The organism is Algibacter sp. (assembly GCF_039977455.1).
Classification (GTDB): domain Bacteria; phylum Bacteroidota; class Bacteroidia; order Flavobacteriales; family Flavobacteriaceae; genus Algibacter_B.
This window is the reverse complement of the sequence record NZ_JBDWDG010000022.1, coordinates 230,686-288,356: the sequence shown is the minus strand read 5'-3', so window position 1 is coordinate 288,356 and position 57,671 is coordinate 230,686. Positions and strand designations below refer to the sequence as shown.

57 protein-coding genes (2 of these 57 only partly in view) are annotated in these 57,671 nt (G+C 34.3%); 38 read left to right on the top strand and 19 right to left on the bottom strand.

Annotated elements, in window-relative coordinates:
* Positions 1-2,268: the 5' portion of an aminomethyl-transferring glycine dehydrogenase gene (gcvP, locus tag ABJM36_RS10170; protein WP_348451337.1), read on the bottom strand. 582 nt of this gene lie to the left of the window's left edge; only the first 2,268 of its 2,850 coding nucleotides appear in the window; it begins with the start codon at positions 2,266-2,268; its stop codon lies off the left edge, out of view.
* A gap of 119 nt (positions 2,269-2,387) precedes the next feature.
* Between gcvP and ABJM36_RS10165 the strand changes: the two genes are divergently transcribed.
* Entirely contained in the window at positions 2,388-3,206 is an 819-nt protein-coding gene (locus tag ABJM36_RS10165; protein WP_348451336.1) for a hypothetical protein, read from the top strand.
* Here the strand turns inward: ABJM36_RS10165 and ABJM36_RS10160 are convergent.
* From ABJM36_RS10160 to ABJM36_RS10140, 5 genes are all read right to left on the bottom strand, one after another.
* Positions 3,199-3,459, bottom strand: coding sequence for a hypothetical protein (locus tag ABJM36_RS10160; RefSeq protein WP_348451335.1), 261 nt, complete (start codon positions 3,457-3,459; stop codon positions 3,199-3,201). The two genes, ABJM36_RS10165 and ABJM36_RS10160, sit on opposite strands and share 8 nt — an antisense overlap.
* Before the next feature lies 1 nt (position 3,460).
* Complete coding sequence (locus ABJM36_RS10155; protein WP_348451334.1) at positions 3,461-4,012, bottom strand: sigma-70 family RNA polymerase sigma factor; 552 nt, start codon at positions 4,010-4,012, stop codon at positions 3,461-3,463.
* A gap of 385 nt (positions 4,013-4,397) precedes the next feature.
* Entirely contained in the window at positions 4,398-6,431 is a 2,034-nt protein-coding gene (locus ABJM36_RS10150) for a M3 family metallopeptidase (protein ID WP_348451333.1), read from the bottom strand.
* 148 nt (positions 6,432-6,579) lie between these two features.
* On the bottom strand, positions 6,580-7,062 hold the full coding sequence (gene purE / locus ABJM36_RS10145; RefSeq protein ID WP_348451741.1) for a 5-(carboxyamino)imidazole ribonucleotide mutase: 483 nt from the start codon (positions 7,060-7,062) through the stop codon (positions 6,580-6,582).
* A 65-nt stretch (positions 7,063-7,127) separates the two neighbouring features.
* Positions 7,128-8,285: a 5-(carboxyamino)imidazole ribonucleotide synthase gene (locus tag ABJM36_RS10140; protein WP_348451332.1), complete on the bottom strand. Its 1,158-nt coding sequence runs from the start codon at positions 8,283-8,285 to the stop codon at positions 7,128-7,130.
* A 202-nt stretch (positions 8,286-8,487) separates the two neighbouring features.
* On the opposite strand from ABJM36_RS10140, the gene ABJM36_RS10135 reads away from it, so the two are divergent.
* The 3 genes from ABJM36_RS10135 (at position 8,488) to ABJM36_RS10125 (ending at position 11,519) form a co-directional block, all read left to right on the top strand.
* Positions 8,488-9,597, top strand: a complete 1,110-nt coding sequence (locus ABJM36_RS10135; protein ID WP_348451331.1) for an adenylate kinase — start codon at positions 8,488-8,490, stop codon at positions 9,595-9,597.
* 175 nt (positions 9,598-9,772) lie between these two features.
* Entirely contained in the window at positions 9,773-10,771 is a 999-nt protein-coding gene (obgE, locus tag ABJM36_RS10130; protein ID WP_348451330.1) for a GTPase ObgE, read from the top strand.
* 223 nt (positions 10,772-10,994) lie between these two features.
* Complete coding sequence (locus ABJM36_RS10125; protein ID WP_348451329.1) at positions 10,995-11,519, top strand: DUF4136 domain-containing protein; 525 nt, start codon at positions 10,995-10,997, stop codon at positions 11,517-11,519.
* Here ABJM36_RS10125 and ABJM36_RS10120 read toward each other — a convergent pair.
* The 3 genes from ABJM36_RS10120 to ABJM36_RS10110 form a co-directional block, all read right to left on the bottom strand.
* Complete coding sequence (locus ABJM36_RS10120; RefSeq protein ID WP_348451328.1) at positions 11,516-12,904, bottom strand: M64 family metallopeptidase; 1,389 nt, start codon at positions 12,902-12,904, stop codon at positions 11,516-11,518. The genes ABJM36_RS10125 and ABJM36_RS10120 overlap by 4 nt on opposite strands.
* Before the next feature lies 1 nt (position 12,905).
* Complete coding sequence (locus ABJM36_RS10115) at positions 12,906-13,397, bottom strand: hypothetical protein (protein ID WP_348451327.1); 492 nt, start codon at positions 13,395-13,397, stop codon at positions 12,906-12,908.
* A gap of 408 nt (positions 13,398-13,805) precedes the next feature.
* Positions 13,806-19,874 carry an MG2 domain-containing protein gene (locus tag ABJM36_RS10110; protein ID WP_348451326.1) on the bottom strand — a complete coding sequence of 2,023 codons (6,069 nt, stop codon included), beginning with the start codon at positions 19,872-19,874 and terminating at the stop codon, positions 13,806-13,808.
* Positions 19,875-20,083: 209 nt separating this feature from the next.
* Between ABJM36_RS10110 and ABJM36_RS10105 the strand changes: the two genes are divergently transcribed.
* Positions 20,084-21,034: a tetratricopeptide repeat protein gene (locus ABJM36_RS10105; protein ID WP_348451325.1), complete on the top strand. Its 951-nt coding sequence runs from the start codon at positions 20,084-20,086 to the stop codon at positions 21,032-21,034.
* A 269-nt stretch (positions 21,035-21,303) separates the two neighbouring features.
* Positions 21,304-22,659, top strand: a complete 1,356-nt coding sequence (locus ABJM36_RS10100; protein WP_348451324.1) for a Mur ligase family protein — start codon at positions 21,304-21,306, stop codon at positions 22,657-22,659.
* Positions 22,660-22,802: 143 nt separating this feature from the next.
* On the opposite strand, the gene ABJM36_RS10095 is transcribed toward ABJM36_RS10100, so the two are convergent.
* Positions 22,803-23,321 carry a nuclear transport factor 2 family protein gene (locus ABJM36_RS10095; RefSeq protein WP_348451323.1) on the bottom strand — a complete coding sequence of 173 codons (519 nt, stop codon included), beginning with the start codon at positions 23,319-23,321 and terminating at the stop codon, positions 22,803-22,805.
* 160 nt (positions 23,322-23,481) lie between these two features.
* Positions 23,482-24,081: an FMN-binding negative transcriptional regulator gene (locus tag ABJM36_RS10090; RefSeq protein ID WP_348451322.1), complete on the bottom strand. Its 600-nt coding sequence runs from the start codon at positions 24,079-24,081 to the stop codon at positions 23,482-23,484.
* Between the two features lie 99 nt (positions 24,082-24,180).
* Here ABJM36_RS10090 and radC point away from each other — a divergent pair, with 99 nt between their 5' ends.
* The 6 genes from radC to ABJM36_RS10060 are packed head-to-tail and all read left to right on the top strand — an operon-like array spanning position 24,181 to position 29,755.
* Complete coding sequence (gene radC, locus ABJM36_RS10085; protein WP_348451321.1) at positions 24,181-24,879, top strand: DNA repair protein RadC; 699 nt, start codon at positions 24,181-24,183, stop codon at positions 24,877-24,879.
* 57 nt (positions 24,880-24,936) lie between these two features.
* On the top strand, positions 24,937-26,238 hold the full coding sequence (locus tag ABJM36_RS10080) for a polysaccharide deacetylase family protein (RefSeq protein WP_348451320.1): 1,302 nt from the start codon (positions 24,937-24,939) through the stop codon (positions 26,236-26,238).
* Positions 26,228-26,917: a YjjG family noncanonical pyrimidine nucleotidase gene (locus ABJM36_RS10075; protein WP_348451319.1), complete on the top strand. Its 690-nt coding sequence runs from the start codon at positions 26,228-26,230 to the stop codon at positions 26,915-26,917. Before ABJM36_RS10080 ends, ABJM36_RS10075 begins: the two co-directional genes overlap by 11 nt.
* A 32-nt stretch (positions 26,918-26,949) precedes the next feature.
* Positions 26,950-27,507: a hypothetical protein gene (locus tag ABJM36_RS10070; RefSeq protein WP_348451318.1), complete on the top strand. Its 558-nt coding sequence runs from the start codon at positions 26,950-26,952 to the stop codon at positions 27,505-27,507.
* Between the two features lie 2 nt (positions 27,508-27,509).
* Entirely contained in the window at positions 27,510-28,907 is a 1,398-nt protein-coding gene (locus ABJM36_RS10065) for a DUF5723 family protein (RefSeq protein ID WP_348451317.1), read from the top strand.
* Positions 28,904-29,755 carry a hypothetical protein gene (locus ABJM36_RS10060; RefSeq protein WP_348451316.1) on the top strand — a complete coding sequence of 284 codons (852 nt, stop codon included), beginning with the start codon at positions 28,904-28,906 and terminating at the stop codon, positions 29,753-29,755. The genes ABJM36_RS10065 and ABJM36_RS10060 overlap by 4 nt, the downstream gene beginning before the upstream one ends.
* Positions 29,756-29,917: 162 nt before the next feature.
* Here ABJM36_RS10060 and ABJM36_RS10055 read toward each other — a convergent pair whose 3' ends face one another.
* Positions 29,918-31,201, bottom strand: coding sequence for a replication-associated recombination protein A (locus tag ABJM36_RS10055; protein WP_348451315.1), 1,284 nt, complete (start codon positions 31,199-31,201; stop codon positions 29,918-29,920).
* 238 nt (positions 31,202-31,439) lie between these two features.
* On the opposite strand from ABJM36_RS10055, the gene ABJM36_RS10050 reads away from it, so the two are divergent.
* A complete protein-coding gene (locus ABJM36_RS10050) occupies positions 31,440-32,180 on the top strand; it encodes a rhomboid family intramembrane serine protease (protein ID WP_348451314.1) in 741 nt (246 codons plus the stop codon).
* A 56-nt stretch (positions 32,181-32,236) separates the two neighbouring features.
* Here the strand turns inward: ABJM36_RS10050 and rlmB are convergent, their stop codons facing one another.
* From rlmB to ABJM36_RS10015, 7 genes are all read right to left on the bottom strand, one after another.
* The gene (gene rlmB / locus ABJM36_RS10045) at positions 32,237-32,977 is read right to left on the bottom strand and encodes a 23S rRNA (guanosine(2251)-2'-O)-methyltransferase RlmB (RefSeq protein ID WP_348451313.1); all 741 of its coding nucleotides are present in this window, start codon (positions 32,975-32,977) and stop codon (positions 32,237-32,239) included.
* Positions 32,978-33,110: 133 nt separating this feature from the next.
* The gene (locus tag ABJM36_RS10040; protein WP_348451312.1) at positions 33,111-36,308 is read right to left on the bottom strand and encodes a PA domain-containing protein; all 3,198 of its coding nucleotides are present in this window, start codon (positions 36,306-36,308) and stop codon (positions 33,111-33,113) included.
* Positions 36,309-36,443: 135 nt separating this feature from the next.
* Positions 36,444-37,313 (bottom strand): hypothetical protein, encoded by an 870-nt coding sequence (locus ABJM36_RS10035; RefSeq protein ID WP_348451311.1) that lies wholly within the window; start codon positions 37,311-37,313, stop codon positions 36,444-36,446.
* Positions 37,314-37,339: 26 nt separating this feature from the next.
* Positions 37,340-38,212 (bottom strand): hypothetical protein, encoded by an 873-nt coding sequence (locus tag ABJM36_RS10030; protein ID WP_348451310.1) that lies wholly within the window; start codon positions 38,210-38,212, stop codon positions 37,340-37,342.
* 27 nt (positions 38,213-38,239) lie between these two features.
* Positions 38,240-39,649 (bottom strand): SusD/RagB family nutrient-binding outer membrane lipoprotein, encoded by a 1,410-nt coding sequence (locus ABJM36_RS10025; RefSeq protein WP_348451309.1) that lies wholly within the window; start codon positions 39,647-39,649, stop codon positions 38,240-38,242.
* A 21-nt stretch (positions 39,650-39,670) separates the two neighbouring features.
* Positions 39,671-42,820, bottom strand: coding sequence for a SusC/RagA family TonB-linked outer membrane protein (locus tag ABJM36_RS10020; protein ID WP_348451308.1), 3,150 nt, complete (start codon positions 42,818-42,820; stop codon positions 39,671-39,673).
* Positions 42,821-42,937: 117 nt separating this feature from the next.
* A complete protein-coding gene (locus tag ABJM36_RS10015; protein ID WP_348451307.1) occupies positions 42,938-44,632 on the bottom strand; it encodes a POTRA domain-containing protein in 1,695 nt (564 codons plus the stop codon).
* Positions 44,633-44,811: 179 nt separating this feature from the next.
* Between ABJM36_RS10015 and rpsL the strand changes: the two genes are divergently transcribed.
* From rpsL to secY, 25 genes are all read left to right on the top strand, one after another.
* Positions 44,812-45,186 carry a 30S ribosomal protein S12 gene (rpsL, locus tag ABJM36_RS10010; protein ID WP_019386263.1) on the top strand — a complete coding sequence of 125 codons (375 nt, stop codon included), beginning with the start codon at positions 44,812-44,814 and terminating at the stop codon, positions 45,184-45,186.
* 21 nt (positions 45,187-45,207) lie between these two features.
* Complete coding sequence (rpsG, locus tag ABJM36_RS10005) at positions 45,208-45,684, top strand: 30S ribosomal protein S7 (RefSeq protein WP_144115510.1); 477 nt, start codon at positions 45,208-45,210, stop codon at positions 45,682-45,684.
* Between the two features lie 3 nt (positions 45,685-45,687).
* Positions 45,688-47,814, top strand: a complete 2,127-nt coding sequence (fusA, locus tag ABJM36_RS10000) for an elongation factor G (protein ID WP_348451306.1) — start codon at positions 45,688-45,690, stop codon at positions 47,812-47,814.
* An 11-nt stretch (positions 47,815-47,825) separates the two neighbouring features.
* A complete protein-coding gene (gene rpsJ / locus ABJM36_RS09995; protein ID WP_007650482.1) occupies positions 47,826-48,131 on the top strand; it encodes a 30S ribosomal protein S10 in 306 nt (101 codons plus the stop codon).
* 124 nt (positions 48,132-48,255) lie between these two features.
* Positions 48,256-48,873, top strand: coding sequence for a 50S ribosomal protein L3 (gene rplC, locus ABJM36_RS09990; protein WP_348451305.1), 618 nt, complete (start codon positions 48,256-48,258; stop codon positions 48,871-48,873).
* Entirely contained in the window at positions 48,873-49,502 is a 630-nt protein-coding gene (gene rplD, locus ABJM36_RS09985) for a 50S ribosomal protein L4 (RefSeq protein ID WP_348451304.1), read from the top strand. Before rplC ends, rplD begins: the two co-directional genes overlap by 1 nt.
* Before the next feature lie 5 nt (positions 49,503-49,507).
* Positions 49,508-49,798: a 50S ribosomal protein L23 gene (gene rplW, locus ABJM36_RS09980; protein WP_290271780.1), complete on the top strand. Its 291-nt coding sequence runs from the start codon at positions 49,508-49,510 to the stop codon at positions 49,796-49,798.
* Between the two features lie 10 nt (positions 49,799-49,808).
* A complete protein-coding gene (rplB, locus tag ABJM36_RS09975) occupies positions 49,809-50,636 on the top strand; it encodes a 50S ribosomal protein L2 (RefSeq protein ID WP_348451303.1) in 828 nt (275 codons plus the stop codon).
* A gap of 3 nt (positions 50,637-50,639) precedes the next feature.
* The gene (rpsS, locus tag ABJM36_RS09970; RefSeq protein WP_034043300.1) at positions 50,640-50,918 is read left to right on the top strand and encodes a 30S ribosomal protein S19; all 279 of its coding nucleotides are present in this window, start codon (positions 50,640-50,642) and stop codon (positions 50,916-50,918) included.
* A 6-nt stretch (positions 50,919-50,924) separates the two neighbouring features.
* Positions 50,925-51,332 (top strand): 50S ribosomal protein L22, encoded by a 408-nt coding sequence (gene rplV / locus ABJM36_RS09965; RefSeq protein ID WP_144115514.1) that lies wholly within the window; start codon positions 50,925-50,927, stop codon positions 51,330-51,332.
* A 7-nt stretch (positions 51,333-51,339) separates the two neighbouring features.
* Complete coding sequence (gene rpsC / locus ABJM36_RS09960; RefSeq protein WP_092847748.1) at positions 51,340-52,059, top strand: 30S ribosomal protein S3; 720 nt, start codon at positions 51,340-51,342, stop codon at positions 52,057-52,059.
* 21 nt (positions 52,060-52,080) lie between these two features.
* The gene (gene rplP, locus ABJM36_RS09955; RefSeq protein WP_092847745.1) at positions 52,081-52,500 is read left to right on the top strand and encodes a 50S ribosomal protein L16; all 420 of its coding nucleotides are present in this window, start codon (positions 52,081-52,083) and stop codon (positions 52,498-52,500) included.
* A 12-nt stretch (positions 52,501-52,512) separates the two neighbouring features.
* Positions 52,513-52,704: a 50S ribosomal protein L29 gene (gene rpmC / locus ABJM36_RS09950; protein ID WP_034043309.1), complete on the top strand. Its 192-nt coding sequence runs from the start codon at positions 52,513-52,515 to the stop codon at positions 52,702-52,704.
* A 12-nt stretch (positions 52,705-52,716) separates the two neighbouring features.
* Positions 52,717-52,974 carry a 30S ribosomal protein S17 gene (gene rpsQ, locus ABJM36_RS09945; protein ID WP_019386276.1) on the top strand — a complete coding sequence of 86 codons (258 nt, stop codon included), beginning with the start codon at positions 52,717-52,719 and terminating at the stop codon, positions 52,972-52,974.
* Positions 52,975-52,976: 2 nt separating this feature from the next.
* Entirely contained in the window at positions 52,977-53,345 is a 369-nt protein-coding gene (gene rplN, locus ABJM36_RS09940; RefSeq protein ID WP_069831953.1) for a 50S ribosomal protein L14, read from the top strand.
* Between the two features lie 15 nt (positions 53,346-53,360).
* Entirely contained in the window at positions 53,361-53,672 is a 312-nt protein-coding gene (gene rplX, locus ABJM36_RS09935; RefSeq protein ID WP_092847742.1) for a 50S ribosomal protein L24, read from the top strand.
* Between the two features lie 2 nt (positions 53,673-53,674).
* The gene (rplE, locus tag ABJM36_RS09930) at positions 53,675-54,226 is read left to right on the top strand and encodes a 50S ribosomal protein L5 (protein WP_348451302.1); all 552 of its coding nucleotides are present in this window, start codon (positions 53,675-53,677) and stop codon (positions 54,224-54,226) included.
* Between the two features lie 3 nt (positions 54,227-54,229).
* A complete protein-coding gene (gene rpsN / locus ABJM36_RS09925; protein WP_040278732.1) occupies positions 54,230-54,499 on the top strand; it encodes a 30S ribosomal protein S14 in 270 nt (89 codons plus the stop codon).
* 68 nt (positions 54,500-54,567) lie between these two features.
* Positions 54,568-54,966 carry a 30S ribosomal protein S8 gene (gene rpsH, locus ABJM36_RS09920; RefSeq protein ID WP_144115518.1) on the top strand — a complete coding sequence of 133 codons (399 nt, stop codon included), beginning with the start codon at positions 54,568-54,570 and terminating at the stop codon, positions 54,964-54,966.
* Between the two features lie 17 nt (positions 54,967-54,983).
* Complete coding sequence (gene rplF / locus ABJM36_RS09915; protein ID WP_348451301.1) at positions 54,984-55,526, top strand: 50S ribosomal protein L6; 543 nt, start codon at positions 54,984-54,986, stop codon at positions 55,524-55,526.
* 10 nt (positions 55,527-55,536) lie between these two features.
* Positions 55,537-55,893, top strand: a complete 357-nt coding sequence (rplR, locus tag ABJM36_RS09910) for a 50S ribosomal protein L18 (RefSeq protein WP_348451300.1) — start codon at positions 55,537-55,539, stop codon at positions 55,891-55,893.
* A 6-nt stretch (positions 55,894-55,899) separates the two neighbouring features.
* Positions 55,900-56,424 carry a 30S ribosomal protein S5 gene (gene rpsE / locus ABJM36_RS09905; protein WP_092847729.1) on the top strand — a complete coding sequence of 175 codons (525 nt, stop codon included), beginning with the start codon at positions 55,900-55,902 and terminating at the stop codon, positions 56,422-56,424.
* Positions 56,425-56,435: 11 nt separating this feature from the next.
* The gene (gene rpmD, locus ABJM36_RS09900; protein WP_069831945.1) at positions 56,436-56,615 is read left to right on the top strand and encodes a 50S ribosomal protein L30; all 180 of its coding nucleotides are present in this window, start codon (positions 56,436-56,438) and stop codon (positions 56,613-56,615) included.
* Positions 56,616-56,631: 16 nt separating this feature from the next.
* The gene (gene rplO, locus ABJM36_RS09895; RefSeq protein ID WP_348451299.1) at positions 56,632-57,084 is read left to right on the top strand and encodes a 50S ribosomal protein L15; all 453 of its coding nucleotides are present in this window, start codon (positions 56,632-56,634) and stop codon (positions 57,082-57,084) included.
* A gap of 14 nt (positions 57,085-57,098) precedes the next feature.
* Positions 57,099-57,671: the 5' portion of a preprotein translocase subunit SecY gene (gene secY, locus ABJM36_RS09890; RefSeq protein WP_348451298.1), read on the top strand. 783 nt of this gene lie beyond the right edge of the window; 573 of the gene's 1,356 nt are visible here — the first part of the coding sequence; the start codon lies at positions 57,099-57,101; the stop codon falls past the right edge of the window.

Below are 57,671 nucleotides of genomic sequence, written 5' to 3'. Positions count from 1 at the left end.
TATTAAACATGCTAGTGCAGAACCAAAAGGCGCTGCCGAAATAGCGGTGATAGCCTGTTTACCTCCAACTTTTACCAACGGACTACCAGGTAAAAAAGGTACAAGTTGTTTGGCTACACAAATTGGGCCTACACCTGGACCACCACCACCATGTGGAATAGCAAAGGTTTTATGTAAGTTAAGGTGACAAACATCCGCACCAATATGTCCTGGATTGGTTAAACCAACTTGGGCATTCATATTTGCACCATCCATGTAAACTTGTCCGCCGTTATCATGAATTATTTTAGTGATTTCTTTAATAGCCGATTCGTATACACCATGTGTAGATGGATAGGTTACCATTAAGGCAGAAAGATTATCCTTATGAAGCTCTGCTTTTTCACGTAAATCATCTACATCAATATTACCCTCGGCAGTCGATTTTGTTACAACAACCTTCATACCTGCCATAACAGCACTTGCTGGGTTTGTACCATGTGCCGACGACGGTATTAAGCAAATATTTCTGTGGTGGTCGTTACGCGATTCGTGATAGGCTTTTATAACCATTAAGCCTGCAAATTCACCTTGTGCACCAGAGTTTGGTTGTAGGGATGTTGCAGCAAAACCTGTGATTTCTGTTAATTGATCTTCAAGTTCTTTTAAAATAGTTAAATAGCCTTTAGCTTGTTTTAAAGGCGCAAAAGGATGAATATTACCCCATTTAAACCAACTTAATGGAAGCATTTCTGAAGCCGCATTAAGTTTCATTGTACACGACCCTAATGAAATCATAGAGTGGTTTAGTGCTAAATCTTTACGTTCTAAAGATTTTATATAACGCATTAACTCGGTTTCGGAATGGTGCGTGTTAAAAACAGCATCCGTTAAAAAGTCAGATTGTCTTTGAATTGTTTCCGAAATGTTATTGGCTTGTTCTATTTTTGAAATTGTAATCGTTTCCTTTTTAGCAGCTTCGGCAAATATGGCAATCAAATAATTTATATCTCGAATTGAGGTCGTTTCGTTAATTGAAATCGTAACGGTTTTTGCATCTGGATAAAATAAATTAGCCTTCTTTTTAGTGGCTACCTTTTTTATTTTTTTAGCCTTCGTTTTTATTTGAAGGGTATCAAAGTAAGACGTGTTTATTTGTTTGTAGCCTAGTTTAACTAAAGCACTTGCTAAAGTTGCTGTTTTATTATGAATTTTATTAGCAATAAACTTTAAACCTTTAGGGCCGTGGTAAACCCCATACATACTTGCCATAACAGCCAATAAGACTTGAGCGGTACAAATGTTGGATGTTGCCTTATCTCGCTTTATATGTTGTTCTCTGGTTTGTAAAGCCATACGTAATGCACGGTTGCCATTGGCATCTTTAGTAACCCCAATAATACGACCTGGTAAATCGCGTTTATAAGCTTGTTTGGTTGCGAAATAAGCGGCGTGAGGGCCACCATATCCCATTGGAATTCCAAAGCGTTGTGTGGTACCTATAACAACATCTGCTCCAAATTTACCTGGAGCTTCTAATTTTACTAAACTTAAAAAATCGGCTGCTACAGCTACTTTAATTCTTGCATCAGCGGCCTGACTTATAAATGATTTTATATCTGTAATTTGTCCGTCTCTTCCTGGGTATTGCAATAAAGCTCCGAAAAATTCTTGCGAGAAATTAAAAGTTTCTTCTTTCCCAATTACCAGCTCAATTCCAATAGGATTTGCTCTAGTTTGTAATAAGGATAATGTTTGTGGCAATATGTTTTCGGAAACAAAAAACTTATTGATACCGGCTTTTTTTTGATCGCGTTCGCGAACTGCAAAAAGTAAACTCATAGCCTCGGCAGCGGCTGTACTTTCATCTAGTAAGGAGGCGTTTGCAATTTCCATTCCTGTTAGGTCAATAACCATAGTTTGGAAATTTAATAACGCTTCTAACCTTCCCTGTGCAATTTCTGCTTGGTATGGTGTATATGCGGTATACCAACCTGGGTTTTCAAGAATGTTTCTTTGAATTACGGCAGGTAGAATAGTAGGGTGGTAACCTAAACCTATATATGTTTTATATGCTTTATTTTTTTTAGATAAATCATGAATATGTAATAAATATTCATGTTCCGTCATTGGCTCATCTAAATTCAATCCGTTTTTTAATCGGATATCGTCTGGTATCGTTTCGTAAATTAATTCTTCTAATGTATCTAAACCAATAGTGTTTAACATTTGTTTTTGGTCATCTTCCCTAGGACCGATATGACGCAAAGCGAAAGCGTTTGTATTCATGAAGCAAAATCTTTTATATAGTTCGCAAAAATACGTAATATTAGATGTGTTTTATGGAGCGTTTTGGAAAGTTTTTAACTATTCGCAAACGTTATCAACACTTTACTTACATTTGCTTTATGCAGTTTTTAAAGCAACTTTTAAACTTTTATATTAACAGTAGTGTTCACGTAGCTCTTGGGGTGGTTTCATTAACGTGGATTACATTTTTAACCGTTGAGATTCCTACTAGTAAAATCGTTTTACTTTTTTTGTTTTTTGCTACGATTACGGGCTATAATTTTGTAAAGTATTTTGGGATAGCAAAATTTCATCATAGGCGGTTAACTAATTGGCTAAAATGGATTCAAGTTTTATCTTTTATCTGCTTTATATTAATGTGTTATTACGCACTAAAACTAGAAATTAGGACTTACCTTTTCCTTTTTATTTTTGCTTTGTTAACCATTTTGTATGCTATTCCTGTATTATCAAAACAAAAAAGTAATTTAAGAAGTGTAAGTGGTATTAAAGTTTATTTAATAGCCTTTGTTTGGGCAGGTGTAACGGTTTTTGTACCTATTATAAATACTGATTATCCAATTAATACAGATGTGGTTATACTGGCTATACAGCGATTTTTGTACGTACTTGTATTAATGCTACCTTTCGAGATACGAGATTTAAAGTTCGATGCCATTAACCTCTCTACAATACCACAGAAACTAGGAGTTAAAAAAACTAAAAAACTGGGAGTTCTATTTTTATTGACTTTTTTAGGTTTAGAATTTCTAAAAAATGAGACAAGTTCAAAAATAATTTTTCCCCTACTAATTATTGCTATGGCAACAGCTTTATTTGTACGGCTTAGTAAAATAGAACAAAATAAATATTATAGTTCTTTATGGGTAGAAGGCTTGCCAATATTATGGCTGTTTTTAATGTTTGTGTTTAATTAGAAATTTCTTTTAAAGCCTTATTGAAATCTTCTTTCATGGCATCTTTACACTTTTTATCTAAGCACTCCACTTCAGCTTTTTTAATAGTTTTAGTAAGTTTTGCGTTATTAGATGAATATTTTCTACACGCTCTACAAAAAAGTAAATGCAAGCTTAGCAATATTTTTTCCCGTAAACTGGCATTCTTGTACTGCGTTTTATCACAAACATGATTAGCTTCCTCGCAAGGAATCATAAATTTTATATTACTCATATTAAAACCAATTTTCTTTTAAACATTCTGCCAAAGCAGTTCTTGCTCTATGGATTATAACCCAAAGATTAGACGCCGAAATATTTAATTCATTACAAATTACTTCTGTTTCGTAACCAAGTATGGTTTTCATTTTAAAAACTTCAGATTGTTTTGTTGGTAGTTTACTCAAACAATTATGTATGGCGTCACCTAATTCATTGTTTTGTAACGAATCTTCTGCGGTTTTATCAAAAGGATCTGCAACACGTTCTTCTAGCCAATCGCCTTCACTTTCACTATCATTATAATTAATTCGTACTTCGGCTTTACCTTTGTTAGAGTTAATTTTACGGTAGTGATCTATAATTTTTCGTTTTAAAATTGAAATTAGCCAAGTACGTTCACTAGCCTCTCCCTTAAAGTTTTTCATAGATTTTAAACCCGCCAAAAACGTGTCTTGCACCAAATCTTGAGCTTTTTCTCGGTCACTAACACGCGAAATGGTGTAGTTAAAGAGGTAATCTGAATAAAGATCAATCCATTTATTAGGATCAATTTGGTGGTTGAGCATTGTAGTGTCGTGTTTTCTATAAGTTTCAAAAATAAGCTAAAAAAATGAATTTATATAAATGTTGTTTTAGTACCTAACAAAAATATTTTGGGGTTAGCCAATAGGGTGGGGCTATGCGTTGCAAGTCCTCGCTTATGCGCTAGGGCGAAAAAGCTGTGGGCTTTCCACTGCTATCCCTAGCGTAGACATCCGTTTACTAAAATAGTACTTTCGAAGTTTTTACTATTTGGAACATGTAATAATATAATTGCCAAAACGCCGTATATGACATCTGGATAGAAGGGCATAAAACGAGTCTTTTAAGTTTTAAACTTTCAGCAATTATTGAAAATTTGTGGTAAAAAGAAAAACTAATCGTTAAGATTCAGCTTTCCTTTTTAATAATTTATATCAATCCAGCACGTCTTAATAGTGCTTCAGGTTTTGGTTCTTGCCCTCTAAAACGTTTGTAAAGCGTCATTGGGTTTTCTGTTCCGCCTCGGCTTAGCACGTTGTCTTTAAATTTTGTGGCAACCGTTTTATTGAAAATGCCTTCTTCCTTAAAATATTCAAAGGCATCTGCATCTAAAACTTCGGCCCATTTATAACTATAATAGCCTGATGAATATCCGCCCTGAAATATATGAGAAAATGCAGTACTCATGCAGGTTTCTTTGGTTTCAGGATATAGAGATGTGTTTTTAAATATTTCCGTCTCAAAAGCTTTTACATCTGTAATTTGGATTGGGTCTTGACCATGCCAACTCATATCTAATAAGCCAAAACTTAATTGACGTAAGGTTTGCATTCCTTCATGAAAAGTCGCCGATTCTTTTATTTTTTTTACCAATTCCATTGGGATAACTTCTCCGGTTTCATAATGCGTAGCAAATAGCTCTAGGGCCTCCTTCTCGAAACACCAGTTTTCCATAACTTGGCTTGGTAATTCTACAAAATCCCAAAATACACTAGTGCCAGAAATGCTAGGGTAGGTGGTGTTTGCTAACATACCATGAAGTGCATGTCCAAATTCGTGGAATAGAGTTGTTACCTCATTAAAAGTTAGTAACGAAGGTTTGGTTTTTGTTGGTTTTGTAAAGTTGCATACTATAGAAACGTGTGGTCTGCTGTTTTCACCATTTAAAATGTATTGTGGTTTGTATGATGTCATCCACGCGCCATTACGTTTTCCTGGTCTTGGGAAGAAATCGGCATAAAAAACGGAAATAAAGTCCCCTTTGGTGTTTGTAACTTTATAGGTTAACACATCGTCGTGGTATTTATCAATCGTATCAATTTCTTCAAATTTTAAATCGAATAATTTATTAGCTATGGTAAAAGCGCCATCAATTACGTTTTCTAGTTTGAAATAAGGTTTAAGCTTTTCGTCATCTAAACTGTATAATTTTTGTTTTAGTTTTTCCGAATAATAAGGGCCATCCCATTTTTCCAAGCGATCAATATTATCTAGGTCCTTAGCAAAGTTTTCAAGGTTTTTGAATTCACGTTCTGCAGCGGGTTTAGCTTTTTCTAATAATTCATTCGAAAAATTAAGAACAGTTTCAGGCGTTTCTGCCATACGTTCTTCTAAAACAAAATGCGCATGTGTTTGGTAGCCTAATAAATTGGCGCGCTCGTGTCTAAGTTTTGTGATTTGTAATACGTTATCTTTATTATCTAATTCGTCATTTTTAAATGCTTTACTACCTGCCGCTAAAGTTATTTTTTTTCTAAGTTCTCTGTTATCAGCATAGGTTACAAATGGAATATAACTTGGGTAGTCTAATGTAAATAACCAACCTTCTTTATCTTTAGATTCTGCTAATTGTTTTGCTGCTTCTATGGTGCCTTCTGGTAGTCCAGATAAATCAGATTCATCTGAAATAAGCATTTCAAACTTGTTAGTTTCAGCTAAGACATTTTCACCAAATTTTAAGCTTAACTGACTTAGTTTTTTATCAATTTCTCTAAGCTTAACTTTTTTGCCCTCCGGTAGGTTGGCTCCGTTTCTAGAAAAGCCTTTATATTTTTTATCCAGAAGTGTGGATTGTTCTTCTGTTAAATTTAATTCCGATTTAGATTCATAAACAGCTTTAACACGTTTAAATAAATCTTCATTTAATGTAATATCATTGCTAAACTCTGAAAGTAAAGGCGATACTTCTTGGGCTATCTTTTGAATGTCTTCATTAGTTTCAGCAGAATTTAAATTAAAGAAAATGCTAGAAATTCTATCTAATTGTTCTCCAGAAAAATCTAGAGCAACAATAGTATTTTCAAATGTAGGCTGGTCAGGATTATTTACAATGGTATCAATCTCATTTTTAGCCATTTTTATAGCCTCTGTTATGGTAGGTAGGTAGTCAGAGGTTTCAATTATTCTAAAAGGAGGTGTGTTATATTTAGTTTTAAACGGTGTAAGTAGAGTTTTTTTTATCATTTCCTTAATGAATGTGTTAAAAATAAAATTTACTATGTATGCATAGTAAATTTTATATATTTTTGCAGTCGATAATACGAAGAGTGACTAACTCAAAAGAATTATTTGTTAATAGCTGAAAAGCCCTGAATAACTTCGGGGCTTTTTTTTATTTTAAATCTTTAGCAGATTCGTTTACTTTTATTTTAAGTCCTTCTTTATAGGCTATGATTTTGTCTAGGACACATTTGTCGCTAGTTCCTATAATTTGAGCCGCAAGAATTCCAGCGTTTTTTGCACCGTTTAAAGCTACGGTTGCTACAGGAACGCCACCTGGCATTTGTAAAATAGAAAGTACGGAATCCCAACCATCAATAGAGTTACTGCTTTTTACAGGCACACCAATTACAGGTAAAGGCGATAAAGAAGCAATCATTCCAGGTAAATGTGCAGCACCACCAGCACCAGCTATTACAACAGCAAAACCTCTGGTGTGAGCGTTTTTACCATAATCAAATAATTTTTCGGGTGTACGGTGTGCCGAAACAATATCTACTTCAACTTCAATATCAAAACCTTTTAAGATGTCTATGGCATCTTGCATAACAGGAAGATCACTCTTGCTTCCCATAATAATTCCTACTTTCATAATAATTACAATGTTTTAAATTACAAAACCCCAATTTTACCATTCGGAATTTTGTTTTCTTTTAGTATTTATTCGCTTATAACTTTTATACTATTCTTGACTAATTCCGCAACCCGTCTCGCTTCATTTAAATCTTCATTCACAATGGTTACGTGTCCCATTTTTCTAAATGGTCGAGTTTGTTTTTTACCGTAAATATGTGGAGTTACACCATCTAGTTTCATTATGTTTTCAATGTTTTGATACACTACGTTTCCTGTGTAACCTTCTGCTCCAACTAGGTTTACCATTACGCCGCCAACTTTACTGTCGGTTCTTCCTAAAGGTAAATCTAATATTGCTCTAATATGTTGTTCAAACTGGGAGGTGTAACTAGCTTCTATGGTTTGGTGTCCAGAATTATGAGGTCTTGGAGCAACTTCATTAACTAGAATGTCGTCATTTTCTGTTTGAAACATTTCAACAGCCAATAAGCCAACATGATTAAATGCTTTTGATGTTTTTAAAGCCACTTCTTCGGCTTTTTTTGCAACGCTATCAGGAATTCTAGCCGGACAAATTACGTATTCTACTTGATTAGCTTCTGGGTGAAATTCCATTTCAACCACAGGATAAGTTTTTATTTCTCCCGATACGCTTCTTGCAACAATAACAGCCAATTCATTTTTAAAAGGAATTAGTTCTTCGGCAATACATTCGCCTTTTGGCAAACCCTCAAGATCCTCTAATTTCCTAACCACTTTAACGCCATTACCATCATAGCCAAATTGAGCAGCTTTCCAAACAAAAGGAAAATGCAACCCACCATTTATAACAGTATCTTCTATTTCAGATAAATAGGCAAACCTTGTAAACTCTGAAGTTGGGATATTTTGGTCGCGATAAAATAATTTTTGCTTGGCTTTGTTTTGAATTTGCCGTAGTGTTTTTGAAGCAGGATACACCTTTATGCCTTCTTTTTCAAGCGTTTCTAAGGCGTCAACGTTTACGTTTTCTATTTCGATAGTTAAAATGTCAACCTGTTTTCCAAAATTATATACGGCATCGTAATCCATTAAGTTTCCTAAATGGAATTCATTACTAGCTATCTTAGAAGGTGCCTCATTACTAGAGTCTAAAACCGTGGTGTAAATATCAAACTTTCTAGTGTTGTAAAGTAGCATTTTGCCTAATTGACCACCACCAAGAATACCAAGTTTAAAATTTGAAGAAAAATAATTTGTCATGATTTTACTGCTAATAAGCTATTAAAGTTATGCAAAAATACACTTAAATCTTAAATTAGTTGTCATATCATAAATCAAAAAAAGGGAATGCCTAATAAAAGGGTGATATGTATGTTTTATTCTTTTTTATACGTCAATTTCAGCTAAAAACTAAATGTATTAAGTATATTGATTATCTTTGCAACTTTAAAAATTATTACCCTTGATAAAGCTACACGATAAAAATTTTAAACCCTTTGTTTCTGCCAAAGAAATAGATGCTGCTTTACAACGTATGGTTGATGAAATAGCGAAAGATGTAGGCGATGAAATACCTGTATTTGTAGGTGTTTTAAATGGCTCGTTTATGGTGGTTAGCGATTTTGTGAAAAAGTACCCTAACCCTTGTGAAGTAACCTTTATTAAATTAGCATCTTATGAGGGAGTTAAATCGAGCGAGGACATTCAAAGGCTAATTGGTTTAACCCAAGATTTAACAGGGCGAACCGTAATTATTTTAGAAGATATTATTGATACGGGAAAAACGCTTTTTGAAATTCATAGAATTTTTAAAAATGAAAAGGTAAAGGCATTAAAAATAGCAACTTTATTTTACAAGCCCGAAGCGTATAAAAAAGATTTTAAATTACATTATATAGGTATTGAAATTCCCAACAAATTCATAGTAGGTTACGGCTTAGATTATGATGGTCTAGGGAGAGATTTGCCTGAAGTATATCAAATTAAACAAACTCAACACATGACTAACTTAGTATTATTTGGCCCTCCAGGAGCAGGTAAAGGAACACAAGCAGAATTTTTAAAAGAGAAATATAATTTAGTACATATTTCAACAGGTGATGTATTTAGATACAACATGAAAAATGATACTGCTCTAGGTATGTTGGCCAAATCTTTTATTGAGAAAGGGCAGTTGGTTCCAGATCAAGTGACTATCGATATGTTAAATGCTGAGGTTGAAAAAAATGCCGATGCCAAAGGATTTATTTTTGATGGTTTTCCACGTACTAACGCACAAGCGGAGGCTTTAGATAAGTTAATGGATAGTAAAGATTCTCAAATTAATGCCATGATAGCTTTAGAAGTTGACGATGAGGTTTTAGTAAAACGTTTACTTGAAAGAGGTAAAACTAGCGGAAGAAAAGATGATGCCGATGAAACTGTTATTAGAAATAGAATTAAAGTGTATTATGACGAAACAGCCATTTTAAAAGATTATTACGCAGCTCAAAATAAATATTTTGGGGTTGACGGTATTGGCGGTATCGAAGAAATTACAGAACGCTTAAGCGCTGTAATCAATAAATTATAAATTTCTACACAAGTAGGAATCTCATTATTAAAAACTATAACTTTTAAAATAGAAGTTATAGTTTTTGTATTTTTAATATAAACTTAAAGTATTACAGAAGGTTTAAAATTAAAAGGAGTACAGCCGGTGGTTGTACGGTGTTTTAGTTTTATATGTTCAATAAAAATAAATTACTATGACTGAGGGAAACTTTGTAGACTACGTAAAAATGTTTGTGTCTTCCGGAAATGGAGGTAAAGGCTCTGTGCATTTACATCGCGAAAAATATATTACAAAAGGTGGTCCAGATGGAGGAGATGGTGGTCGTGGAGGTCATGTTATTGTTCGCGGAAAAGCAAATTTGTGGACATTGCTGCATCTTAAATTTAAAAAACATAGTAGAGCAGGACATGGTGAGCATGGAAGTAGTGGTCGTAGTTTTGGAGCCGATGGCGAAGATGTTTATATCGATGTGCCATTAGGAACTGTAGTTAGAGATACAGAAACGAATAAAATTCTTTTCGAAATTACTTTTGATGGCGAGGAAGTTATATTAGCTAGAGGAGGTAAAGGTGGATTAGGCAACTGGCACTTTAAGAGTTCTACCAACCAAACACCACGTTACGCACAACCAGGTATTCCTATGGAAGAAAAGTACGTAACTATGGAGTTAAAAGTACTTGCTGATGTTGGTCTGGTAGGGTTTCCAAATGCTGGAAAATCAACTCTACTGTCTGTAGTTACATCGGCAAAACCTAAAATTGCCGATTACGAGTTTACAACACTTAAACCTAATTTAGGTATTGTAAAGTATCGTGATTTCCAAACGTTTGTCATGGCAGATATTCCTGGAATTATCGAAGGTGCTGCCGAAGGTAAAGGTCTTGGACATTATTTTTTACGACATATAGAACGAAATTCTATACTGTTATTTATGATACCTGCCGATGCCGAAGATATTAGAAAACAATACGATATTCTGCTGGATGAACTCCGTCGTTATAACCCAGAAATGCTAGATAAAGAGCGCATTATCGCCATATCAAAATGCGATATGCTCGACGAAGAGTTACAGGCAGAAATGAAAACCGAACTCGATAACGAACTACCAATTCCATACATGTTTATATCTTCTGTGGCTCAAAAAGGCATCACCGAGCTTAAAGACGTTTTATGGAAAATGTTGAACGATTAATATATTTTGGGCGTTACCACAAGGGTCGGGCTTTACACTATATCTTTTTTATAACGTTATAGCGAGGGCTAAGGACGTGGCTTTATATTAATTATTAGTTTAAAACAAAGTTCAGATCTTGTTAAATAAAAAAGGATACCGTTTCAATCCCTAACGCAACAGCATACCTAAAATTCAACATTGGAATAATTTTTGATTAATTTTATAAATAAAAGAACCTGTTATGAAATTTCTAAAAATTGCTGTTCTAGCTTTCTTAATCGTGTCCTGTGCACCTATTCGTGTAAATTACGATTACGATAAAACAACTAGCTTTAATACTTACAAAACCTACCAATATTATGCCGAAATGCAAACCGGTTTAAGCGAACTAGATACCAAACGTTTATTAAACGCTATAGATGCAAAAATGCAATCCAAAGGATTTAGTTTTTCCGAAACTCCCGATTTTTTTATCGACATTAAAAGTCAAGAATATCAGGAGCCACAACGGCAAACTGTTGGTGTTGGCGTGGGTGGCGGTGGCGGAAACGTTGGCGGTGGTATATCTATAGGCTTACCAATTGGTCAGGCTAATGTAAACCGACAAATCACTATCGATTTTGTAGACGAAAATAAAAAGCAACTCTTTTGGCAGGCCATTAGCGAATCTAGTTTTAACCCAAACGCCACACCCCAAAAACGAGAAGAACGCTTAAATGCCATTGTAGAAAAGGTTCTAAATAGTTACCCTCCAGAAAGTAATTAATTTTTAATAAACCTTTTATTAGCTATTAATACATTATTAGAATAGAAGTTTGTAATGTAAACACCGGTACTTAAATCGCTAATATTTAGCTGTTTTGTTTCAAAGTTAGAAAGACGAGTCTGTTTAATTTTTTTACCTTCCATGCTCATTATTTCAATCTTTAAATCTGAAATCGATGGGCTTTCAAATTCTATATTTAAAATATTGGTTGTTGGGTTGGGGTAAAGTGATATGTTATAATTATTAGCTACACTTTCAATGTCCTCAACTCCAAGTGTAGAATAATTTATCGTCCAAGTTACTGTATATACATGAAAGCTTTCATGATTATCTACTCTTAAAAATGAAGAATTATCATGAATAATGGTAGTTAAGGTGTTAACGCCTTCAACCAAATCAGACTCAAGTAACGCGACATCGTCAACATTACTAGCAAAACTTTCAGCATTAAGTGTCCATTCACTTTCTAATGTATTTGGATTGGGTTTAATCAAATGGAGCTCAAAATCTATTGGAAACGTTGGGTTGTTAACCGTATTATCTGGAGTATAACTATCTATTGGGGAAATTAAACTATGAATTTTTTCAATAATACCTTCTTTACAAACCGAACAAAAAGGATAGCCTAAATAACGCATTTTACAATATTGATGGGGTCTAAACCATGTAGCTTGGCTTCCGGAACTTCCATAGGCGTATTGGCCAACACCATTTGTACCTATCCAATTTTTCCATTTAACAGCTTCAGCATTTGTTTCTTGGGTCATGTTTATGGCTTCGCCAGCTAAACTATCACCGGGATAGTATTCGTCTTTTAGATCAAAAAGAGAATGCCCTAATTCGTGAATCACAATTTCATCGGCACTTGTACCTGTTGATGAAACTGCATAAGCACCACCAGCACCACCATACTCAGGAGAATTCACTATAATAATAGGTTGGTCATATTCTGGTAAATGGTCGGCTAAAATACTATAAATCGTATTGGAATTATAGGTGTAAAGTAACCTGTGATAGCCTCCAGTATCAAATGAGGTATTAAAATGTGTGTCAACTTCTACAACATCAATTACCGGTTCTGTTACATCGGTAGCAGTTCCAGGGTGGTCGGTACCACTTTCGGTCGATGGTACTTTAATGGCGTAAACATTAAAGTAATCGGCATATTCTTTAAACGGACTTTGGCTAAACATAGAATTTGTAAAGCTTGTAGCGTTTTCAATAAATGTATTCAATTCTGAAGCCGTGTAGCCATCACCCATAAATACTAAATTAATGCGCTTGCTGTTATCTCCTGTAACTTTTATTGATTCTACATCAAACTCTTGGGCAGAAACCCAAAGCGCATTACAGATAAGTATTAAAAAGCAGAAAATAGATTTCATACTAGTGTATTGGAGTTTTAATGAGGGGCGTAATTTTAGCAAAGTTACTAATTGTTATGTATTTCGTTCTATTTTGTAGTTGTAACCTAATGGAGAACTGCGCTTTATCGGTTTTTATAACTTTTGTTTTAAAATTTTTGGACTCATCGACAAATTCAATAGTTCTTGATAATGGGTTTTTTATAAGTTGCTGCTTTAATATTTTAGATCTTTTATTTAGCTCACTTAATATTAAATCCCCTTCAATGCCTTGATCAATTGGTAAAATAATTTGCTTTTTTAATTTAGCTTCAACTACTTTTTTATTAATAAATTGAATCGTTCTGTTTCCGTTTATATCCTTTTCAATGGTATAATTTAGAAATAAAATTTGTGGAGTGCTGTTAATTTCAGTTCCGTTTTTAAAAGTAGATTTACTGTTTTTACATCCAGAAAATAACCAAAGACATGCCAATAAAAGTAAAGTTATTTTAGAAGTAGCTGAATTTTGCAAAATGATTATGTAATGAATTTGGGTTTACATTCTTCAAAGTTAAGCATAAAAAAAGAGGATTTAATAACCTTTTTTTTATAAAACCATATTTAACTAAGTAAGCTTTTGTAATTGTAGCCATATAAAACTGCTATATTTAATACTTATAAAACTAAAGTTCCAGGAATACTTTCTAGCTCTAAAGTGTCATGAAATAATATACACAATTACCGATATACTTATTAGTAGTATTAAAGCAGCAAATTTGTTAAAAATTAAGGCTAACCCTGTAACGATTTCACCATGGGCAACAAAGGTTATTGTTTTTGATTTAGTAGTGTATTTTAGTTAGTAATTTGAAACATGGTAAGTTGTTTATAAAACTATTTTTAGCTTGGTCGTAGCGTGGTGTTCTAATTAATAAACTTTTTATTTAATGCTAATTCTAACCCCCTCACTATGGCTGCTAAACTCTGGTGCATACATACTTTGAATGGTTGTAATGCCATTACTCATATTACCTGCGTTATTGACTCGTAAATCATATTCAAAAACATAAACCCCTTTTTGTAAATAGTCAAAAAAGAAGTTTGTTGACGTATCTTTTGTGCTTTCATAATAACCTAAACCATCTTGCCATTTGTATTTTGATATAACATTTACGGGCTCTAATCCAGAGGCACGCATGTCTTTCATGTGTAAAAATTCCATGTTTCTATCGCTTCGTAATTCAATTCTAACACGAACCAAGTCACCAACCTTTAATTCGGTTTCAGAATTAATTTCTGAAATTACTTCACCAGTATCTGTATTACTTTTTAAAAATAACTTTTTGCTAAGCTTAAGTGGTGTTTTAGCAGTGGTTATTTTATCTAAATCTTCAAAATATTGCCAATATAAACTTCCCCAAGCAATGCCTTTTCCTTTTTTAGAGATTTTAACCTCGCCCATTTCTGGTTTTATTTCGGCAGTATTCCAAGCTGTTTTGTAATAACCTGTTCCTGCTTCAATTTTTACATTTTCCAATTTTGAAGGTGCTATGGCTTGTCCACCAATAACCACATCTACCATATCGGTAATAGATAACCAATCGTTGCCTTGAAGCAGCAATGCGTATACCGCTTCGGTAGTTGCTTTGGTCGTTTTCCAACGGTTGGTTTGCTTATTTTTAAGTAACCAAATTTTTAGGTTATCAATAGTTTCGGTATCATTTTCAATTTCACCAAAGGCCTCAATTAATAAGGCTTGGGTTTCAATTGGTGCTTGATACCAATGCCATGAATTGGTGTTGGCTTTCCAATACATACCTAATGCTTCTGAAGTGATACTTGTTTCTTTAAGCGATTTTAAAATTTTTGAAGCCGTTTTAACATCGCTATTTCTATGGGATACCAAAGCCATTAATCCTTTAGAGTATAACGAGCGGTTTAACCAATAGTTTTTTATTTGTGTTTGGTAGTAGTTAATAATGGTTTCAACCTCATTTGATTTTTTAACGTTGCTATAAAAGCTTCGCATGTATAAATAATGTAATTGGGTGTAGCTTAAATGATCTTTACTTAAATCGACGTTTTTGTTATATTTTTTAAGGTCTTTATATTCTTTAACAAATTCATTATCTAGATATGAAATGGCATTTTCTATCATTTTTGAATGTGGATGAGTTTTAACATTCAACTTATTTAAATGCCCAAACCCAGTAACGATATGCTGTGTAATGTATCTGTTTTCATAGCCGCCATTAAACCAAGCCCAAGCACCAGAAGACAATTGATTGCTTTCTAATTTTTTGATAGCCGATTGTAATTCATTATTCATTTTATTTAAATCGAATAATAAGGCAATGCGTTTTTTCTGTTCTGTTTCGCTTTGTGCATCACGTAGCCAAGGGGTTTCTTGAATTAAAATAGATTTTAATTCTTCATTCTTTTCTAAGTTAGAAAGTAAAGCATCGGTATTTCTCCATTGATTAAACACCTCCTGTATTCTTGGGTTTGAATTTGCAATATGGCTGGCCAAAGCATTTGCGTAATACCTTGAAAATGTTTGCTCGTTACACTCATAAGGATACTCCATTAAATAAGGTAAAGCCTGCACAGCATACCATGCAGGGTTGGAAGCCATCTCTAAAGTTAACCTGTGGTTTGTAAGCGATGTTGAGGTGTTAGTCATCAACTTATCTAAAGTGAATGTTTTGGTTTGATTGCTTTTAATCCACATGGGTAAGGTTTCGGTAACCAACATACGGTTACTTAAAACAGGTAATGCATTTTGCTCACCATCACTAAACGTTTCAGATTTTGCAATAATTTTATATTGTACAGCTTGCAGATTTACAGGAATGTTTAAAGTCCATGATACTTGCGTGTTACCATTGGCATTAACGGTAAATGCTTGGTTGTTTTCTGAATTACCAAGATCAGAATCAATAGCTTTTCCTGAAATAGCATCGGTTAATAATAACATAGCTTGCCCTGATAATTGGCTTTCAGTAAGATTAGCAATTTTTGTACTTATGGTAATGTTATCGCCTTCGCGTAAAAAACGAGGCGTATTAGGAATGACCATCAACTCTTTTTGGGTAACTGTGCTAAATGTTTGCGTTGCGTTTTCTAAAGTTTTAGTATGTGCTAATAGTTGCAATTTCCATTGTGTTAAAGCTTCGGGTGTTGTAAAGCTGAAACTTATATTTCCTTTTTCATCTGTTTTTAACTGCGGAAAAAAGAATGCTGTTTCTTGTAGATTTTTACGAATTTGGATATTGCCGAAGGTTGGCTTAGCTTCATTATAATCATCATTTAAAATCACCTCGTCATTTAGTTTTTGCATTGGGGCAGATGCTAATTCTTCTTTATTCGAGCTAAATGCAACAGATGCAGTATCTTCTAACAGGGTTTCTTCGATTTCCAACTCATCTGAAACCACTTGAATTCCTCGAGCTTGACCGCTTAATGTTTTAGAAACACTAGAAGATCTTCGATATCTTAAATCATGGTCATAACCAAATCTAAAACCAAACCAATTCCATTGGTCGTATTGTTGTTGAGGGTAACTAACTCCAGATCCCATCTGATAAACTTTAAAATTTTGAATGCCAAAACTTTGGTTTGCTCTTCTGTAACTATAAGCGCTATATATTCTGTTTTTAATCGGGTTAAAGTTCCAGTTGTGCTGTTTAAATTGGTCTAACGAGGCGTCGTACATGCTTGCCAATAGCTCGGAGCTTATTTTTTCGCCATCAGGCCCTTTAATTTTAAATTGCCAAGTTTCATCGATTCCGGGTTGTAATTTATTTCTAAATGTCAGGGTTTCAATTTTCAAATTAGTATTTGGGTAAGGCACCGAAATAGCTAGAGAGCCCGACTGGAAACTATTAAAAGCAGCAAAACTATAATGCACAACAAAACCACCTAAATCATCTTTTGTAACGGGAATTGAAATGGTGTTTTTATTAGCGTTTAGTTTTATGATTTCTGTTTTGATAATGTTTCTGTTTTTCTCAATTGAAACGGTAACCGAAATATTATCGGCTGCAGAACCCATCGTAATACTAGCCGTATCTCCAATTTTATATGCTGTTTTATTAGTTGATATAGAAAATAGTTGATTATCAGCAGGCACTTTATCAGCGGTACTAAACAAGGTGGTTTTAGCTTCGTCTTTTACCAATTGGCCAAATTTATCTTTGCTTTCTAAAGTGATAACATATTCACCGGATTGCCATTTTTTAATTTTACCAAGGGCAATGGTTTTGGTCTTTTTTGTATTAAATGATTGTTCTAAAACCAACTCACCTTTATCCCAGTTACTAGAATTGTGCTCATTTTTATAAGCTTCGTGTGGGAACAAATCTTTAAAAACGGTTTCGGAGATTTCTTGATAGTCTGGAGCATTCCATGGGCGTGCTCGTAATACCGAATTAGGCGCTTTTAGTTTGTACATTTTTATAGTACCTGTAGCAGGAACAAACTCTCCATTTAAGTTTTTGGTGTCAATAGTGATTTTATGGGTGTTATCACTTTTATCCAATATATTTTCAATACTTAAATTGGCAAGTAAAGCGTGATAGCCAACGTTTATAACTGTTGTAGCACGTCTTGTTTCACCATTTAAATCGGTAACATCGGCAGTAACTTCATAATTAAAAACGGGTAGGGTATTTTTATTTACACTTTGGTCAGGAATAGCTTTAAAAGTAATTTCAAACTCGCCATTGGCGTTGGTAATCGTTTCGCCATGCGTAATTTCTTGTGGTTCGCTATTTATATAAGGTCTGTACCAAAAGTACCAACGTGGATATTGCACTTTTCGGTGCACACGATATACTACTTTAGCATCTGTAATGTTGTTTCCTGTATAAGCTAAAGCATTTCCTTTTATGGTAATTTCGTTGTTAATTTTATAAGTTTCGGTAACCGGTGTAAATTTAGCTTCAAACTTTGGGCGTTTGTATTCCTCAACAGAAAAACTAGTAGTACTTCTTAAATATTTCTTAGAATCTGTATTAAATTCCAAACGATACATACCGGTTAATCCGTTATTTGGTAAAATAAATTCGCCAGCAACAGATCCAAATTCGTTAGTTTTAAATTCTAGTGTTTTAAGTACTTCATTATTTACATTGTATAATTTGGCATAAACCGACTCATTTGCTAAAACCTCAGATTTGCCATCAAAAGTTTCCATGGCAATGGCTTTGAAATATACGGTTTGTCCTGGTCTGTAAATACTACGGTCCGTAAATAAAAAGGACTTATAGGATGTTTTTTCTTCAGGCTGGTTATAGGTTTTATTAATATAAAATTCGCCAAAGTAAGCGACATCATCAGCATTTTGTACTTTTAAATTAACGTTTCTATACCAACTTTTGTCCTTGCTAATTTTAATTTCTCCAAGGTTGTTAGTGGTATAGGTTTTAGAAGTTATTTTATTAACTTTTGTGGAGTATGAGACCTCCACCTTAGTATTGGGAAGTGGTTCCCCATTATTTCGGTCAATAATTTGAAATATTTTATGGTCTAAAGCCTCGGTTTCTACAAAAGCTATATTAGTTGCTTGTAATTTAGCAAAGGCAAAAGTATCTTCATTCTCTTCAATAAATCCAACAATTAAATATCTGCCAGAATTAAGATTAGGTATAAAAACCTCTGTAGTATGTGTTTGGTAATCGGCTTCGTTTCTTAAATTACTTTTCCAAATTTTATTGGCATACAAGTTTTTAATAAATAGACGTTGCTCATCTTCTCTATAGATGTTTGAAAAGGTTTCATATTGTTTTTCCGATATCTTATATGCATTAAATTTAATGGCATTTAGGTTTTTATATCGGAGTAATAATCGAGCATTTTGTTGAATGGGTAAAAAGTTTTCAGTCGTAATTTGAAACGAGAATTGCTCAATTTGAGATTTTAAAATTGCACATTTTTCGGCTCCTTTACTTTTTGGGAATTTTGAAATTACTTGATTACATAATTCAAGAGCGTCTTTAGCTTTCCATCGATGTTTCTCATTCGTATTTGGCTGATAGGTGAGACTTTGTTGATAGTAAATAGAGGCGATTTCAAAATCATATAAACCAGATACTTCCTGATTTTTTATGCGGTCACCTTCAATTTTAAAAGCCTTTAATAAAAGCGCTTCACTATCTGAAAAAGTAGCATATTCCTTTACAAATTTTAAGCGTTCAATATTTACTTGTGCTAATGCTAGTGGCGATTCATCTTTCAAATGAAATCGAATTAAATCTTTATATATTTTTAATGCATTAAATTGTAACGATGTGGTGTCTTTAGACTCAATTTTTAATATTGAAAACGTTTCTGCGTCAGTTAAAAAATCAGCATTATCAATTTCGAATTTATAAGCAGGTTTAGTAATTTGTGTTTCGTTAGTCTTATAAAATTCCAAGGCATTATGGCTTAAAAAATCAAATAAGGTAGGGCGGTAAATTTTAGAATCTATTTGCTCATGTAATAAAACATTATAGTTTTCTAAAGCTTCTTGCTGTAGCATTAAACCATTTTCTAACGAGTTCTGATAGTGTAAATGGATTTCATTAAACAGCGTTTGTAAATCCCAAGTTCTAAAATCGGTAGTATCAACTTTTTTAGCAGTTTTTGTTCTATTATAAAATTGCCATCTGTATTGGTTAAAATACCGCCAGTACAAATTAACTAATATGTTTTCTAGAATATTTTTGGTTGGAAATTCACTAGCGGCAATTTTAGTTTGTAAGTCGTTAATAATGTTAAGCTGCGCATCTTCTTCTAAAACTAACGCATACTTACTTTTATAAAGCATGGCTTTTATTACTTGGGAATGGTTATCTGCTTTGGTAGCCTGTTTTTCAATAGCTTCAACCATTGTTAAGGCCGATTTTGTTAAACCATCAACTTCAAAATTCTCAACTTTTGTCCATAAATCTTCGTAGTTAGGATTTTGAGCTTGAGTAAAGGTTGAAAATAGTATAATCATAAATAGAACTAGTGAATGCTTCATGTGTGTAATTTTATCTCTAAAATAAATTCAAATTCCGTTCCAAAAAAACAATAAATTAGTAAATAGCGAATTTGGATGAGGGAAGTTAAGCAATTTGAAAGTAAAATCGAGTCTATCGATATTACAAAAAAGATAAATCCTTAAGATTATCTTAACTTGAAAACTCACTAATAGTCAAAAGCTTATTTTTGTAAACCTAAACTTTAATTATGCCAAAAGTATTGCTCCTTTTTCTTTTTCCAATAATGTGTTTTTCGCAGGTTAAACTTGATGAAGTTCAATTATTTTTTCAGCAAAAAGAGTTTATAAAAGCAGAAAATCAACTTATAGAATTTTTAAAAACACATCCCGATAATTTAAAAGCTACCGAGCTTTTAGGAGATGCTTATGGCCATCAAAAAAAATGGGATCAGGCCATATTAGAATACAAAAAACTAGTCGATTTTAAACCAAAAATAGCCAATTATCATTACAAATACGGTGGTGTTTTGGGTATGAAAGCCTTACAAAATAAGCTTAAAGCCATAGGTTTAATTGGCGATATTAAAAGTGCATTTACCACGGCGGCTCAATTGGATAAAAACCACATTGAAACCCGTTGGGCTTTAGTAGAGCTGTACATGCAACTGCCAGGTGTTTTTGGGGGTAGCAAGAGTAAGTCGTTACACTATGCTCAAGAACTGGAAAATCTATCGAAGGTGGATGGTTACTTAGCAAAAGGCTATGTTTACGAATATGATAACGAACCAGAATTAGCCGAAAAGTATTATAAAATGGCCATTCAAACAGGCGGTTCATTAACCTGCTTTAATAAACTTTCTGCCTTATACGAAAAGGAAAAACAACCCGAAAAGGCCATAAAAACTATCGAGGAAGCCCAACAAAAACACCAACGGAATGCCCTGCATTATCAGATAGGAAAGGTGGCAGCAGAGTATAATATTGAGCTTCAAAAAGGCGAACAATGTTTGCAAACTTATATCGAGAATTATTCCGAGTCCGATGGCGTTCCAAAGGCGTGGGCACACTACCGTTTGGCACAAATAAATGTGTATAAAAATAACAAAGAAGCGGCCTTAAAATATATCGATTTAGCTATAGCACAACTGCCAAAAATTAAACCATTTAAGGAAGAAAAACAGAAAATTTTAAATTTGTAATATTTGGGCGCCCGCCTGCCGGTAGGCAGGTTACTACACCCTTCGTCTGTGATCAGGAAAGGCGGTCGGGCTTTTCGTTACAAGTACTCGCACCTCCTTCGTCGGGCTGTGAGCTATCCGCTACAATCCCTAACGCGGGCATACCTGTTAATTCGGTTTTTCAATAAAAAATCGTTACGTTTTGCGCTTTTACTATACATTTTTTTAACACCAATCAACTAATCCATAAATAATTTGGAAATTGATTTTTGTAGTTTGATATTTGTTTCATGAACGTACATTTTATAGCCATTGGCGGAGCAGCAATGCATAATTTAGCACTTGCTTTACATAATAAAGGATATCAAGTAACCGGAAGTGACGATACTATATTCGATCCGTCCAAATCTAGATTACAAGCCAAAGGGTTATTGCCAGAAACCTTTGGTTGGTTTCCAGAAAAAATAACCGCTAATTTGGATGCTATAGTTTTAGGTATGCACGCTAAAGCCGATAATCCTGAGTTGCTAAAGGCTCAAGAATTAGGGCTTAAAATTTATAGCTACCCAGAGTTTTTGTACGAGCAATCCAAACATAAAACCCGTGTAGTTATTGGAGGAAGTCATGGTAAAACAACAATAACATCAATGATTTTGCATGTAATGCATTATCACGATCGCGAAGTCGATTATATGGTTGGCGCGCAATTAGAAGGTTTCGATGTTATGGTAAAACTTACCGAACACAACGATTTTATAGTGTTAGAAGGTGACGAATATTTAAGCTCGCCCATAGACAGACGACCAAAATTTCACTTATACAAACCCAATATTGCTTTGTTAAGCGGTATCGCTTGGGATCATATTAATGTATTTCCAACCTACGAAAACTACGTAGAGCAGTTTAGCCTTTTTGTAGATTCTATTGTAAGCGGTGGAAGCATTAATTACAACGAAGAAGACCCAGAAGTTAAACGCGTAGTTGAATCTAGCGACAACACCATAAGAAAAATAGCCTACCAAACTCCAGAATACACCGTAGAAGATGGACAAACACTTCTGGAAACTCCCGAAGGCGAATTGCCTATTGAGGTTTTTGGTAAACACAATTTAAATAACCTTGCAGGTGCCAAATGGATTTGTCAACATATGGGAATAGACGAGGATGATTTTTATGAGGCTATTTCTACATTTAAAGGCGCTAGTAAACGTTTAGAGAAAATTGCAGAAAGTAAAACTAGTGTAGCCTATAAAGATTTTGCACACTCACCAAGTAAGGTAGAAGCTACTACAAATGCGGTTAAAGAACAGTATAAAAACCGTACGGTTGTAGCCTGTTTAGAATTACACACCTACAGTAGTTTAAATGCCGAATTTTTAAAAGAATATAAAGGCGCTCTTGATGCAGCCGATCTTGCAGTGGTGTTCTATTCACCACATGCCGTAGAAATTAAAAAACTTGAGGAGGTTACCCACGAGCAAATAGCAAATGCGTTTCAGCGCGACGATTTAATTATTTACACCAACCCAGACGATTTTAAAAACTTTTTATTCTCACAAAATTTTGATAATAAAGCCTTGTTATTAATGAGTTCTGGTAATTATGGTGGTTTAGATTTTGATGCTGTTAAGGGGTTGATTGATTAAAATTTTAGGGATGTTCGTTTAACGCTTGGTATATGGTTAGTTGCTAGTCTCGTGCAACTAATTTTCAAAAGGAATCCGAACGTTAGGAAAACCGGCAGGATATTCTGAATAACCCTGACCAGAGCAATTAATTATATACGTTTTTAACTTTCTTCTTTTTTCAGAGGTGAATGATGTTCACTCACGATTTTCCATCCGTTATCCGTCTTCACGAATAACAACGAAATTTGGTCGTTTACAACTACAAGGTCTTCACCAAATTTGAGATGAAAATCAGAATGAAAAGTTAAATTGGCTACATCACCATACACGGCAACTAACATATCTTTGGTGTCGAATTTCACAACTTCGGTTACAGCTCCAAATGTATTGCGTTCAAATTCTTCATTAGCCTTACTTCCATTGCGTGGTTCGCCATTTTTAAATTCAGTAAACTTTGGACTATATGCATGGAAAGCAATTAGTTTATCCATATCTCCTTCTTTAAGACTTTGAACAATACCATCCCAGGTGTCCAGTAATTCTTGTTTTGCCTCAGGAAATTCATCATTAATCAAATCTACTTTTACTTCTTCAACTTCCTCTTTTTCTACCTTTTCTTTACAACTTGTAACTACAATTCCGAAAATCATAATCATTACAAATATCAATTTTGTTTTCATAATGCTGTATCTAATTGGTTAATAGTTGGTTATAAAGATATGAAATTATAAATTAGTAGGAATTCGAGAATGTGCTACAATGCAAAGACAAGTTTCCGCTTTAATGAAACTTATCGATTGTTAAATGAATTTGGTTGATTAGTCTTAAAAATTAAAGTTTTCAAACCTCAAAGCAACTGCCTAAAAAAGTCTCAATACTTTCTTGGTTAGCTCTTACCAATTCTGCTCTAGCATTTTCGATATCTTCAGGTTTTTTATCTTGTGAGAGTTTAAATTTACCTTCCCAAGAATCAATAGAAATCTCAAACATTTCAATATAATTAAGATAGCCATTCATACTTTTATTATCCGGATCTAAAACATATTTGTGGTCTGGGGCTTCAAGAAATTCAGTCATTGTAATTAACGATTGTTTTAAAGCGTCTTTGCTTTCAATAGTTTTCACTTTGCCTTTTAAATGTACTTTAATGTAATTCCAGGTTGGTAATTGTTTGGTGGTATAAATACTTGGTGAGATATAGCATTGCGGGCCAGAAAATATAATAGTGATGTCGTTACCATTTTTTAAAAGTTCTGCCTGTGGGTTGTTCATATCAATATGCCCAATAAGTTTACCGCTTTCATTGTAAATTAAAGGCAAGTGCGTTATTAATGGCGTATTATCTTTAACCGAAATTAATGTGGCCAATGGATAGGTTTTAATCACTTCAATAAGGTGACTGATATCGTTGTCTTGATGATGTTTTGGAGGATAGCTCAATGCTTTTGTTGTTTTGTCTTGCCCCTGGAATGAAAGGAAACTTAAGATTTTTGATTGCTGATTTTTGATTTATAAATTTACAATATTTATCTTTAACGAATGCAAGAAAAATCATCGTCATTTTCTATAAAGAACTGGAGTCAGGATGATCAACCGCGTGAGAAATTATTATACAAAGGAAAGGCGGCTTTAAGTGATGCCGAACTTGTAGCTATTTTGATTGGTTCTGGCAACCGACAAGAAAGCGCTGTCGATTTATGTAAACGCATCCTTGCAAACACCGATAATAATTTAAGTGCTTTAGGAAAACTTTCTATTAAACAACTTACCGAATTTAAAGGTATAGGCGAAGCCAAAGCTATAACTATAATTGCCGCTTTGGAGTTAGGACGCCGCCGGCGAGGTGAAGAAGCTTTAGAAAAAAAGAAAATTACATCGAGCTCTTCGGTTTTTGAGCTTATGCAACCTGTTATTGGCGAACTGCAGCACGAGGAGTTTTGGATAATATATTTAAATAATTCTAATAAAGTAATTCGTAAAAATCAACTGAGTAAGGGCGGCATAACTGGAACTTTAGTAGATGTACGCTTAGTTTTAAAAAATGCCTTAGAGGTTGGAGCTGTTGGTTTAATTTTGGTGCACAATCATCCGTCGGGAGGATTAAAACCAAGTGAAGCCGATAAGCAAATCACTCAAAAGTTGAAAACAGCAGCACAAAGTTTAGATATTAAGGTGCTAGACCACCTAATTATAACAGAAAAAGCATACTTTAGTTTCGCTGATGAATCGCTGTTGTAAACAAAGACAGCGGACTGATGACCGCTTACTAAACCCTGAACACTGCAAACTGAAATTATGTTATTAGTTTATACTCATAAAATATCGCCGCGACTTAAATATGTTTTTAAGCATATTTGTAAACGAGTTTTAGGCATTGAAGTCGGTTTTACAACTAAAATTGAATCGTTTATTGCTCATGATAGTTTGAAAATGTCTTACACCAAACAGCAATTGGGTAATGAGTTTTATGTTAAAAGTCACGATATTTTATTCGAGCAAGGGTTAAGCGATATTGATATCCATATTCATACTTGGGAGAATACAAAATGCTTCTTCTATCTGGGGGAAAAGAGTAGTATTCCTTTTGATGTTTTTTCGGCTTCTTTTTATTTATTATCCAGATATGAAGAGTATTTACCGCATGTAAAAGATGAATTCGGTCGTTTTACAGCAACCGAAAGTTTAGCGTATAAAGAAGGTTTCTTACATCAACCCGTTGTTGATATTTGGGCCTATAAGTTTAGGGATGCTTTAAAAAAGCAATTTCCAGATTTTGAATTTCCAACAAGAAGGTATCAAATAAAACCAATTATAGATATTCCATCGGCGTACACCTATAAGTTAAAAGGGATTATGAGGACTCTAGGCGGGTCGATTAAGGATTTAGCTAGATTTAGACTTAAAAGTTTGTACACTAGGTTTGCTGTAATTATGGGCTTTAAACACGATCCTTTTGATACGTTTAAGTACTTAATAAACCGGCAAAAAAGTTCGTCCTTTACGTTTCTTTTCTTTTTCTTGTTAGGCGATTATTCTACTTACGACAAAGGAATTAACCCGAATAAGAAGCAATTTATATCTCTAATTAAACACGTTCGAGATTATTGTGACGTCGGACTAAAAATTTCCTATTTTGCTTTAGATGATGAAATCCTTTTAAAGAAAGAAAAACAAAAAATGGAAGATATTTTAAATACTAATTTAAAAGCATCTAGACAGTCCTTTTCCAAACTTAATTTACCAGAAACTTATAGAAATCTAATAGCCTTAGAAATTAAAGAAGACTATTCCATGGGATATGTAAACCACTTAGGTTTTAGGGCTGGTACTTGCACGCCATTTTTGTTCTACGATTTAGATTTTGAAGTACAAACCCCCTTAAAAATTGTACCTTATCAACTTATGGATTTTACGCTTTTAAAGCAAAAATCATTGTTAGATAAAAAGAAGGCTTTAAACGAATTGATTTATGAAATAAAACAGGTAGATGGTTTGTTTGTTCCCATTTTTCATAATTATACATTTAGCGATAATAAACGCTGGAGTGGATTTAAAGAATTGTTTAATTTAATTTTAGAATCACCAAATGAAGCTTAAAGGAATTACAGACGTGTTTTTTGATTTAGACCATACCCTTTGGGATTTTGATAAGAATTCGGCATTAACATTCGATAAAATTTTTAAAATCAATAATATAAGTGTTAATATTAAAGATTTTTTGAAACATTATGAACCTATTAATTTAAACTATTGGAAACTTTATAGGGAAGAAAAAATACAAAAGGAGGTCTTACGTTATGGCAGATTACATGATACCTTTAAAGCTGTTGGCTTTAATGCAAATACTGAATTAATTGATAAGTTGTCTGTCGATTATATTACACATTTATCTGGGTTTAATCACTTGTTTGAAAATACCTTCGAGATTTTAGATTATTTAAGTGTTAATTATACCTTGCATATCATTACCAATGGGTTTGATGAGGTTCAATATAAAAAAATGAGCTATTCTAAAATAACTCATTATTTTAAAACGATTACCAATTCAGAAATAGCAGGTGTTAAAAAACCAAATCCTAAAATATTTAATTATGCATTAAATTTAGCTAATACTAATGCCAGTAAAAGTGTTATGATAGGAGATAGCTACGAAGCAGATATTTTGGGTGCAAAAAATATAGGGATGGATGTCGTGTTTTTTGATGTTAATAATTTGGAGGTAGATAACAACATTAAACAAATTGATAATTTAATACAATTAAAAAAATACCTATAATAGATTAGGAATAAGTTCGTTTTATAAGCACTATGGCACTAAAAATTTTAAAAATATATGGTTTAGTATTTAGTTTTGCTGTCTGTTTGTGGTCATGCACAGAAGACATCGATTTAACCCAAGCCGAAGAATTAGAGTTATCGCCAGTTATTGAAAATAGTTTGCTTTTTTTTGATGCGCCTGCAAGTAAGTTTTTTGTTGGCGGGATGGAAGTTAACGAATCTTCAGATTTTATTGAAACAGATATTTTTAACAATAGTTTTAATAGAAGTCATGTTATTAAAGCCGAATTTGTATTCGAGGTTATAAATTCGATTAATAGAGGGTATGGGTTGCAAGTAGATTTTTTGGACGAGTTAGACCGATTAGTTCATTCGTTTTCTTTTGAGGCCTCAGCATCTTCAGATAATTCGGAGGCTTATACAAAATATACAGAGGTTTTTGAAGGCAACACCTTAAATGCTTTAAAGAACACCGCAAAGTTAAGTTTTACCCTAACCATGAAACCGGGTGAAGAAGTTAATGAAAATACACCTGGGCGAATAAATATGAAGTCTAAAAGTGTTTTCTATTTTAATATTAAAGACTAAATATGAAAAATATTAGTCTGTTATTATTACTTATAGGTTATGTATGTTTTAGCCAAAACAAACAGTTATTATACGGATTCACAGAAATACCACAATCGCTGCTTTCTAACCCCGGTGGAAAAGTAACCAATACAGGGTATTTTGGAATTCCCTTTTTATCACATTTTCATATTAATGGAGGTTCGTCTGGGGCAACAGTTTATGATTTTTTTGCTGATGATGGAGTCGATTTTAATATTAAATTTCGGCGTGTTATTGACCAGGCAAAACCAGGTGATTTCTTTACAACCACGCAACAATTGGAGGTGGTTTCTGGAGGATTTGCATTTGGTAGCAGTTACAATAAAAACCAATATTTAAGTTTTGGGGTGTATCAAGAATTGGATTTTATAACCTATTTTCCAAAAGATCTTGCCATTTTGGCTTTAGAAGGTAATCAATCTAATATAGGGCGACCTTTTAGAGTAAATAGCGTTAGTGCCTCGGCTGAGGTCATTGCGGTTTGGCATTTCGGCTATAACAAAAAAGTAAATGAAAAGTTTACTTATGGAGCTAGAGGTAAAATTTATTCTAGTATAATTAATGCCACATCTAACAAAAACGAAGGGGCTTTTACAACGGTATTAGGCGACAACAACTTTTATAAACATATTTTCAATTTAGATATGGCGTTAAAAACTTCGGGGTATGCCACTAATGGAGAAGACAATAGGTTCGAGCCTAAAGACGTTATTAAACGAACATTATTGGGTGGCAATTTAGGTCTTGGTTTCGATATTGGTTTTACATATAATTTAAACAAACAATGGACCTTCGATGCCAGTTTACAAGATGTTGGCTTTATAAGGCATACAAAAGAAGTAGAAAATCATGAAATTAAAGGAGAGGTGATTTTTGAAGGTGTTGATCCCATTTTTTTCGATTCGAATGACGGGGATAGCGCTGATGATTTTTTTAGTAATATTGAAGAAGAATTTGAAGATTTATTTGATACCAACGAAAATAGTGAGGCATACACCACGTGGCGGCCAGTAAAGTTTAATGCTTCTTTAAATTATGCTTTTGGTGAAAAAAGATTAAAAGATTGTAATTGTTTGGCTGGCGAAAGCCCTTATATGAACGCAATAGGTGCGCAGTTGTATGTTATAAAACGGCCTAAAAGCCCTCAGTTAGCTTTAACAGCATATTACTACCGAAGACTTTTTAAAAGTTTACGGATTAAGGCTACTTATACCTTAGATTCTTATACCTTTAATAATATTGGTTTAGGTGTATCTGCCCATTTAGGAGGTGCTAACTTTTATGTGCTAGCCGATAATTTTTTGCAATATCAAAATATTTACGATGCACAAAGTGTATCTTTACAATTAGGTTTTAACTATATATTTAATAATAAATGAAAATTAAATTTTTAACTTTTGCTATAACATGTTTTTTGGCAACTACTGTGTTTGCACAGGCTAACTTAAATAATTACAAATACGTTATTGTACCTAATAAGTATGACTTTTTAAAGGGTAAGGATCAATATCAACTTAACTCGTTAACAAAATTTTTGTTTGAAAAATATGGATTTGAAGTGGTTATGGAAGGGTCTAATTATCCGGACCAAATGATTCAAAATAGATGTTTGGCCTTAAACTCTGATGTTTTAAAGGAGTCAGGGATGTTTAAAACGAGATTAAAAGTAACCCTAAAGGATTGTAACGACAAGTTAATTTTTGAGTCCGCTATTGGAGAAAGTAGAGAAAAGGAGTATAAGGTTGCCTATAATTTAGCCTTACGAGAAGCTTTTAAATCTATAGAAGCCTTAAATTATGAGTTCGTACCCAATGAAAACTTGATGGCTAATGCAAAACAACCTCAAAAAAATACTGAAACTAGCGCAGAAATTCAACATTTAAAAAAGGAAATTGAGCTATTAAAACAGGAAAAAGAGGCTAAAGTTGTGACAGTAAATATGCCAAAAGCTCCGGCTAAACCTAAAGTTGTGGTTCAGAAGTCAGTTGAAAATGTTGCCGTAATACAAGGGGAATCAAACGTGTTGTATGCACAGGCTATTGACCATGGATTTCAGTTGGTTGATAGTGCTCCAAAAGTGGTGTACCGTATAAAAAACACCAATTTAAAAGATGTTTATTTAGTTGAGGGCAGTAGTGCTATTGTTTATAAAAAAGGAAACGACTGGATAATGGAATATTATTCTGGTGCTACTTTAAAGCAAGAAACACTGAATATAAAATTCTAAATTTTATTTTGAATACGCTAGTTGCGTTAGGGATTGAACGGTCTGTTTGAGCTCCCCGACCTAAGGAGGGTGCGAGTAGTGAAAGCCCGACCTTTTGCGATCCTGCAAGGTTTTTTTACCTTGTAGGAATGAGTAAAAGTAAAAGGTAACGCCCAAAATATTTTAATAGTTGTATTTGTCTTTCCAGCGTTGCTTTAAAAACTCGCGATGTGCGTTTTCGCGTGCATTATTTCCGGGGTCGTAAAGTTTTTGGTTTTTAATTTCGTCTGGCAGAAATTCTTGTGGGGCAAAATTGTTTTCGTAATTGTGTGCATATTTGTAATTATCGCCATACCCGAGCTCTTTCATTAATTTAGTAGGAGCGTTTCTAATTTCTATGGGCACGCTTAAATCGCCGGTTTGTTTAACCAATTGTTGAGCCATACCAATAGCCATATACGAGGCGTTACTTTTTGGCGAACATGCCAAATAGGTGGCACACTGACTTAAAATGATGCGGGCTTCTGGGTAGCCAATGGTTGTAACGGCCTGAAATGCGTTATTGGCAATTACAAGTGCCGTTGGGTTGGCGTTACCGATATCCTCGCTTGCCGAAATTAGTAAACGACGGGCTATAAACTTAACATCTTCGCCACCTTCAATCATGCGGGCTAGCCAATAAACAGCTCCATTTGGGTCACTGCCACGAATGGATTTTATAAAAGCCGAAATAATATCGTAATGCTGTTCGCCCGTTTTATCGTAGCGAACGGTGTTGTTTTGTATGTTTTCTAAAACAGTCTCGTCGGTTATTACAATATCTTCGGTACTAAAGGAGTTTACTAAAAGCTCGAAAATGTTAAGTAACTTTCTTGCATCGCCACCCGATAGTCTTAAAAGGGCATTGGTTTCTTTAAGGGTTATATTTTTTTTAGAAATATGAACATCGGTTTGGATAGCACGTTTTAAAAGCGTTTCTAAATCTGTTTTATCGAAGGCATTTAAAATATAAACCTGACAGCGTGATAATAGTGCCGAAATAACCTCGAAACTCGGGTTTTCGGTAGTCGCACCTATAAGTGTAATCCAACCTTTTTCTACCGCCTGTAGGAGCGAGTCTTGTTGCGATTTACTAAACCTGTGGATCTCGTCAATAAACAAAATTGGGTTTTTTGTAGTAAACAAGCCGCCACTTTGTTTGGCTTTATCAATTACCTCGCGAATGTCTTTAACACCAGAATTTATGGCACTTAATGTGTAAAATGGTCTTCCAGATTCGCTGGCAATAATATTGGCTAAGGTTGTTTTTCCGGTTCCTGGAGGTCCCCAAAAAATCATGGACGGAATTAAACCTTGCTTAATATGCTGCGATAATGCACCACCTTCGCCCACCAAATGTGTTTGACTTACGTAGTCTTTTAAGGTTTTTGGCCGCAACCGTTCGGCTAATGGAGCATTGTCGTTCATAAACACAAAATTAAAGTAAATTTTTTGTTTTATGTCGTTACATGGTTGTCGAAATGGCTTTCTTTTTAGTTTTGGGCGTGTCCCCCGAATAAAAATCGGTGGACGGGCTTTTTGTTACAAGTCCTCGCACCTCCTACGTCGGGCTGTGGGCTATTCACTACAATCCCTCACGCGGGTGCTTAACTGCCAATTTAGCACTAAACTAAAAGTTGGATAACTATTTGCTAAATTTATGGTAATGAAAAATAAAGAACATTTTAAATTCTCTACGGGCGTCATTGCGTACCCTGTGTTTTTTGTACTCGCTATATGGCTGGTATTTTGGTTCGAAGTACGTTTTGGTTATAATTTCAGTAAATATGGTGTGTATCCGCAAACCTTAAAAGGTTTAAGAGGCGTTTTGCTGAGTCCTTTCATTCATGGCAATATCAAACATATCTACCATAATACGGTGCCCTTATTTGTCTTATCTACAGCTTTGTTTTATTTCTACAGACATATTGCTTGGAAGGTTCTTTTTTGGGGCGTTTTATTATCTGGATTTCTTACCTGGTGTATAGGTAGACCCTCATTCCATATAGGTGCTAGCGGACTAATTTATGTTTTGGTAAGTTTTACCTTTTTTAAAGGCGTATTTGCTAAACATTATCGGTTAATTGCCTTATCCTTACTTGTCATTTTTCTTTACGGAAGTATGATTTGGTATACCTTGCCAATCGAACAAGGCATATCTTGGGAAGGCCATATGGCCGGTTTAATAACAGGTTTGGTATTTGCATTTATTTTTCGAAAAGAAATAGCAAAACCTAAAAAGTATGTTTGGGAACAAGAAAATTACAACGAAGAAAACGATCCTTTTCTAAAGCATTTTGATGAAAATGGAAATTTTATTGAATCCGTTGAGCCTGAAATAGAAGTAGAGAAGGAGCAAATTCATATAAATTACCACTTCACAGAAGAAAATCCTGAAAGGGATTAATAGAAAATAGGTTTAATAGGGTTTTCTCAAATTTTTAAGAGAACCACTACGCCTGTTTACTTAATAAGTCGCTGTCTCACCACTTCGTATAAAAAAGCACCACAAGCCACAGAAACATTTAAAGATTCAATGTCCCCTAGTAATGGAAGTTTAGCTTTAGCATCTACAACTTTTAAGGTAGATGGGTTTATACCTCTGCCTTCCGATCCCATAATTATAGCACAAGGTTCAACAAAAGAAACGTCGTATAGGGTATCGTTAGTTTTTTCGGTAGCCGCAATAACTTTTATGCCAGATGCTTGCATGTAAAAAACAGCATCTTTAATATGGTCTACTTTACAAATAGGAATTTTAAACACAGCACCAGCACTCGTTTTTATAGTGTCGCCATTAACCGGCGCGCTACCATTTTTTTGAATTATAATACCGTTAACTCCTGTACATTCGGCAGTTCTAATAATGGCACCAAAATTTCTAACATCACTTAATTGATCTAACAAAAGAAAGAGTGGTGTTTTACCAGATTCCATTACACTCATTACTAGAGTTTCCATGTCATGAAACTCAATAGGAGATATTTGTGCAACGGCACCTTGGTGATTGTTTTTGGTTAACCTATTCAGTTTTTCAACAGGAACATAAGATTTGTTAATGGACTTTTTGTTTAATAAAGATTCTAGCTCACCAAATAGTTCGCCTCTTTCTCCCTTTTGCAAAAATACTTTATCGATAGTTTCTCCTGCATTTACGGCCTCTATTATGGCACGTATTCCGAATATTTGTGTTTGGTTTTCCATTGGTGTAAAGGTATGAAAAAGACTTAGTAATTAAATTACATTTTGTTTAAAAGCTTAAGTTATGTTATAGGTATAAATAAAAAAAGCCACCTAAAGGAATTTTTTAGGTGGCTTTATAATTTTTAAATAAAATTTACTTAATCATTATTTTATGGGTAGTTTCAATGTTGTCTTTAGAGAATTTCATTAAATACATACCAGATTGTAAATTAGTTAAATCTATTTTACGTTCAGTATTAGATAAATTTAAATTTTCAGAATACACTTTTCTTCCAGATATATTATAAACATTCAATGTAGTGTTGTCAATATATTCGTTAGATATGATGTTAATGTCTCCGTTAGAAACCGTTGGGTAGATCCTTAAATTAGATGATGAAAACACATGCTTATCCGTACTTAAAGAAGCCGCTGTAAATTGACCTGAGAAAACACCTCTTCCTAGAGTTGCAGCAAATACCATATTGTCATTTCTTAAATCTAAGTCTAACACTTTTACATTACTCATGCCGTTAAAAGAAGTACTCCAAGTAGGATTGGCACTAGAAAAATCGTTGGTATACCAAACGCCAAGTTCCGTTCCTATTATAACTTCTTCTAAGTTAAGTGGGTTCTGTAATATTGTTTTTACTGGCAAATCTGGTAAATTACCATCTTTAGCTTGCCATGTAGAACCTTTATCGCTACTATACCAGATATTGTTTACACCGTAGTTGTGCATGGTAACAAAAATATCGTTTTCAGATTGTCCAAACTCTATATCTGAAACGCTACCAACTAATTGATTATCGTCAAGATTTGTCCAAGTTGGAGTTGCTCCATCTGCATTTTCAACCAATAATACATCACCTAAAACGGTACCAACAAGAAGTGTTGATGAAGTTGTTGTATGTGGTGATACTGTAAATGCAGTTGGTGTAGTAGTTAACTCTTCACTTGTTAAATCTGTCTTGGTTAACGTAGCTTCATCTTTAATTGCAGAATATCGTTTTACTATATAAACACCACCGGCAGAATAGTTTGTATAAAGTATGTCTAAATTAGAATCTAAGGCTCCTGGGTTAATAAAAGAACCATTGCTTAAATTTTCATCATTAATGGTAACATTATCACCATCAAAATTATACAGATTTATAGCATCGTTGTAAACATAATTTGAAATTACATATCTATCTGTGCCGTCTTGATCAAAATAGGTGTAAGCACCATCTCCGCCATATATTTCTGTGGCACTATCAGGTCCTGTTGTATCTCCGTTTTCAATTAATTGTGTACCATTATCTTGTAATCCACCTGCAAAATGATCTCCGGTAGGAAATGCCGTTGTAGGACCTACAGCTATGGTGTAATATTGAGACGTATTATAACCGTTATTTCTAGGGCTTATTGTTGCACCTCCATCACTAGAATAATAAACACCACCATCATTTACAAATAATACTTTAGAAGCATCTCCATGTCCAAAAACGGTTTGATGCTGATCCGCATGCACACTAGAGGTCCCATTAGGAACATAGGCGTACGATATTTTATTCCAAGCACCACCACTGTTAGTAGATTTAAATACATTAATACCACCAATAAATACGTTTGCATCGTTAGTTGGATCTACATCTATAGCTAAATCGTACCATGCTTGTCCATTAGTAAAGTCGCTAGAATCAACATATGATGAAGGGTCACTTGGAGAACTTACGGTAACTGTTGCAAAGGCAGGTACAAACCCACTAGTCGTTCTTTTAATGATGACACCTCCGGTTGATAGTTGAGCTAAAACATATACTTTTTTGGGGTCAGTCGCAGAAACAGCTATCTCTGTTCTAGCACCATCTGGAATTTCATACAATTGAGTAAATGCTGAACCATCGTCAGATTTAAATACTTTTCCACCACCATCATTATGTATTCCATAACTTGTTGTAGACATCCATATTGTACCGTCTGAGGCAATTTCAATATCTTTAGGGATGTGTTTATTACCATTTTCTGTTAAAGGAATACTTATTTCTGTCCAGTTATCTCCTCCATCAACAGACTTAAACAACCCATATACATCACCTCCCACATACGTGGTTGCATTTGAGGTTACATAACCTCCAACACCTACGGCGATATATATTTCTGAAGTACCATTATTGTCTCTTACTGCAATATCATGGATAAATTGTGCGCCTGGAACAATCGTACCAGTAACATCACCTGTTGCGGGGTTTAAAGATCCATTAACAGTTTCCGTGGCCATTGCCGCTTCTATAAGATCGCCTGCTTCTTTGGTAATCATTACAGCTGGTATAGTAATAGTTGCATCTTCTCCACCCATAGGAATAGGTTCTCCTGAAACATTATTTAATACAATAGCTGCAATTGCACCCGCATCTTGAGCATTTTTTACCTTTACCACAAAATCACAATTTCCTCTTCTAATAATTGCAATTTTTCCTGTCGCATCTGCTCCAAAAGCATTACAACCTTCTGTCGGCTCGCCTGTTGAATCGTTTGCAAGAACAAAATCGGCAGTAATTACACTAGTTATTTCAGATCCAAAATTATCAGTTGGAAAAGATTCGTAATTGGTAGCAATTCCTGAAGGAGAGTTAACAGTAATATTAGAGGCAGAAACAAAGTAACTATCCCCCGTTTTGCCGCCAAAAACGTTATCCCAAGTGTCACCGGCATCACTAGATTTCCATAAGCCATTTCCACTTGTCATGGCGTCAGAGCCGGTTGGAAAACCCTCACCAGTACCAACATAAAATGTATCTAAATCATTAGGATCATAAGTTATACTAGATATGGCTAAATTTTCAGTTATTCCAACATAAACCCATTCAGAATTTGGGTTAGAAATATTTGTGTTTTTCCATAATCCACCACTAACTCCACCAGCAAATACCGTTTCATTAGTTGTGTCGGTAGGATCGAACATTATGGCTCTTGTTCTACCTCCAACATTATTTGGTCCACGTTCTACCCATAAATTATCGGCTTTATCACCAGGGGCACGTGATGCAAAATTTTCTCTTTTTTCTATTAATTCTTTTTGAAGTTCTACTACCTTATAAGGTGTAGGTCTTCCAAGCTCTGGGTTCATTGTTAAAACCCATTGTTCTTCATTATATTTATTAGGGGGTATTCCCAATTTTTTTCTATCTTTCTTTGACAATTTTAGTGATTGAACAAAAGGATGGTTGTCAATATTTTTTTTATGTATTTCCTTAATATTATTTTTAGCGATAGATATGTGCTTGTTCTGCGTAGAATAGATAGAAATCCCTATGATTCCTACCAAACCGAGGACAGCTAAAACACTTATTTTGTAGTATTTTTTCATCTTTTTTGGTGTTGTAGTAATAATTTTGTTTTTAAAGATAATATTCTAAAATGAAAAAGCCAGTAAATATTTACTGGCTTTTACGATTTTTAAAGTATTTTTCTTACTTAATATTAAAAGGCTTATAAAAGCTTATTATTGAAATGGAGATAATGTGTAATTGTATCCATTCGTAACTTCTAATACAACAATTAATGCCCCTTGATCACCTGCAGCAGTAGATAATGTTGTGGTATCTGAACTTAATGACCCTGATGTGTCAAAATGTTCTTGACTCCAACTAAGTGTTAAAGGCACTACATCTGTAAAACCTAAATCAGAATATGGATTAGCATATAACTCAGAAACCAAATAGTAAGTTCCGTCAGATAATCCATTAAGGTAATCTTCCTCTGGACAAGCAGAACTTCCTAGTACATAGCCAAGAGCTGTGAATGATTCGTCGTATAATACTAAATCAAAATCCATATCACAAAATGACATAATTGATAAATCACCATCTTCCGCAGAGCCGTCCCAAGACAATGTTAAATCTAAATGATCATTAATATAATCATTTTCGATAGTTGCATTGAATGTAAAAGGGGAAACGTTAAAATTTGCTCTTGATTTTCCAGATATTTCTAAAGTTTCAGACCCTTCGATGTCTCCTGTTTGTAATATATCAACAGTTGCTGATGCTGTTAAAGATCCTGCAGGAATTGTAATGGTGTGTGCAGAAAAATCGCTAGCACTTGCTGATCCACCAGTTTGAACTAAATCAATAACGGCATCAACCGGTTGACTAGAGGCTAAAGTGGCTGTAACTTCAATTTGATACGTAGATGCAACGTCTGCATCGATAGCGCTTTCGTCAAAAGTAGTTGGCGATGAAGATGACAGCGTTATTGTAGCTGGAGAATAATCAAGCAAGGATGCGCCTGTATTATCATCTTCTGTTTCACAAGACGTGAAAGCAAAACATGCTAGAGTAAAAACTCCAATTTTATTTATTATATTTTTCATAATTATATGTTCTTTATTTGAATTAATTACTGTCTAGTGTAAGTAGATGTATAAGTACTTCCAGCCCAAGTGAAGAAATCATTGGAGTTGGTAATTATAAGAATACCTGCATCTTGATCCCAAGATCCGCCTTCTATACAACCAATACCGTAATCTGGACAAAATTCTGGACCTCCATCATCAAAACCAGAAACAACACCTCCACAACCAACATTAAAGCTACCGTCATTTTGAAGAGTAGTATTAGTTGAGCAATATTGTAGTAATCCACCATCAGCAGTTTCCGCATACCAAGAACCATCAGGGTTTTGAGATATGGCAACAGTAACAGAACTACTACAAACATCGTTAGTCATGATATAAGTTCCAGTTAAATCATAAGAACAGTTTAAGGTAAGTGTTAATCTACCCATTGAACCGTTGTAATAATAAACTTCACCATCCTTTTTATGAACTTTTAATCTAAAAGTAAAAGTATCGCCAATTCTTAAATCTGATTCAGATAAAGAAGTTCCTGCTAAGAAATCATTAACATTTGCAATTGATGCTGTAAATGGTAAAGTAGTTGTTTCGGCAACAACAGTCTCTGCTGCTGCACCTGAAGTTTCTAAATCTCCGTTATAGAATTTTACAATTTCAAATTTCTCGATGTCAGCCATACTTCCTGAAACAACAGTAATGGTATAATCTAATTTAGCTTCTGATACTGTTACAGGAGCATCCGCTATTTCCATTCCTGCCTGTGGAGATCCTAAAAAGGCTCCAGAGGAAGTCGCTACGCTTACTAATAACCCAGCTTCACCCGATATTTCAGCTACAGTGTCTGCATCTGTTTCCGTACAAGCCATAATGGTAAGTAGTGCGAAACTAGCTATAATAATATTTTTTATATTTTTCATTTTTTTTCTTTTAATGTTAGACATTTTTTATTGCCACCAAAGTGAGGTAGTTAATTTATCTGCACCTTGAGCAGAAACAGCATCCGTATAATTAACACCATTTAATGATTGCTGAGATACAGGATAATTAAATCTAGTAGGTATAGAAGGCTCTTCTGCATCAATAGCTAAAGGAAGTACAGGGAAACCTGTTCTTCTCCATTCTGCCCAAGCTTCAAAACCTTGCATGTATAAAGCAACCCATGATTGCTCTGCAATTTGTTGAAGACCAGCTGTACCACCATTGTATGTAATAGAAGGCGCAGCAACACCATTACTTTCAGCAGATGCCGCTATTCCAGCAGCGAAATATGTAGCAGGATCTCCACTAATAAAACCTTTTTCTGCAGCTTCGGCCATTAATAAATTTAATTGCGCGTAACTCATAAAGTACGAAGGAGCATCGGATAATAAATATTGTTCACCTATTAAAGATACATTATTAGAATCTCCGTAGAAAGAATTTCCAATATCTTGAATTCCAGCAGGCTTTCCAACATAACCGTTTCCAGAACCATTACCACCAACTTCTTGAGCATATGCTGCTAACCTAGGGTCTGAATAGCTTTGCATGTACATAACTAATTCTTGACCTAAACACCATTCAGAAACTCTACCACCATCAACCAGTCCTTCAAACCAAGGGTTTGCATTTGGAGCAGCGGTTAAGTATGTTAATTTAGCTTCGTCATCATTACTAGTAAATAAATTACCGGCACTAACTAAACTTTGTAATCCTGAAGTGTTACCACTTCTCATCATTACTCTAAACTTAAGAGAGTTTGCAAATTTTTTCCATTTGCTCCAATCACCTCCATAAAGTAAATCTTGACTTGTATTTATTTCGCCATCTCCATTTAAAAATGCATCAGCCTGAGTAAGCATATCTATTATAGCAGGATATACTACTGTTTCACTGTCATCGTAAACTGGTGTAATATTTCCATTTGAATCAGCTGTTAAAGCTTCTGTCATTGGGATATTACCAAAGGCATCCGTTAATATTTGGTAAGCATTTGCTTTTATAACTAATGCTACACCTTGCATGTTGCTATTTCCTTCTTCAGCTGCAAGATCTTGCATGATGTTAGCATCTTTAATTACAGAAGCATATAATACATCCCATAAAGCTTCAATAACGGTTTGTCTAGGTATATAAAGCTCATTATCATTATAAACTGGTTTACCCAAATGTTGAACCCAACATGAACCAGCTTCACCAGCTAAAAAGTAATCACTAATTCTATCGGCTGTAGAACGTAATGTACCACCTAAAAGCAATTCACTAGGCACTACAATAGGATCGTTTGGATTTGAATTAACGTCTTCAAATCCGCTGTCACAGCTTGTAAATGTTATTAATTGACCGGCAATTAGTAACATTAATAAATATTTCATTTTTTTCATTTTCTTTTTTTTTTAAAATTTAACATTTAAGTTAAAACCAATACTTCTAGTAGAAGGTATTTGAGCGTACTCAAGACCTTGGTAACCAGTTGAGTTACTAAATGCAGATTCTGGATCAATATGAGGAACTTTTCTATATAAAATAGCTAAGTTTCTAACAGTTAAACCAAAAGAAATTTGATCAACATCTGTGTTTGCAAGTAATTTGTTTGGTAAAGAATAGGTAATCCCTAATTCTCTCCATTTAACAAAAGATGCATCATAAACAGAAGATTCTGCTATGTTTTGAGAGTAAGTAGTTCCGAAAAAGCTACTTGCTGTTGTTACAACATCGTTAGCTACATATCCGCCATTTCCATCAGACATAACACCATCTCCTACGATACCTGTTTCACGACCTTGAATAGTTTCTTCTAATACACCTGCTAATTTACCCCAAGAGTTTGTTTGAGAGTAAATGTCTCCACCTTTTTTAACATCTATTAAAGTTGTTAATCTTAAGTTTTTGTAAGACATATTAAGGTTAACACCACCTGTCCAATCAGCATTTATGTTTCCTAATACTTTAAAAGTCTCATCTCTTTGAGGTAAACCATTAGAGTAAATGATTTCACCATTATCGTCTCTTAAAAAACCTGGTCCATAAATGGCACCTACAGCTTCACCTTCTCTTGCTACAATATCAACATTCCATAAACCACCTAATACAACTTGTCCGTTATTAGTAGTTGGGTCGTCATCAATATTATTTGCTTCATTGGTGTTCTTAGCAAAATTAATGTCTATTCCTAAATTGAATCCATCAGGGTTTTTAATAATATCTGCTCCTAATGTTAACTCAATACCTTTATTAGTAATATCGGCAACGTTATCCCAATAAGATGTATTACCAGATGCAGCATCAATATCTTTTTGCATAATTACATCTGTTGTTTCTTTATCGTAGTAAGCAACATCTAAACGTAATCTGTTTTTAAGTAAACGTGCTTCAAAACCTAATTCAACTTCTTTAGTATCCTCATTTTTAATGTTTGGATTCCAAAGTGATCCAGGGTAAATTGCTACAGGTGTTGTACCCCATGGTGTACCATACGCATAACTAGGTTCTATACTGTAAGGAGCTAGTGGACCTGCACTACCTACCTTAGACCAACCACCTCTTAATTTTAAATAAGAAATAGCATCTCCTTTAAGGTCGAACATATCACTAATTATTGCACTACCTGTTACACTAGGATAGAAGAAACTATTGTTGTTAATTGGTAAAACAGATGCCCAGTCATTTCTTCCTGTTACATCTAAAAATAAGAAGTCTTTATATGAGAATCCAACAAAACCAAATACACTATTTATTTTTTCATCAGTTTGTGATTGTAACAATACTGGAGTTACTCCATCTCTTGTATTAGAAATGTTATAAAGGTTTGGTAACTGTAATTCTGGTGCTTGCATGTATAATCTATGGTAGTTGTTTACCATCATGTTTCCACCAACATTTGCGTTTAATTTAAAATCTTCAGAAATATCTGTGAAGTAGCTTAACAATGCCTGACTGTTTATTTCATATCTAGTACGTTGAGTTTCTTCGTAATATCCACGCACATTTTCGTAAGTACCAAAAGCACGTCTTTTAGTATCTAGAGAAGAGAAGTAGTCAATACCAGTTTGTGTACTAATACTTAATTTATCAGTTATTTGGTAACCTAAAGATACATTACCTAAAACTCTATTTCTGTCAAAAGTATTTGTATTTGTATCAAGTGCCCAATACGGGTTATTGTTGTAAGCAAGGTTCCAGTTTATTGGAGTTGCTACATCTGCACCAGCTGCATAGCCAGTAGGTAGATTTTTGTAATCCTTAAGCGCATTAAAGTCTACGTTACGTCCTGCCCAAACTAATTGTCCAATTTGGTTGTTAGAATCTCCGTATCCTACAGAAGGTAAATTGTCACTTTCTGTTTTAATATAATTTACGCTAAAACCAGCAGTCCATTTGTCAGATAAATCGAAATCTACACGACCACCAATGTTATATTTTTTCAGATCAGTATTGTATAAAATACCTTTTTGATCCGTAAGACCTAAAGAAAGTCTAGCGCTATAATCATCTCCTCCTTTAGAGAAAGAAATGTTATTGTTAGATGTAATACCTGTTTCGTAAAAGTTTTTTACGTTATCTGGTTGAGATACCCATGGCAAAGCTTCACCATTTTCAGAATTCCATTGAATAAATTCTAATCCAGCGTCTAACGCAGGCCCCCAACTTTCATCAACTCCACCATCTCCAGTTACACCATCTGTAAATTCAAAATAAGTAGAACTTGGACCTTGTCCATAAGAGTTTTGGTAATCTGGTAAAACATAAGCGTTTTCGAAACTTACACTAGAAGTAATGTTTATTCCAAGTTTGTCAGATTTAGATCCGGACTTAGTTGTTACAACTAAAACACCGTTAGATCCACGCATACCGTATAATGAAGTTGCAGAACCACCTTTTAAAACGTTAATAGATTCAATATCATCTTGGTTTAAATCAGCTATACCGTTTGGTGTACTGTTTCCTCCACTTGCATAAGAATCTCCATAAGATGTGTTATCCATTACAACACCATCAACAACAACTAGGGGTTGTGTATCTCCACTAATAGAAGAAATACCTCTAATTACAATTCTACTCTCTGATCCAACAGCTCCAGAAGAATTTGTAATACTTACACCAGCAACTTTACCACTTAAAGAGTTAACAATATTAGCATCTCTAACAGCTGTTAAAGCCTCTGAGTCTACACTTTGAGTAGCGTAACCTAATGCTTTTTCTTCTCTTCTAATACCAAGTGCTGTTACTACAACCTCTTCTAAAGATTGAGCATCTTCTTGCAGTTTTACATTAATTGTACTTGAGGCACCAACTAAAATTTCTTGGGTTGTGTATCCAACAAAACTAAATACCAAAGTGCTTCCTTGGTTAGCTGTTAATGAATAATTACCGTCGAAATCTGATGATGTTCCAGATGAAGTACCTTTTACTAAGACAGTAGCTCCAGGTAACGGGAGGCCTGAACCATCCGATACTGTTCCTGAAATTGTCTTTTCTTGTGCGAACGATAGTTGCACGACAAACGCTAGTAATAGCGTTAGAATTCCACTAAACTTTGTTTTCATTTTATAATTATTTGAATTAGTCAAGGCCAAAAATCATAAATTAAAGTTAATAAAACAATAATTTATGGTTAAAATTTGGCAAAATGCTCTAATTTTTAAGAATCTGATAAATATTAACTAGAAATTCGCAGTCAAACTGATGTGTAATTTAGAATTGGCTAATTTAAATGGTGTATTCTCATTTTTGCCATTTGCATAGTTAAGTTTTAAAAGGCCTGATTTAGTAAGAATAGCAAATCCGAAGCCGTAACCAAATAGCTTCTCTTTTGTGGCTTGTATATTGTTTTCAAAATAGCCTGCGTCTATAATGCTGTGTATGTAAATTGAGTTGTTTAATTGATATCTGTACTCTGTATTTATTAAGCCGTAAAAGGTAGCAGATAAACTGTTTTCTTCAAAACCTCTTAATGAGTTTATACCGCCAAACCTTAATAATTCATTTTCAAAATAGGTGTCTGATATTAAATTGTTGCCACTCGTTTTTAAGAACAAACTATTTTTACTACTTAAATTAATTATTTTGATTATTTCAAATAAAAATTGAGATTGCTTTTCGTTTTTATTAGTACTTGTTCTATGCCCAATTCCGGTTTCAAAATATATTCTGGAATGTATAGGAAACAGTAGATTGTTGTATTGTGGTTTTGTAAACTGATAAGCTAGGTTGTATTGAATACTGTTATAGTCACTAATTGTTAAACTGGTAGTGTTGGTAATTAAATTGTTGGACGCTGTGCTTGTTAGTCCAGCAAACAGTTTGTTTTTAGAGTTGATTTGGTAGTTTAATTTTATGTTCTGGTTAACCGTTGTAAATGATGTGTCTTTTTTAAAAATCCTAAGTTGCAGGTTTACTCCAATTGGTGAATTAAATAAATAGGGTAACTCAGTGTTAATTTCAAATGTTTTTTGATCGTTCTCGTCACTTTTGTATTGTAAATTGAAGGATTCCCCATAATTTAAGTTATTAATGAGGTTTAGGTTTAAATAACCATCAAACTCTAATTTGTTGGTTTCTTCATTGGTGCCAAAACCTAAAAAACCATCAAAAGTATTGCTTATAGCTTTTTCTAGATATAAATAAAGTGTTGTTGAGTCTTTTAGAAATAAAACTTCGGGTGGTTTTACTTCATTGGCAAAATTTAAATTATATAACTGTTCTGTTTTTGTTCTAATAGTTTTTATATCAAAATTTTGGTTTTCTTTTATTTTTAAAAAATGCCTTATGTAGGATTTCGGGAATGCTTCATAACCTTTCACCTTAATATTGCTTATTGTTCTTTTTGCTGTAGTTTGGTTAGTAAGTAATTTAGCTTCTAAGCTTGTATGGTTTTTTATTTTAAGTTGTGATAGGCTGACCTTGGAAAATGGGAAGCCTTTTTTTGAAATCTCCGTATTTATAATATTTAGAGCGTTTTCTATCTCTTGAAATTCAAGAAGAAAATAATGGTCATTTATGTTGTTTGATACTAGATTAAGGATTGAAGTTAGGATTTTTGTTTTGTCGTAGTATATATATATGGAGTTGAATTTGGTTTTTAACAGGATTTTATAATGGAATGTGGTGTCGTTTGTTTTGTTGGTTTCTAAGACTCTGTTTTCAATATAGCCTAGTTTTAAAAGGGTGTTTTGTACTTTCTTAACCTCATTAGTAATAGATTTAAGGTCTTTATGAGAGTTAATATAGTCAATCGAGTCAATTATGCTAGATTCAAATGCGTTTTTGGCTTCAATTTTTAAGGTTAAATTTTGACTTAAACCTTCCGAAGAGAAAAGTATACATATAATAAGGAAAAAAATAGAAAATTTATGCACTTGATTTTGTTGCTGTTTTTTATGTAAATCTAACGTAAAATCTAAGTTTTTAATATAGCTAAAGTTATTATTTTTGAAAACTCTTAAAAATTAACCGTTTAGGATTTGAATTCTAAAATTTAATTTCTACATTTGCACCCCTCTTAAAAAGAGGATAATAAAATTTATATATAATATATATGCCAACAATTTCGCAATTAGTAAGAAAAGGAAGAGCCAAAATAACCAAGAAGAGTAAATCGGCTGCTTTAGATTCTTGTCCGCAAAGACGTGGTGTGTGTACTCGTGTTTACACAACAACTCCTAAAAAACCAAACTCAGCAATGCGTAAGGTAGCAAGGGTTCGTTTAACAAACGGTAACGAGGTTAATGCATACATCGGTGGTGAAGGACACAATCTACAAGAGCACTCGATAGTATTGGTTAGAGGTGGAAGGGTAAAAGATTTACCAGGAGTTAGATATCACATTGTACGTGGTGCTTTAGACACAGCAGGTGTTTCGGGTAGAACGCAACGTAGATCTAAGTATGGTGCAAAACGCCCTAAAAAGTAATTAAAACTTTAAGAAGAAGACATGAGAAAAAGAGCAGCAAAAAAGAGACCGCTTTTACCGGACCCAAAATTTAACGATCAGTTAGTAACTCGTTTCGTTAATATGATGATGTGGGATGGCAAAAAGTCTGTCGCTTTTAAAGTATTCTATGATGCAATTGATATTGTAGATTCGAAAAAAACTGACGAAGAAAAGACAGGTTTAGAGATCTGGAAAGATGCTTTATCTAACGTTATGCCTCACGTAGAAGTACGTAGTCGTCGTGTTGGTGGTGCAACATTCCAAATTCCAATGCAAATTCGTCCAGATCGTAAAGTTTCTACAGCAATGAAATGGTTAATTAGCTATTCACGTAAAAGAAACGAAAAATCTATGGCGTTACGTTTAGCATCTGAAGTTTTAGCAGCAGCTAAAGAAGAAGGAGCAGCGGTTAAGAAAAGAGTTGATACTCACAAAATGGCAGAGGCTAACAAAGCATTCTCTCACTTTAGATTCTAAGACATGGCAAGAGATTTAAAATTCACTAGAAATATAGGTATTGCTGCACATATTGATGCAGGAAAAACTACTACTACAGAGCGTATTCTTTATTATACAGGTGTTTCTCATAAAATTGGTGAGGTACATGATGGTGCTGCAACAATGGACTGGATGGAGCAAGAGCAAGAAAGAGGTATTACTATTACTTCTGCTGCTACAACTTGTACTTGGAAGTTTCCAATTGAAAATGGAGAGCCAACCCCTGAAACTAAAGGATATCACTTTAATATAATAGATACTCCGGGTCACGTTGACTTTACGGTAGAGGTAAATCGTTCATTACGTGTATTGGATGGTTTAGTATTCTTGTTTAGTGCAGTTGATGGTGTTGAGCCACAATCTGAAACTAACTGGAGACTTGCAGACAACTATAAGGTTCCAAGAATTGGTTTCGTTAATAAAATGGACCGTCAAGGATCTGACTTTTTAGGTGTTTGTCAACAAGTAAAAGATATGTTGAAATCAAACGCGGTGCCAATCGTTTTAAATATTGGTGACGAAGATGATTTTAGAGGTATTATAGATTTAGTAAAAAACAGAGCTATTGTTTGGCATGATGAAACTCAAGGGGCGACTTTTGATGTTATTGAAATTCCAGATGATTTAAAAGAAGAAGCTCGTAAATACCGTGCATTACTTATAGAAGAAGTAGCAGGTTATGACGAAAATCTTTTAGAAAAATTCATGGAAGATGAAGATTCTATTACTGAAGACGAGGTGCATGCTGCACTTAGAGCTGCTGTAATGGATATGGCGATTATTCCAATGATTTGTGGTTCTGCTTTTAAAAATAAAGGAGTTCAGTTCTTATTAGATGCTGTTTGTCGTTATTTGCCTTCTCCAACTGATAAAGAAGGTATTTTAGGAGTTAATCCTGATACAGAAAAAGAAGAATTACGTAAGCCAGATGTAAAGGAGCCATTTGCTGCTTTAGCTTTTAAAATTGCTACCGATCCTTTTGTAGGTCGTTTAGCTTTCTTTAGAGCATATTCTGGTCGTTTAGATGCTGGTTCTTATGTGTTAAATAACCGTTCTGGTAAAAAAGAACGTATTTCACGTATTTACCAAATGCATGCTAATAAACAAAATGCAATTGATTTTATTGAGGCTGGAGATATTGGTGCTGCTGTTGGATTTAAATCTATAAAAACAGGAGATACGCTTTCAGATCAAGATCACCCAATTGTTTTAGAGTCTATGGACTTCCCAGATCCAGTAATTGGTATTGCGGTTGAGCCAAAAACTAAGGCTGATGTAGATAAATTAGGAATGGGCTTAGCTAAATTAGCTGAAGAAGATCCTACATTTACTGTGCGTTCAGACGAGGCTTCAGGTCAGACTATTATTTCTGGTATGGGGGAATTACACTTAGATGTAATTGTTGATCGTTTAAAACGTGAATTTAAAGTAGAGGTTAATCAAGGTCAACCTCAAGTTGAGTACAAAGAGGCTATTACACAAGCTGCCGATCATAGAGAAGTTTACAAAAAACAATCTGGTGGTCGTGGTAAATTCGCCGATATCGTATTTACTGTTGAGCCAGCGGAAGAAGGTCAAGTTGGACTTCAATTTGAATCTATAATTAAAGGTGGTAACGTTCCTAAGGAATTTATCCCTTCAATTGAAAAAGGATTTAAAATGGCAATGGTTAACGGACCTTTAGCAGGTTACGAAATCGATGCGATGAAAGTTACTTTAAAGGATGGATCTTACCACGATGTGGATTCTGATCAATTATCTTTCGAATTAGCTGCGAAATTAGGGTTTAAAAACTGTGCTAAAGCTGCTAAGGCTGTAATCATGGAACCTATTATGAAGCTAGAAGTTATCACTCCAGAAGAAAACATGGGTGATATTGTAGGTGATTTAAATAGAAGAAGAGGTCAAGTAAGTGACATGGGAGATAGAGCTGGTGCAAAAACTGTAAAAGCTACTGTACCTTTATCAGAAATGTTTGGATATGTTACAACATTAAGAACATTATCTTCTGGTCGTGCAACATCAACAATGGAATTTTCACACTATGCTGAAACACCTTCTAACATATCTGAAGAAGTTATTAAAGCAGCTAAAGGAGTTGAATCGTAAATCTTAAGAAAATGAGTCAAAAAATCAGAATAAAATTAAAATCTTACGATCACAACTTAGTAGATAAGTCTGCTGATAAGATTGTAAAAACAGTAAAGAGTACTGGTGCTGTTGTAACTGGGCCAATTCCATTACCAACACACAAGAAAATTTTCACTGTATTACGTTCTCCACACGTAAACAAGAAATCAAGAGAGCAATTTCAATTATCTTCATATAAGAGATTATTGGATATCTACTCTTCGTCATCAAAAACTATTGATGCGTTAATGAAGCTTGAATTACCAAGTGGTGTTGAAGTAGAGATCAAAGTTTAATTAAATAAACTTACATGTCCTAAGCTGCGAGCGAGGGAAAAACGGTAAAAATACAATTCAAGGCTGAAACGTATTTTCAGCCTTGAATTTTAATAACAAATAGTAATAAATTAAATAAATAATTATGTCTGGGTTAATTGGAAAGAAAATCGGTATGACCAGCATCTTTGATGAAAACGGGAAAAATATTCCTTGTACAGTAATCGAAGCTGGACCATGTATCGTTACCCAAGTCAGAACTGAAGACGTTGATGGCTATTCAGCTGTTCAATTAGGTTTCGATGACGCGACAGAAAAGAGCGCTACTAAAGCTGACTTAGGTCATGCTAAAAAAGCGGGTACTTCTGTAAAACGCAAAGTTGTTGAATTCAAAGGTTTTGATGAGGAGTACAAATTAGGTGATGCTATAACTGTAGAACATTTCACTGAAGGTGAATTTGTTGATATTGCAGGAACATCAAAAGGTAAAGGATTTCAAGGTGTTGTAAAACGTCATGGTTTCGGTGGTGTAGGTCAAGCTACTCACGGTCAACATAACCGTTTAAGAGCGCCAGGATCTATTGGAGCTGCATCTTATCCTGCAAGAGTTTTCAAAGGAATGAAAATGGCAGGAAGAATGGGTGGAGACACAGTTAAAGTTCAAAATTTAAGAGTTTTAAAAGTAGTTACTGAAAAGAATCTACTTGTGGTTAAGGGATGTGTCCCTGGTCATAAAAACGCTTATGTAATTATTAGAAAATAATGAAAGTAGCAGTTTTAGATATAAACGGAAAAGACACAGGTAGAAAGGCAGACCTTTCTAAAGATGTGTTTGCTATTGAGCCTAATAATCATGCTGTATATTTGGATGTTAAACAATATTTAGCAAACCAACGTCAAGGAACTCATAAATCGAAGGAAAGAGCTGAGATTTCTGGATCTACACGTAAGATTAAAAAGCAAAAAGGAACTGGTACGGCAAGAGCAGGTAGTATTAAGTCTGGTGTATTTAAAGGTGGTGGTCGTATGTTCGGTCCAAGACCAAGAAATTACAACTTCAAACTTAATAAAAACTTAAAGCGTTTAGCGCGTAAGTCAGCCTTAAGTATCAAAGCAGGAGAGCAGTCTATTACAGTTTTAGAAGACTTTAATTTTGACTCTGTAAAAACAAAAAACTTTACTGCAGTTTTAAAGGCTTTAGAGCTAGAAAACAAAAAAACGCTGTTTGTGTTGGGTGGGTCAAATAATAACGTATATTTGTCATCGCGTAATTTAAAAAGCACAGAAGTTATAACTTCTTCAGAATTAAGTACTTACAAAATCCTAAATGCAGGTCAAGTAGTATTGTTAGAAGGAGCTTTAGCAGGAATTGAAACAAATTTAAGTAAATAGAAACAATGAGTATCTTAATTAAACCTATAATCACAGAAAAAGCGACAGCTGATAGCGAGTTAAGAAATTGCTATACTTTTGCAGTGAAGACAAAGGCGAACAAGGTAGAAATCAAAAAAGCGGTTGAGGCTGCTTATGGTGTTTCTGTTGAAAAAGTTCGTACTATAAATGTCCGTCCAGATCGTAGTACCAAGTTTACTAAAACTGGTATTCAACATGGTAAAACAAATGCCGTTAAAAAAGCAATTGTACAACTGGCGGAAGGTGAAATGATTGATTTATACAGTAACATGTAATTAAAGACAGATGTCAGTAAGAAAATTAAAACCAATCACACCAGGACAGCGATTTAGAGTAGTAAACGGTTATGACGCCATTACTACTGATAAGCCGGAAAAGAGTTTACTCGTTCCGAACAAAAGGTCTGGTGGTAGAAACAGTCAAGGAAAAATGACCATGCGCTATATTGGTGGTGGTCATAAAAGAAAGTATCGTATTATTGATTTTAAAAGAGACAAAGCAGGTATACCTGGTGAAGTAGCTTCAATTCAATACGATCCAAACAGAACAGCTTTTATTGCTTTGTTGAATTATCAAGATGGTGAAAAAAGATATATTATTGCTCAAAATGGACTTCAGGTTGGACAAAATGTAGTTTCTGGTAAAGAAGGTGTCGCTCCAGAAATTGGAAATGCAATGCCATTAAGTGAAATCCCTTTAGGAACTATTATTTCTTGTATTGAGTTACGTCCTGGTCAAGGAGCTATTATGGCTCGTAGTGCTGGTGCTTTTGCTCAATTGATGGCAAGAGATGGTAAGTTTGCTACGGTTAAATTGCCTTCAGGTGAAACAAGATTAATTCTTGCAAACTGTATGGCTACAATAGGAGTTGTATCTAATTCGGATCACCAATTATTAGTAGGTGGTAAAGCAGGTAGAACAAGATGGTTAGGAAGAAGACCACGTACTAGACCAGTAGTAATGAATCCAGTTGATCACCCAATGGGTGGTGGTGAAGGTAAATCTTCAGGTGGACATCCTCGTTCTAGAAACGGTATTCCAGCTAAAGGTTACAGAACCCGTTCTAAGACTAAGGCAAGTAATAAATATATTGTAGAACGTAGAAAGAAATAAGACATGGCAAGATCATTAAAAAAAGGACCTTACGTTCATTATAAGTTAGAAAAGAAAGTAGCCGTTAATGTTGAGAATAACAAAAAAACAGTAATCAAAACTTGGTCTCGTGCTAGTATGATTACTCCGGATTTTGTTGGACAAACAATAGCAGTACACAATGGCCGTCAATTTGTTCCAGTATATGTTACTGAAAACATGGTAGGTCATAAATTAGGAGAATTTTCACCAACACGTTCATTCCGTGGACATGCAGGTGCTAAAAATAAAGGTAAAAAGTAGTAAGCTATGGGAAGTCGTAAAAAACAAATGGCAGACGCTATTAAGGAAGCAAAAAAACACGTTGCTTTTGCTAAACTTAATAACTGTCCTACATCACCGAGAAAAATGCGTTTAGTAGCCGATTTAGTAAGAGGTGAAAAAGTAGAACATGCACTTAATATATTAAAATTCAACCAAAAGGAAGCTTCTGGTCGTTTAGAGAAATTGTTATTGTCTGCAATTGCAAACTGGCAAGCTAAAAACGAAGAGGCTAATATTGAAGAGGCTGAATTGATTGTTAAAGAGATTAGAGTGGATGGCGGATCTATGTTAAAAAGATTACGTCCAGCACCTCAAGGTCGTGCACACAGAATTAGAAAACGTTCTAACCATGTAACAATAGTGGTAGGAGCTAATAATAACACACAAGCTTAATAAGAGTATGGGACAAAAGACAAATCCAATCGGAAATCGCTTAGGAATTATCAGAGGATGGGAATCTAACTGGTACGGAGGAAACGATTATGGTGATAAACTTGCCGAAGACGATAAGATTAGAAAATACGTTCACGCGCGTTTATCTAAAGCTAGTGTTAGTAGAGTAATAATCGAAAGAACTTTAAAACTTGTAACCGTTACTATCACTACTGCTAGACCTGGTATTATTATCGGAAAAGGTGGCCAAGAGGTAGACAAGTTAAAAGAGGAGCTTAAGAAAATTACTGGAAAGGAAGTTCAGATTAATATCTTTGAAATTAAAAGACCTGAACTTGATGCGTTTTTAGTAGGATCAAGCATCGCTCGTCAAATTGAAAATAGAATTTCATACAGACGTGCTATTAAGATGGCTATTGCTGCTACAATGCGTATGAATGCTGAAGGAATTAAGATCCAAATTAGTGGTCGTTTAAATGGTGCTGAAATGGCACGTTCTGAACACTACAAAGAAGGACGTATTCCTTTATCAACTTTCAGAGCCGATATTGATTATGCTTTAGTTGAGGCACACACTACTTATGGTAGATTAGGTGTTAAAGTATGGATCATGAAAGGTGAAGTATATGGTAAAAGAGAACTTTCTCCGCTTGTTGGATTATCTAAGAAGCAAGGAAAAGGTGGAGCCGGAAGAGGAGGAAACAAAGGACCTCGTCGTAGAAAGTAATTTTTTATAAATTAAAGAAAAATGTTACAGCCTAAAAGAACAAAATTTCGTAAACAACAAAAAGGACGTATGAAAGGACTCTCTGGTAGAGGTCATCAACTTTCAAACGGTACTTTTGGAATAAAAGCAATGGACGCTACGTTTATTACTGCTCGTCAAATCGAAGCAGCTCGTATTGCCGCCACTCGTTACATGAAAAGAGAAGGTCAACTTTGGATTAAAATATTTCCAGACAAGCCTATTACAAAAAAGCCTCTTGAAGTACGTATGGGTAAAGGTAAAGGTGCTGTCGAATTATGGGTAGCAGTATGTAGACCAGGTCGTGTTTTATTTGAAATTGGTGGTGTGCCATTAGACGTTGCAAAAGAAGCATTACGTTTAGCTGCACAAAAATTACCAGTAAAAACTAAGTTTTTAATCGCTCGCGATTACGAAGCATAATAATTTGAGATGATGAAACAATCAGAAATTAAAGAATTATCTGTAGCTGAGTTACAAGAGAAACTTGGTGAAACAAAAAAGAGTTATTCAGACCTAAAATTGGCTCATGCAATATCTCCTTTAGAAAATCCAATTCAATTACGTTCTATAAGAAGAACTGTAGCTAGAATTGCGACTGAATTAACTAAAAGAGAATTACAATAATTCTGCTGAAAGATGGAAACAAGAAATTTAAGAAAAGAACGTATAGGAGTTGTTACTAGTAACAAAATGCAAAAATCAATAGTTGTTGCAGAGGTTAAAAAAGTAAAGCACCCTATGTATGGTAAGTTCGTGTTGAAAACAAAAAAATATGTTGCACACGACGAGACAAACGATTGTAATATTGGGGATACTGTAAAGATCATGGAAACAAGACCTTTAAGTAAATCTAAATGTTGGAGATTAGTAGAAATCCTAGAAAGAGCTAAATAATTATGTTACAGCAAGAATCAAGAATAAAAGTAGCAGACAATACTGGAGCAAAAGAGGTTTTAGTTATCCGTGTTTTAGGAGGTACTAAAAGAAGATATGCTTCTGTTGGAGACAAAATAGTTGTTTCTGTTAAGGATGCAACTCCTAATGGAAACATTAAGAAAAAAGCAGTTTCTACAGCAGTTGTTGTGCGTACCAAGAAAGAAGTAAGAAGACCAGACGGATCTTATATAAGATTTGATGATAATGCTTGTGTTTTATTAAACCCAACGGGTGAAATGAGAGGAACACGTGTATTTGGTCCTGTTGCTAGAGAGCTTCGTGATAAACAATTCATGAAGATTGTATCATTAGCACCAGAAGTGCTTTAATACATTATAAGTAAGATGACAAAGCTTAAAATAAAAACTGGAGATACTGTAAGAGTTATTGCTGGAGATCATAAAGGATCTGAAGGTAAAGTTCAAAAAGTATTAATAGAAAAGAACAAAGCGATTGTTGAGGGTGTAAACATGGTGAAGAAACATACTAAACCAAGTGCACAAAATCCTCAAGGTGGAATCGTAGAGAAAGAAGCAGCTATTCATATTTCTAACTTATCATTGTTAACTTCAAAAGGAGAAACAACAAGAGTTGGTTATAAGGTAGAAGGCGATAAAAAAGTAAGATTTTCAACAAAATCTAATGAAGTAATATAGTTATGGCATATTCACCAAGACTTAAAGAAGAGTATACTAGCAAAATAATTGCTGCTCTTACAGACGAATTTGGATATAAGAATGTAATGCAAGTTCCTAAACTTACCAAGATAGTAATATCTAAAGGTGTTGGAGCTGCAGTTGCAGACAAAAAGTTAATCGACTACGCGTTAGAAGAGGTAACTACTATATCTGGACAAAAAGCAATCGCTACATTATCTAAAAAGGATGTTGCAACATTTAAATTACGTAAAGGAATGCCAATTGGTGTTAAAGTAACTTTACGTGGTGAAAAAATGTATGAATTTTTAGACCGTTTAGTAACCTCAGCACTTCCACGTGTTAGAGATTTTAACGGTATAAAAGCTACAGGATTTGATGGTAGAGGTAATTACAACTTAGGAATTACTGAACAAATTATATTCCCAGAAATTAATATTGATAAAGTTAATAAAATTTCAGGAATGGATATTACATTTGTAACTACAGCAGATACTGATAAAGAAGCAAAATCATTATTAACTGAATTAGGATTACCTTTTCAAAAAAACTAAGATATGGCTAAAGAATCAATGAAAGCCCGCGAGGTGAAAAGAGCTAAAACAGTAGCTAAATATGCTGAGAAACGTAAAGCTTTAAAAGAAGCTGGAGATTACGAGGCATTACAAAAGTTACCTAAAAATGCATCTCCTATTCGTCAGCATAATAGATGTAAATTAACAGGAAGACCAAAAGGATATATGAGAACTTTTGGTATTTCTCGTGTAACTTTCAGAGAAATGGCCAATCAAGGTCTTATCCCTGGAGTAAGAAAAGCTAGTTGGTAATATTATTTAAATAATCGGGTTTAAGGTTCGAAATAGTTCGAAAACCAAGACCACAAAATCAATTCATTATGTACTCAGATCCAATTGCGGATTATTTGACAAGAATTAGAAACGCAGTGCGTGCTAACCACAGAGTGGTAGAGATCCCTGCTTCTAATCTTAAAAAAGACATCACTAAAATATTATTCGAACAAGGATATATTTTAAGTTACAAATTTGATGATTCTTCAGTACAAGGAACTATTAAAATAGCTCTTAAGTACAACAAAGAAACAAAAGAACCAGTAATTAAAAAACTTCAAAGAATCAGTACTCCAGGTTTACGTAAGTATGCAGGAGCTAATGATTTACCACGTATCTTAAATGGTTTAGGTGTTGCTATTGTTTCAACTTCTCATGGAGTTATGACAGGTAAACAAGCCAAAAGAGATAATGTTGGAGGAGAAATTTTATGTTACGTACACTAATTTAAAGCCAGAAAGAAATGTCAAGAATAGGAAATAATCCAATAGCCATTCCAGAAGGTGTAACAGTAGACGTTAAAGATAACGTAGTAACTGTAAAAGGAAAATTAGGAGAGTTAACTCAAAATTACGATTCTATAGAAATTAAAGTAGAAGAAGGAAATGTATTAGTTACACGTTCTTCTGATACTAAAGACCAAAAAGCAAAACATGGTTTATACAGATCATTAATGCATAATATGGTCGAAGGTGTATCTAAGGGATGGACTAAAGAATTAGAATTGGTTGGTGTAGGTTACAGAGCATCAAACCAAGGACAAAAATTAGATTTAGCCTTAGGATTTTCTCATAATATTATTTTAAATGTTGCTCCAGAAGTAAAAGTGGAGACAGTATCTGAAAAAGGGAAAAATCCACTTATAAAATTAACATCATTCGATAAACAACTTGTTGGTCAAGTAGCTGCGAAGATCCGTGGATTTAGAAAGCCTGAACCTTATAAAGGAAAAGGTGTTAAGTTTGTTGGTGAAGAAATAAGAAGAAAAGCAGGTAAATCAGCTTAATAATTAAGTTATGGCATTGACAAAGAACGAAAGAAGACTAAGAATAAAAAACAGAATCCGTAAGGTTGTTTCTGGTACAGAAACTAGACCAAGATTAGCTGTTTATAGAAGTAATAAAGAAATTTATGCTCAGATAGTTGATGATGTTACTGGTAATACAATCAGTTCGGCATCTTCAAGAGATAAAGACATTAGTACTGCGAAAGCGACTAAATCTGAAGTAGCTAAACTAGTAGGTAAAGCAATTGCCGAAAAAGCTATAAAGGCAGGTATAGAAACTATTGCTTTTGATAGAGGTGGTTATTTATATCACGGTAGAGTAAAATCATTAGCAGAAGGCGCTAGAGAAGCAGGACTTAAATTCTAAGAAATTATGTTTAAAAAATATAAAAGTGCAGAATTAGTAAAACCAGGTGGATTAGATCTTAAAGATCGTTTAGTTGGAGTACAGAGAGTTACTAAGGTAACTAAAGGTGGTAGAGCATTTGGTTTTTCGGCAATCGTTGTGGTTGGTGATGAAGCTGGTGTTGTAGGACAAGGTTTAGGAAAGTCTAAAGACGTTGCTAGTGCAATTGCAAAAGCCGTTGAAGATGCTAAGAAAAACCTAGTTAGAATTCCTATTATAAAAGGAACGTTACCACATGAGCAAAAAGGTAAATACGGTGGAGCTAGAGTAAACATTATTCCTGCTGCCCCTGGTACAGGTGTAATTGCTGGTGGTGCTGTAAGAACAGTTCTTGAGGCAGTTGGTGTACATGATGTATTATCAAAATCTCAAGGTTCTTCAAATCCTCATAATGTAGTAAAAGCAACTTTTGATGCTTTATTACAATTAAGAGATGCGAATGCTATTGCTAGAGATAGAGGTATTACACTTGAACAAGTTTTTAACGCTTAATAAAGACAGAAATGGCAAAGATTAAAGTAAAAAAAGTTAAAAGCGCAATCAATCGTACGCTAAGACAAAAAAGAACTTTAGAAGCTCTTGGTCTTAAAAAGATTGGTCAAGTAAAAGAGCATGAAGCTACACCAAATATTCTTGGTATGGTTGCTAAAGTTTCACATTTAGTTTCTGTTGAAGAAGCTTAAAAATATAAACTGAAAAATGGATTTAAGTAATTTAAAACCTGCACAAGGTTCAGTAAAAACCCAAGGTAAAAGAATAGGTAGAGGACAAGGTTCTGGAAAAGGTGGTACGGCAACTCGTGGTCACAAAGGAGCTAAATCTCGTTCTGGTTATTCTAAGAAACTAGGATTTGAAGGTGGGCAAATGCCTCTTCAAAGACGTGTTCCTAAGTTTGGTTTTACTAATATTAACCGTGTAGAGTATCAAGGTATTAATCTTGATACATTACAACAATTGGTTGATGACAAGAAAATTAAGGATACAGTAGATTTTGAAATTCTATTTTCTAACCGTTTAGCTGGAAAAAATGATCTGGTTAAAATCATGGGAAGAGGAGAATTGAAAGCAAAATTAAAAGTATCTGCTCATAAGTTTACTGCTTCAGCAAAAGCTGCTATTGAAGCTGCAGGAGGAGAAGCTGTAACTATATAAGACTTTTTATAAGTATGAAATTTATAGAATCAATTAAGAATGTTTGGAAAATAGAAGAACTAAGAAACAGAATCATTGTAACGTTGAGCCTGTTATTAGTTTATCGTTTTGGTGCTCAGGTAGTATTACCAGGTATTGATGCTTCTCAATTAGGTGGTTTGGCAGAAAAGACAGACGGTGGTTTGTTAGGTTTGCTTAACGCTTTTACAGGAGGTGCATTTGCAAATGCTTCGGTTTTCGCACTGGGTATTATGCCTTACATCTCTGCTTCTATTGTTGTACAGTTAATGGGAATAGCTATTCCTTATTTGCAAAAACTGCAAAAAGAAGGAGCTAGTGGTCAGAAAAAAATAAATCAAATTACGCGTTGGTTAACAATTGCAATTTGTTTATTACAAGCACCAGGATATTTGGCAAGTTTACCAGCATTAGGAATTCCACAAAGTGCATTCTTATTAGGTACTGGTCCATTATTTTATTTCTCTTCAGTTACTATTTTAGTAACAGGTTGTATATTTGCAATGTGGTTAGGAGAAAAAATAACCGACAAAGGTATTGGTAATGGTATTTCATTATTAATTATGGTT

What these genes read in the sequence shown, in the direction of transcription:
- rplE (WP_348451302.1), top strand. Translation starts at nt 53,675, where the DNA reads ATGGCATATTCACCAAGACTTAAAGAAGAGTATACTAGCAAAATAATT.
- rplF (WP_348451301.1), top strand. Translation starts at nt 54,984, where the DNA reads ATGTCAAGAATAGGAAATAATCCAATAGCCATTCCAGAAGGTGTAACA.
- rplV (WP_144115514.1), top strand. Translation starts at nt 50,925, where the DNA reads ATGGGAAGTCGTAAAAAACAAATGGCAGACGCTATTAAGGAAGCAAAA.
- rplW (WP_290271780.1), top strand. Translation starts at nt 49,508, where the DNA reads ATGAGTATCTTAATTAAACCTATAATCACAGAAAAAGCGACAGCTGAT.
- ABJM36_RS10080 (WP_348451320.1), top strand. Translation starts at nt 24,937, where the DNA reads ATGTTATTAGTTTATACTCATAAAATATCGCCGCGACTTAAATATGTT.
- ABJM36_RS10100 (WP_348451324.1), top strand. Translation starts at nt 21,304, where the DNA reads ATGAACGTACATTTTATAGCCATTGGCGGAGCAGCAATGCATAATTTA.
- ABJM36_RS10020 (WP_348451308.1), bottom strand. Translation starts at nt 42,820, where the DNA reads ATGAAAACAAAGTTTAGTGGAATTCTAACGCTATTACTAGCGTTTGTC.
- rplB (WP_348451303.1), top strand. Translation starts at nt 49,809, where the DNA reads ATGTCAGTAAGAAAATTAAAACCAATCACACCAGGACAGCGATTTAGA.
- rpsC (WP_092847748.1), top strand. Translation starts at nt 51,340, where the DNA reads ATGGGACAAAAGACAAATCCAATCGGAAATCGCTTAGGAATTATCAGA.
- rpmC (WP_034043309.1), top strand. Translation starts at nt 52,513, where the DNA reads ATGAAACAATCAGAAATTAAAGAATTATCTGTAGCTGAGTTACAAGAG.
- rpsJ (WP_007650482.1), top strand. Translation starts at nt 47,826, where the DNA reads ATGAGTCAAAAAATCAGAATAAAATTAAAATCTTACGATCACAACTTA.
- rpsH (WP_144115518.1), top strand. Translation starts at nt 54,568, where the DNA reads ATGTACTCAGATCCAATTGCGGATTATTTGACAAGAATTAGAAACGCA.
- rpsG (WP_144115510.1), top strand. Translation starts at nt 45,208, where the DNA reads ATGAGAAAAAGAGCAGCAAAAAAGAGACCGCTTTTACCGGACCCAAAA.
- rplP (WP_092847745.1), top strand. Translation starts at nt 52,081, where the DNA reads ATGTTACAGCCTAAAAGAACAAAATTTCGTAAACAACAAAAAGGACGT.
- ABJM36_RS10140 (WP_348451332.1), bottom strand. Translation starts at nt 8,285, where the DNA reads ATGACAAATTATTTTTCTTCAAATTTTAAACTTGGTATTCTTGGTGGT.
- ABJM36_RS10060 (WP_348451316.1), top strand. Translation starts at nt 28,904, where the DNA reads ATGAAAATTAAATTTTTAACTTTTGCTATAACATGTTTTTTGGCAACT.
- rpmD (WP_069831945.1), top strand. Translation starts at nt 56,436, where the DNA reads ATGGCAAAGATTAAAGTAAAAAAAGTTAAAAGCGCAATCAATCGTACG.
- ABJM36_RS10075 (WP_348451319.1), top strand. Translation starts at nt 26,228, where the DNA reads ATGAAGCTTAAAGGAATTACAGACGTGTTTTTTGATTTAGACCATACC.
- ABJM36_RS10050 (WP_348451314.1), top strand. Translation starts at nt 31,440, where the DNA reads ATGAAAAATAAAGAACATTTTAAATTCTCTACGGGCGTCATTGCGTAC.
- rplC (WP_348451305.1), top strand. Translation starts at nt 48,256, where the DNA reads ATGTCTGGGTTAATTGGAAAGAAAATCGGTATGACCAGCATCTTTGAT.
- ABJM36_RS10095 (WP_348451323.1), bottom strand. Translation starts at nt 23,321, where the DNA reads ATGAAAACAAAATTGATATTTGTAATGATTATGATTTTCGGAATTGTA.
- rpsQ (WP_019386276.1), top strand. Translation starts at nt 52,717, where the DNA reads ATGGAAACAAGAAATTTAAGAAAAGAACGTATAGGAGTTGTTACTAGT.
- rpsE (WP_092847729.1), top strand. Translation starts at nt 55,900, where the DNA reads ATGTTTAAAAAATATAAAAGTGCAGAATTAGTAAAACCAGGTGGATTA.
- ABJM36_RS10110 (WP_348451326.1), bottom strand. Translation starts at nt 19,874, where the DNA reads ATGAAGCATTCACTAGTTCTATTTATGATTATACTATTTTCAACCTTT.
- rlmB (WP_348451313.1), bottom strand. Translation starts at nt 32,977, where the DNA reads ATGGAAAACCAAACACAAATATTCGGAATACGTGCCATAATAGAGGCC.
- fusA (WP_348451306.1), top strand. Translation starts at nt 45,688, where the DNA reads ATGGCAAGAGATTTAAAATTCACTAGAAATATAGGTATTGCTGCACAT.
- ABJM36_RS10155 (WP_348451334.1), bottom strand. Translation starts at nt 4,012, where the DNA reads ATGCTCAACCACCAAATTGATCCTAATAAATGGATTGATCTTTATTCA.
- ABJM36_RS10105 (WP_348451325.1), top strand. Translation starts at nt 20,084, where the DNA reads ATGCCAAAAGTATTGCTCCTTTTTCTTTTTCCAATAATGTGTTTTTCG.
- rpsL (WP_019386263.1), top strand. Translation starts at nt 44,812, where the DNA reads ATGCCAACAATTTCGCAATTAGTAAGAAAAGGAAGAGCCAAAATAACC.
- ABJM36_RS10150 (WP_348451333.1), bottom strand. Translation starts at nt 6,431, where the DNA reads ATGATAAAAAAAACTCTACTTACACCGTTTAAAACTAAATATAACACA.
- ABJM36_RS10120 (WP_348451328.1), bottom strand. Translation starts at nt 12,904, where the DNA reads ATGAAATCTATTTTCTGCTTTTTAATACTTATCTGTAATGCGCTTTGG.
- ABJM36_RS10160 (WP_348451335.1), bottom strand. Translation starts at nt 3,459, where the DNA reads ATGAGTAATATAAAATTTATGATTCCTTGCGAGGAAGCTAATCATGTT.
- ABJM36_RS10055 (WP_348451315.1), bottom strand. Translation starts at nt 31,201, where the DNA reads ATGAACGACAATGCTCCATTAGCCGAACGGTTGCGGCCAAAAACCTTA.
- ABJM36_RS10030 (WP_348451310.1), bottom strand. Translation starts at nt 38,212, where the DNA reads ATGAAAAATATAAAAAATATTATTATAGCTAGTTTCGCACTACTTACC.
- ABJM36_RS10165 (WP_348451336.1), top strand. Translation starts at nt 2,388, where the DNA reads ATGCAGTTTTTAAAGCAACTTTTAAACTTTTATATTAACAGTAGTGTT.
- rpsN (WP_040278732.1), top strand. Translation starts at nt 54,230, where the DNA reads ATGGCTAAAGAATCAATGAAAGCCCGCGAGGTGAAAAGAGCTAAAACA.
- ABJM36_RS10025 (WP_348451309.1), bottom strand. Translation starts at nt 39,649, where the DNA reads ATGAAATATTTATTAATGTTACTAATTGCCGGTCAATTAATAACATTT.
- rplN (WP_069831953.1), top strand. Translation starts at nt 52,977, where the DNA reads ATGTTACAGCAAGAATCAAGAATAAAAGTAGCAGACAATACTGGAGCA.
- ABJM36_RS10070 (WP_348451318.1), top strand. Translation starts at nt 26,950, where the DNA reads ATGGCACTAAAAATTTTAAAAATATATGGTTTAGTATTTAGTTTTGCT.
- obgE (WP_348451330.1), top strand. Translation starts at nt 9,773, where the DNA reads ATGACTGAGGGAAACTTTGTAGACTACGTAAAAATGTTTGTGTCTTCC.
- rplX (WP_092847742.1), top strand. Translation starts at nt 53,361, where the DNA reads ATGACAAAGCTTAAAATAAAAACTGGAGATACTGTAAGAGTTATTGCT.
- rplO (WP_348451299.1), top strand. Translation starts at nt 56,632, where the DNA reads ATGGATTTAAGTAATTTAAAACCTGCACAAGGTTCAGTAAAAACCCAA.
- rplR (WP_348451300.1), top strand. Translation starts at nt 55,537, where the DNA reads ATGGCATTGACAAAGAACGAAAGAAGACTAAGAATAAAAAACAGAATC.
- ABJM36_RS10065 (WP_348451317.1), top strand. Translation starts at nt 27,510, where the DNA reads ATGAAAAATATTAGTCTGTTATTATTACTTATAGGTTATGTATGTTTT.
- rplD (WP_348451304.1), top strand. Translation starts at nt 48,873, where the DNA reads ATGAAAGTAGCAGTTTTAGATATAAACGGAAAAGACACAGGTAGAAAG.
- ABJM36_RS10125 (WP_348451329.1), top strand. Translation starts at nt 10,995, where the DNA reads ATGAAATTTCTAAAAATTGCTGTTCTAGCTTTCTTAATCGTGTCCTGT.
- ABJM36_RS10035 (WP_348451311.1), bottom strand. Translation starts at nt 37,313, where the DNA reads ATGAAAAATATAATAAATAAAATTGGAGTTTTTACTCTAGCATGTTTT.
- ABJM36_RS10040 (WP_348451312.1), bottom strand. Translation starts at nt 36,308, where the DNA reads ATGAAAAAATACTACAAAATAAGTGTTTTAGCTGTCCTCGGTTTGGTA.
- radC (WP_348451321.1), top strand. Translation starts at nt 24,181, where the DNA reads ATGCAAGAAAAATCATCGTCATTTTCTATAAAGAACTGGAGTCAGGAT.
- rpsS (WP_034043300.1), top strand. Translation starts at nt 50,640, where the DNA reads ATGGCAAGATCATTAAAAAAAGGACCTTACGTTCATTATAAGTTAGAA.